Origin of the sequence: Lactobacillus sp. ESL0677, from assembly GCF_029392875.1 — a bacterium.
Taxonomy (GTDB): domain Bacteria; phylum Bacillota; class Bacilli; order Lactobacillales; family Lactobacillaceae; genus Lactobacillus.
On the sequence record NZ_CP113946.1, the window covers coordinates 922,744 to 980,414 of the forward strand.

At 39.2% G+C, this 57,671-nt stretch carries 55 protein-coding genes and 1 riboswitch (2 of these 56 only partly in view); of the genes, 48 read left to right on the forward strand and 7 right to left on the reverse strand.

What is annotated here, in order from left to right:
- The 6 genes from mnmA to OZX76_RS04470 form a co-directional block, all read left to right on the forward strand.
- Window positions 1-321, forward strand: the 3' end of a protein-coding gene (mnmA, locus tag OZX76_RS04445; protein WP_277181306.1) for a tRNA 2-thiouridine(34) synthase MnmA. Its footprint begins 804 nt before the window's first position; only the last 321 of its 1,125 coding nucleotides appear in the window; its start codon lies off the left edge, out of view; the stop codon is at window positions 319-321.
- Between the two features lie 106 nt (window positions 322-427).
- Entirely contained in the window at window positions 428-1,087 is a 660-nt protein-coding gene (locus OZX76_RS04450) for a histidine phosphatase family protein (RefSeq protein WP_277181308.1), read from the forward strand.
- Window positions 1,088-1,726, forward strand: a complete 639-nt coding sequence (locus OZX76_RS04455; protein ID WP_277181310.1) for a tetratricopeptide repeat protein — start codon at window positions 1,088-1,090, stop codon at window positions 1,724-1,726. It abuts the gene before it with no gap.
- Window positions 1,719-4,082 (forward strand): ATP-dependent RecD-like DNA helicase, encoded by a 2,364-nt coding sequence (locus tag OZX76_RS04460; protein ID WP_277181312.1) that lies wholly within the window; start codon window positions 1,719-1,721, stop codon window positions 4,080-4,082. Before OZX76_RS04455 ends, OZX76_RS04460 begins: the two co-directional genes overlap by 8 nt.
- Window positions 4,083-4,096: 14 nt before the next feature.
- Entirely contained in the window at window positions 4,097-4,483 is a 387-nt protein-coding gene (locus OZX76_RS04465) for a DUF1828 domain-containing protein (RefSeq protein WP_277181314.1), read from the forward strand.
- A 147-nt stretch (window positions 4,484-4,630) separates the two neighbouring features.
- Window positions 4,631-6,211: an APC family permease gene (locus OZX76_RS04470; protein WP_277181491.1), complete on the forward strand. Its 1,581-nt coding sequence runs from the start codon at window positions 4,631-4,633 to the stop codon at window positions 6,209-6,211.
- Window positions 6,212-6,252: 41 nt separating this feature from the next.
- Here OZX76_RS04470 and OZX76_RS04475 read toward each other — a convergent pair whose 3' ends face one another.
- The 4 genes from OZX76_RS04475 to def all read right to left on the reverse strand — a co-directional run bounded on the left by OZX76_RS04475 (window position 6,253) and on the right by def (window position 9,876).
- Complete coding sequence (locus OZX76_RS04475; RefSeq protein WP_348635190.1) at window positions 6,253-7,188, reverse strand: diacylglycerol kinase family protein; 936 nt, start codon at window positions 7,186-7,188, stop codon at window positions 6,253-6,255.
- A gap of 47 nt (window positions 7,189-7,235) precedes the next feature.
- Window positions 7,236-8,915, reverse strand: coding sequence for a ribonuclease J (locus OZX76_RS04480; RefSeq protein WP_277181318.1), 1,680 nt, complete (start codon window positions 8,913-8,915; stop codon window positions 7,236-7,238).
- Between the two features lie 5 nt (window positions 8,916-8,920).
- Window positions 8,921-9,145: a DNA-dependent RNA polymerase subunit epsilon gene (locus tag OZX76_RS04485; protein WP_277132629.1), complete on the reverse strand. Its 225-nt coding sequence runs from the start codon at window positions 9,143-9,145 to the stop codon at window positions 8,921-8,923.
- A 176-nt stretch (window positions 9,146-9,321) separates the two neighbouring features.
- A complete protein-coding gene (def, locus tag OZX76_RS04490; protein WP_277144952.1) occupies window positions 9,322-9,876 on the reverse strand; it encodes a peptide deformylase in 555 nt (184 codons plus the stop codon).
- A gap of 256 nt (window positions 9,877-10,132) precedes the next feature.
- On the opposite strand from def, the gene typA reads away from it, so the two are divergent.
- The 9 genes from typA (at window position 10,133) to holA (ending at window position 19,674) form a co-directional block, all read left to right on the forward strand.
- Window positions 10,133-11,974: a translational GTPase TypA gene (gene typA, locus OZX76_RS04495; RefSeq protein WP_277132632.1), complete on the forward strand. Its 1,842-nt coding sequence runs from the start codon at window positions 10,133-10,135 to the stop codon at window positions 11,972-11,974.
- Between the two features lie 102 nt (window positions 11,975-12,076).
- Window positions 12,077-13,249 carry an FtsW/RodA/SpoVE family cell cycle protein gene (locus OZX76_RS04500; protein WP_277181320.1) on the forward strand — a complete coding sequence of 391 codons (1,173 nt, stop codon included), beginning with the start codon at window positions 12,077-12,079 and terminating at the stop codon, window positions 13,247-13,249.
- Complete coding sequence (locus OZX76_RS04505; RefSeq protein WP_277181322.1) at window positions 13,246-13,587, forward strand: YlbG family protein; 342 nt, start codon at window positions 13,246-13,248, stop codon at window positions 13,585-13,587. Before OZX76_RS04500 ends, OZX76_RS04505 begins: the two co-directional genes overlap by 4 nt.
- Entirely contained in the window at window positions 13,584-14,135 is a 552-nt protein-coding gene (rsmD, locus tag OZX76_RS04510; protein WP_277181324.1) for a 16S rRNA (guanine(966)-N(2))-methyltransferase RsmD, read from the forward strand. The genes OZX76_RS04505 and rsmD overlap by 4 nt, the downstream gene beginning before the upstream one ends.
- Complete coding sequence (gene coaD / locus OZX76_RS04515; protein WP_277181326.1) at window positions 14,135-14,614, forward strand: pantetheine-phosphate adenylyltransferase; 480 nt, start codon at window positions 14,135-14,137, stop codon at window positions 14,612-14,614. The genes rsmD and coaD overlap by 1 nt, the downstream gene beginning before the upstream one ends.
- Window positions 14,615-14,618: 4 nt before the next feature.
- Entirely contained in the window at window positions 14,619-15,668 is a 1,050-nt protein-coding gene (locus OZX76_RS04520) for a SepM family pheromone-processing serine protease (RefSeq protein WP_277181327.1), read from the forward strand.
- Between the two features lie 61 nt (window positions 15,669-15,729).
- Window positions 15,730-16,437, forward strand: a complete 708-nt coding sequence (locus OZX76_RS04525; protein ID WP_277181329.1) for a helix-hairpin-helix domain-containing protein — start codon at window positions 15,730-15,732, stop codon at window positions 16,435-16,437.
- The gene (locus OZX76_RS04530; protein ID WP_277181493.1) at window positions 16,406-18,691 is read left to right on the forward strand and encodes a DNA internalization-related competence protein ComEC/Rec2; all 2,286 of its coding nucleotides are present in this window, start codon (window positions 16,406-16,408) and stop codon (window positions 18,689-18,691) included. Before OZX76_RS04525 ends, OZX76_RS04530 begins: the two co-directional genes overlap by 32 nt.
- A complete protein-coding gene (holA, locus tag OZX76_RS04535) occupies window positions 18,688-19,674 on the forward strand; it encodes a DNA polymerase III subunit delta (protein ID WP_277181332.1) in 987 nt (328 codons plus the stop codon). The genes OZX76_RS04530 and holA overlap by 4 nt, the downstream gene beginning before the upstream one ends.
- A gap of 63 nt (window positions 19,675-19,737) precedes the next feature.
- On the opposite strand, the gene rpsT is transcribed toward holA, so the two are convergent.
- Complete coding sequence (rpsT, locus tag OZX76_RS04540; protein ID WP_277129711.1) at window positions 19,738-19,989, reverse strand: 30S ribosomal protein S20; 252 nt, start codon at window positions 19,987-19,989, stop codon at window positions 19,738-19,740.
- A 202-nt stretch (window positions 19,990-20,191) separates the two neighbouring features.
- Between rpsT and rpsO the strand changes: the two genes are divergently transcribed.
- The 7 genes from rpsO to yihA all read left to right on the forward strand — a co-directional run bounded on the left by rpsO (window position 20,192) and on the right by yihA (window position 28,031).
- Entirely contained in the window at window positions 20,192-20,461 is a 270-nt protein-coding gene (gene rpsO / locus OZX76_RS04545; protein WP_277129710.1) for a 30S ribosomal protein S15, read from the forward strand.
- Window positions 20,462-20,616: 155 nt separating this feature from the next.
- On the forward strand, window positions 20,617-22,374 hold the full coding sequence (locus tag OZX76_RS04550) for a ribonuclease J (protein WP_277181334.1): 1,758 nt from the start codon (window positions 20,617-20,619) through the stop codon (window positions 22,372-22,374).
- 2 nt (window positions 22,375-22,376) lie between these two features.
- Window positions 22,377-23,210 carry a tetratricopeptide repeat protein gene (locus tag OZX76_RS04555; protein WP_277181337.1) on the forward strand — a complete coding sequence of 278 codons (834 nt, stop codon included), beginning with the start codon at window positions 22,377-22,379 and terminating at the stop codon, window positions 23,208-23,210.
- A gap of 185 nt (window positions 23,211-23,395) precedes the next feature.
- A complete protein-coding gene (gene tuf, locus OZX76_RS04560; RefSeq protein ID WP_277132654.1) occupies window positions 23,396-24,586 on the forward strand; it encodes an elongation factor Tu in 1,191 nt (396 codons plus the stop codon).
- A gap of 144 nt (window positions 24,587-24,730) precedes the next feature.
- A complete protein-coding gene (tig, locus tag OZX76_RS04565) occupies window positions 24,731-26,062 on the forward strand; it encodes a trigger factor (RefSeq protein WP_277181339.1) in 1,332 nt (443 codons plus the stop codon).
- Between the two features lie 126 nt (window positions 26,063-26,188).
- Entirely contained in the window at window positions 26,189-27,454 is a 1,266-nt protein-coding gene (gene clpX / locus OZX76_RS04570; protein WP_277181341.1) for an ATP-dependent Clp protease ATP-binding subunit ClpX, read from the forward strand.
- Window positions 27,444-28,031, forward strand: coding sequence for a ribosome biogenesis GTP-binding protein YihA/YsxC (yihA, locus tag OZX76_RS04575; protein WP_277181343.1), 588 nt, complete (start codon window positions 27,444-27,446; stop codon window positions 28,029-28,031). Before clpX ends, yihA begins: the two co-directional genes overlap by 11 nt.
- 124 nt (window positions 28,032-28,155) lie before the next feature.
- On the opposite strand, the gene OZX76_RS04580 is transcribed toward yihA, so the two are convergent.
- Window positions 28,156-28,278, reverse strand: coding sequence for an SPJ_0845 family protein (locus OZX76_RS04580; protein WP_277181345.1), 123 nt, complete (start codon window positions 28,276-28,278; stop codon window positions 28,156-28,158).
- Window positions 28,279-28,454: 176 nt separating this feature from the next.
- Here OZX76_RS04580 and uvrC point away from each other — a divergent pair, with 176 nt between their 5' ends.
- The 9 genes from uvrC to OZX76_RS04625 all read left to right on the forward strand — a co-directional run bounded on the left by uvrC (window position 28,455) and on the right by OZX76_RS04625 (window position 39,054).
- A complete protein-coding gene (gene uvrC / locus OZX76_RS04585) occupies window positions 28,455-30,257 on the forward strand; it encodes an excinuclease ABC subunit UvrC (RefSeq protein WP_277181347.1) in 1,803 nt (600 codons plus the stop codon).
- Window positions 30,258-30,338: 81 nt separating this feature from the next.
- A complete protein-coding gene (gene obgE, locus OZX76_RS04590) occupies window positions 30,339-31,643 on the forward strand; it encodes a GTPase ObgE (protein ID WP_277181350.1) in 1,305 nt (434 codons plus the stop codon).
- A 28-nt stretch (window positions 31,644-31,671) separates the two neighbouring features.
- Window positions 31,672-33,591 carry an acyltransferase family protein gene (locus OZX76_RS04595; RefSeq protein WP_277181352.1) on the forward strand — a complete coding sequence of 640 codons (1,920 nt, stop codon included), beginning with the start codon at window positions 31,672-31,674 and terminating at the stop codon, window positions 33,589-33,591.
- A gap of 12 nt (window positions 33,592-33,603) precedes the next feature.
- On the forward strand, window positions 33,604-34,545 hold the full coding sequence (gene rnz / locus OZX76_RS04600) for a ribonuclease Z (RefSeq protein WP_277181354.1): 942 nt from the start codon (window positions 33,604-33,606) through the stop codon (window positions 34,543-34,545).
- Window positions 34,538-35,332 carry an SDR family oxidoreductase gene (locus OZX76_RS04605; protein WP_277181356.1) on the forward strand — a complete coding sequence of 265 codons (795 nt, stop codon included), beginning with the start codon at window positions 34,538-34,540 and terminating at the stop codon, window positions 35,330-35,332. The genes rnz and OZX76_RS04605 overlap by 8 nt, the downstream gene beginning before the upstream one ends.
- A gap of 8 nt (window positions 35,333-35,340) precedes the next feature.
- Window positions 35,341-35,565, forward strand: a complete 225-nt coding sequence (locus tag OZX76_RS04610; protein ID WP_277181358.1) for a lipopolysaccharide assembly protein LapA domain-containing protein — start codon at window positions 35,341-35,343, stop codon at window positions 35,563-35,565.
- 95 nt (window positions 35,566-35,660) lie between these two features.
- A complete protein-coding gene (locus OZX76_RS04615; RefSeq protein WP_277181360.1) occupies window positions 35,661-37,058 on the forward strand; it encodes an ISLre2 family transposase in 1,398 nt (465 codons plus the stop codon).
- Window positions 37,059-37,248: 190 nt separating this feature from the next.
- The gene (rpmF, locus tag OZX76_RS04620) at window positions 37,249-37,440 is read left to right on the forward strand and encodes a 50S ribosomal protein L32 (RefSeq protein WP_277129694.1); all 192 of its coding nucleotides are present in this window, start codon (window positions 37,249-37,251) and stop codon (window positions 37,438-37,440) included.
- A gap of 66 nt (window positions 37,441-37,506) precedes the next feature.
- The gene (locus OZX76_RS04625; protein WP_277181362.1) at window positions 37,507-39,054 is read left to right on the forward strand and encodes a bifunctional UDP-sugar hydrolase/5'-nucleotidase; all 1,548 of its coding nucleotides are present in this window, start codon (window positions 37,507-37,509) and stop codon (window positions 39,052-39,054) included.
- A 47-nt stretch (window positions 39,055-39,101) separates the two neighbouring features.
- On the opposite strand, the gene OZX76_RS04630 is transcribed toward OZX76_RS04625, so the two are convergent.
- Window positions 39,102-39,308 (reverse strand): YjzD family protein, encoded by a 207-nt coding sequence (locus OZX76_RS04630; RefSeq protein WP_277181364.1) that lies wholly within the window; start codon window positions 39,306-39,308, stop codon window positions 39,102-39,104.
- Window positions 39,309-39,419: 111 nt separating this feature from the next.
- Here OZX76_RS04630 and OZX76_RS04635 point away from each other — a divergent pair, with 111 nt between their 5' ends.
- The 17 genes from OZX76_RS04635 to OZX76_RS04715 form a co-directional block, all read left to right on the forward strand.
- Complete coding sequence (locus OZX76_RS04635; protein WP_277181366.1) at window positions 39,420-42,548, forward strand: DNA polymerase III subunit alpha; 3,129 nt, start codon at window positions 39,420-39,422, stop codon at window positions 42,546-42,548.
- Between the two features lie 166 nt (window positions 42,549-42,714).
- Window positions 42,715-43,674 (forward strand): 6-phosphofructokinase, encoded by a 960-nt coding sequence (gene pfkA / locus OZX76_RS04640; protein ID WP_277181369.1) that lies wholly within the window; start codon window positions 42,715-42,717, stop codon window positions 43,672-43,674.
- A 31-nt stretch (window positions 43,675-43,705) separates the two neighbouring features.
- Window positions 43,706-45,475: a pyruvate kinase gene (pyk, locus tag OZX76_RS04645; protein WP_277132684.1), complete on the forward strand. Its 1,770-nt coding sequence runs from the start codon at window positions 43,706-43,708 to the stop codon at window positions 45,473-45,475.
- Window positions 45,476-45,587: 112 nt separating this feature from the next.
- Window positions 45,588-46,475 (forward strand): S1-like domain-containing RNA-binding protein, encoded by an 888-nt coding sequence (locus OZX76_RS04650; protein WP_277181371.1) that lies wholly within the window; start codon window positions 45,588-45,590, stop codon window positions 46,473-46,475.
- Complete coding sequence (gene xerD / locus OZX76_RS04655; protein WP_277181374.1) at window positions 46,459-47,367, forward strand: site-specific tyrosine recombinase XerD; 909 nt, start codon at window positions 46,459-46,461, stop codon at window positions 47,365-47,367. The genes OZX76_RS04650 and xerD overlap by 17 nt, the downstream gene beginning before the upstream one ends.
- A gap of 8 nt (window positions 47,368-47,375) precedes the next feature.
- Window positions 47,376-47,738 carry a reductase gene (locus tag OZX76_RS04660; protein ID WP_277181375.1) on the forward strand — a complete coding sequence of 121 codons (363 nt, stop codon included), beginning with the start codon at window positions 47,376-47,378 and terminating at the stop codon, window positions 47,736-47,738.
- Window positions 47,731-48,465 carry a segregation/condensation protein A gene (locus tag OZX76_RS04665; RefSeq protein ID WP_277181377.1) on the forward strand — a complete coding sequence of 245 codons (735 nt, stop codon included), beginning with the start codon at window positions 47,731-47,733 and terminating at the stop codon, window positions 48,463-48,465. Before OZX76_RS04660 ends, OZX76_RS04665 begins: the two co-directional genes overlap by 8 nt.
- Entirely contained in the window at window positions 48,455-49,063 is a 609-nt protein-coding gene (gene scpB, locus OZX76_RS04670) for an SMC-Scp complex subunit ScpB (protein WP_277181379.1), read from the forward strand. Before OZX76_RS04665 ends, scpB begins: the two co-directional genes overlap by 11 nt.
- Window positions 49,063-49,782 (forward strand): pseudouridine synthase, encoded by a 720-nt coding sequence (locus OZX76_RS04675; protein WP_277181382.1) that lies wholly within the window; start codon window positions 49,063-49,065, stop codon window positions 49,780-49,782. The genes scpB and OZX76_RS04675 overlap by 1 nt, the downstream gene beginning before the upstream one ends.
- Before the next feature lie 27 nt (window positions 49,783-49,809).
- Window positions 49,810-49,923: riboswitch (FMN riboswitch) on the forward strand.
- Between the two features lie 90 nt (window positions 49,924-50,013).
- Window positions 50,014-50,703, forward strand: a complete 690-nt coding sequence (locus tag OZX76_RS04680) for an ECF transporter S component (protein ID WP_348635191.1) — start codon at window positions 50,014-50,016, stop codon at window positions 50,701-50,703.
- A gap of 98 nt (window positions 50,704-50,801) precedes the next feature.
- Complete coding sequence (locus tag OZX76_RS04685) at window positions 50,802-51,326, forward strand: LysM domain-containing protein (RefSeq protein WP_277181384.1); 525 nt, start codon at window positions 50,802-50,804, stop codon at window positions 51,324-51,326.
- Window positions 51,327-51,368: 42 nt separating this feature from the next.
- Window positions 51,369-52,043 carry a (d)CMP kinase gene (cmk, locus tag OZX76_RS04690; protein ID WP_277181386.1) on the forward strand — a complete coding sequence of 225 codons (675 nt, stop codon included), beginning with the start codon at window positions 51,369-51,371 and terminating at the stop codon, window positions 52,041-52,043.
- A gap of 72 nt (window positions 52,044-52,115) precedes the next feature.
- A complete protein-coding gene (gene rpsA / locus OZX76_RS04695) occupies window positions 52,116-53,324 on the forward strand; it encodes a 30S ribosomal protein S1 (RefSeq protein ID WP_277132701.1) in 1,209 nt (402 codons plus the stop codon).
- A 60-nt stretch (window positions 53,325-53,384) separates the two neighbouring features.
- Window positions 53,385-54,695: a ribosome biogenesis GTPase Der gene (der, locus tag OZX76_RS04700; RefSeq protein ID WP_277181388.1), complete on the forward strand. Its 1,311-nt coding sequence runs from the start codon at window positions 53,385-53,387 to the stop codon at window positions 54,693-54,695.
- Window positions 54,696-54,881: 186 nt separating this feature from the next.
- Window positions 54,882-55,157, forward strand: coding sequence for an HU family DNA-binding protein (locus OZX76_RS04705; protein ID WP_277132704.1), 276 nt, complete (start codon window positions 54,882-54,884; stop codon window positions 55,155-55,157).
- 125 nt (window positions 55,158-55,282) lie between these two features.
- Window positions 55,283-56,536: a tetratricopeptide repeat protein gene (locus OZX76_RS04710; protein ID WP_277181390.1), complete on the forward strand. Its 1,254-nt coding sequence runs from the start codon at window positions 55,283-55,285 to the stop codon at window positions 56,534-56,536.
- Between the two features lie 191 nt (window positions 56,537-56,727).
- A protein-coding gene (locus OZX76_RS04715; RefSeq protein ID WP_277181392.1) for a CCA tRNA nucleotidyltransferase crosses the window boundary here: on the forward strand, window positions 56,728-57,671 show its 5' portion. Its footprint extends 253 nt past the window's final position; the window shows 944 of its 1,197 coding nt (coding positions 1-944); its start codon is at window positions 56,728-56,730; its stop codon lies beyond the right edge, outside the window.

Here is a 57,671-nt window from a genome sequence, read left to right on the forward strand (position 1 = left end):
GAATTAATTGTTGAACAGGGGTACGACAGTGAACTGTTATACGCAACTAAGTTAGAAGCTAGTGGCATGTCATTCTTTACTGGTCAGCCAGATCATGATTTCAAAATTCATTGTAGCGCCAAGTTCCGTTACCGTCAGTGTGATGTTGGTGTGACGGTTGAATATCACGCAGAACAAAACACTGCTACAGTATACTTTGATGAGCCAGCTCGGGCAGTTACACCCGGTCAGGCACTCGTCCTTTATAACGGTGAGGAATGCCTCGGTGGTGGTAATATTGATGCCGCATATCAAGAAGAAAAGCAGTTACAATTAGTTTAATTTGATCTAAAAAAGGAAAGCATAATTTGCTTTTCTTTTTTTGTTTTGCTCTCATTAAATGATAAACTAGACAAGTAACAGCAATAGAAAAGAGATAAAATTACTGATGCAGATTTATTTTGTACGGCATGGAAAAACAGAGTGGAATCTTGAAGAACGGTTTCAAGGAGGACATGGGGACTCCCCGCTATTGTCACAAAGTTTAATTGATATTAAAAAGTTGGGTCAGCACCTAAAAAATATTAAATTTAGGGCAATTTATGCTAGTCCGCTAAAACGGGCCTTTAATACAGCGCAAGGAATTGATGATGCAATGAATGCTGAATTACCGGTGATTATTGATGAACGTCTGCGTGAATTTAACTTAGGTAAAATGGAAGGCATGCAATTTAAGGCAGCCGAGCAAAAGTATCCTACACAAGTTAATGACCTGTGGCATCATCCTGAGCGCTATGATGGGCACCAGATTAGTGGTGAAAATTACCCTGAAGTGATTGCTCGTGGTCAAAGCTTTGCCCGTGAAGTTGCGCAGAAATTTTCTAATCCAGATGATAAAGTTTTGGCAGTTAGTCATGGTGCTGCTTTGTCAGCAATTATGGGTGGTTTGTTAGGCTTTTCACTTAAAAATTTGCGCCAAAAGGGTAGCCTAAATAATACTAGTTTGACAATTTTATCTACCGATGACCAAGGCCAAACATGGCACTCATTAATTTGGAATGAGACCGACTTTTTAGACCGTAAACTTTCAGAAACGGATGCATTATAAATGGCGAAACAGGATAAGCGGCAAGCAGACATTGACCAAAAAATTCACCAATTAATAACCAAAATCGATCAACAGCCGCAAAAGGCGGATAATTATTTGCAACTGGCAACTTATTTACTAAATGAGGGTAGTTTTGCTCAAGCAACGCAATTATTGGAGCAGGCCAAGCAGGTAGTGAAAAAGCCGCAGGACTTAGATTATGATTTAGCGGTTTGCTATTACATGCAAGGAGATTTTGATAAGGCACTAACCTTGCTAGACCAAATTCCAAATGATGATTTAGTTTTATACCAAAAAGCACTAGTCTACCTCAAAATTGGGCAGCAGCAAAAAGCCTTGGCTTATGCGTTGACAATCAAGAAACTGGATAAGCGAGTACAAGAATTATTGGGCGATATTTGGCTTAGCCTGGGTCAATTAAAGGAAGCGCGCACTAGTTATGAGCAAATTCCACCAGCTGCTAGAAGTGCGAAAGTTAATTTCTTACTTGGAATTACGGTTTTGGAAGATGACCGCGAGAAGGCACAAGAATTTTTGCAAACAGCGAAAAAATTGGACCCGAAATATTATCAGCAGGCACTTGACCAGTATTCATCAATTCTTAAATTAGTTAAGGATAAGGGCAATAGTAATGACTGAATTTGTAGGCAAAATTAACGGAATTGTTTTTGAAAATAATCAGGATTTGTACAAAATTCTTGACGTGACGATTAGTGGCAAACTGGCTGATTATGACCGGGACGAAATTAAAGTCACTGGTAATTTCGGTGATGTGCAAATCGGTGGCACCTATCAGTTTTCAGGTAAATTGGTGGTTCATAATAAATTTGGCTTGCAGTTTCGCTGTGATCGTTATCAGCAGGCTCTGCCACATGAGGAGGGCAGTCTGAGCCGCTATTTGAGTTCAAGTAAGTTCCCTGGCATTGGTAAAAAAGCCGCTAATACAATTATTGCCGAATTAGGAGTCAATGCCTTGGCAGTGCTGAAGGACAATCCAGCCAAGATTGCTACATTGCCTTTAACGCAAAAACAAAAGGATAGTTTGCTTGCTGGCGTAAATTCGATGGATTCTTATTCAGAAATCATTTTGAAGTTGACCCAGTTTGGTTTGAATAAAAAGGTCGCTAGTCGTTTTTACCAAATCTATCATGGGGAAACACTGATTAAGCTGCAGGAAGATCCTTATGCCTCAATTGATGAGGTCACTGGTTATGCTTTTAGGAGTGCTGACCGCATGGGGCAAGAGCTGGGAATTCCAAATGATGATCCCCGCAGAATTAATGGTGCCATTTTTCAAGTTTTGCTTGATGAGCTAAGTAAAGAAGGTAACACCTACGTTAAATTGGCACAATTATTGACGGACACTAGTAAACTTTTGCAAATTAACCAGTTCGACCCAATTGCTAATTGTGTTAATCAACTCCAACATGACGGTAAAATTGTTGTTTCTGGCGAAAATGCGGCGCTGCAAAATATTGCACAAGCCGAAAATGATATTGCTTTAACGATGAAAAATTTAATTGAGCGGCGAGTTGAGCAAGATGAGGATGAGCAATATAGTGATCGCAGTGTTAATCAAGCAATTAAAAAGGCGGAAAAAGAGCTAAAAATCAAGTATGATGACACGCAAAAGGCAGCCATTAAAAATGCTTTAACTCACCCGATTTCGATTTTGACAGGTGGCCCCGGTACCGGTAAGACGACAATCATTAACGGAATTTTGCTGGCACTGCGCGATTTGGCAGAGATACCAGCTTCTGCGCTTTATAGCAGTGATCCACCGTTTCTATTGGCCGCGCCCACTGGTCGTGCTGCTAAAAGAATGGAAGAAATAACTGGCATTACTGCCAAGACAATTCACCGCATGTTAGGATTAGGCATTGGTGAAAATGATGAAGCCGACCTGAATGAGCTTAATGGTGAAATTTTAATCATCGATGAAATGTCCATGGTTGACATGTTCCTGTTTAAGCAGCTAATTTCAAGTATTAATCAAACTAAGCACGTTGTTTTTGTTGGTGATAAAGATCAGCTACCATCAGTTGGTCCGGGCAATGTCTTTAGTGATTTGATTAAATCAGCAGCGCTGCCAACGACTGTGTTAACGCAAATTCACCGGCAAGGTGATGATTCAAGTATTATTACCTTGGCTCATGATATTAATGAGGGGACTGATCAAGATGCCTTGTTCCAAAAGACAAAAAATTATTCCTTTATTTCTTGCCCGCCGTACGAAATTGGCCACGTGGTCAGTCAAATTGTTGAGCGTGCGCTAAAGAAATTTAAACCAGATGATATTCAAATTCTTGGGGCAATGTATCACGGCGAAGGCGGGGTTACTAACTTAAATAATTTGATTCAGGAAATTATGAACCCAGCTCAACCTGATAGCAAGTATCTTGAAGTCCATGATGAAATCTTTCGGATTGGTGACCGGGTTTTACAATTGCAGAATAACCCGGAAAAAGATATTTATAACGGTCAAATTGGGAAAATTGTTGCTATTGATTCTAAAAATACTCAAAAATGTATGACTGCTGATTTTGATGGTCGAGAAATCAATTTTAGTAAAAAAGACCTGTTTGACCTCACTCGTGCTTATGCCATCACAATTCATAAGTCACAAGGATCAGAATTTCCGTTGGTCATTCTAAATTTAACTATGCAAAATTATGTGATGCTCAAGCGTAATCTGTTATATACGGCAGTTACGCGGGCAGAAAAAAATTTGGTTTTAGTTGGTGATCCACGGGCTTATGTGATGGCACTCAATACATCGGGCAATGACCGAAGAACTGGTTTGACTGCCAAACTGCAAAAATTACTTGAGCAGGAGCCTGATAAAACTGCCGGTGAACAAGTTGTTGCTGAAGCTTCGACTAAAGAGCAAAATAGTGAGCCGAAGGATTATATTTTGACACCAGAACTGATTTATTCTGGTGAAATTGATCCGATGATTGGTATGCGCGGCATTAAATTGGTGTCACGCACATAAAATAGAGGTAAGTAATGGTAAAAGAACTAACAAAGCCGGTGCAACTTAAACAAGCAATTGGCGATTGGATTGCAAATCACACTGGTATTATCGCCGTTAGCAGCGATACTTGGGAAGTAGCGACGACTGCAATTGATTCCTATGGTGATACAGTTTATTGTTTTGTCCAACAAGTTGGCGAGGATTACTTAGTAACCGACGATGGGCGGATTTTATTTAAACTTGATCCCGGAATTAGTGACGCGGATTTATTTGAAACAACCGCTGAGATTGCTTTAGGGGCGGGCTATGATTTCAATGAAAAAACTTGTGAAATTTCCGTTCAGGTTAAACAGGAAAACTTGGCTCAGGCAATTATAAAATTAGCGCAGCTGCAAGTTGCTATTTCATATTTAGGTTAAAAAAGCGATGGCAGTTTAAGTTAGTGTTGTGCCAAATTTATTTTTTGCGTTTGGTTGCGGTTACCTTGATTTTGATGCTTGACATTTATACCAGAAGGGGCAAAATTAACTTTATGAAATGAGGTAATAAAAATTAATAAGCAGAAAATTGGGTTAGTATCACTAACTCTTTTGTCATTAGGTTCGATTATTGGCTCGGGTTGGCTATTTGGTGCCGGAGAGGGTGCACATTTAGCGGGACCTGCGGCCATTTTTTCTTGGCTAATTGGTGCCGTTATCATGGGATTTATTGCCATTGTTTATACTGAAATGGGGACAATGTTTCAGCAGAGTGGGGGCATGAGTCGGTTTGCACAATACACTCACGGGTCACTGCTGGGATTCATTGCTGCGTGGGCTAATTGGGTTTCACTTGAGACAATTTTGCCAATTGAAGCCGTGGCTGCAGTTCAATATTTAAGTTCATGGCCATGGCCGTGGGCCCGCGGTTTTCACCAATTAATGCATCACGGACAAATCACGGGACTAGGTCTATTAGTGGTGTTTGCTTTTATGGGCATTTTTACATGGATTAATTATTATTCCGTTAATTTGATGGCGCGTTTTTCCAATACCATCACGTGGTTTAAAATTATCATTCCAACTTTAACCTTTATTTTGCTGTTGATGTCAGGCTTTAATGCACATAACTTAGCGTTGACAACTACAAATTGGTTTCCTAACGGGACAGCGCCGATTTTAACGGCAACTACTAGTGCAGGGATAATTTTTTCTTATGATGCGTTCCAAACGGTTATTAACTTAGGGAGCGAAATTGAAAATCCGCAGAAAAATATGCGGCGAGCGATTATTATTTCACTGGGATTAAGTGCGTTATTATATACGCTATTACAATTTACGTTTGTAGCCAGTATGCCGCACCACTTGATTCAGGTAAAAGGCTGGTCAGGAATTAATTTTAGTTCACCATTTGCTCAATTGGCAGTGTTATTAGGACTTAATTGGTTATCTATTTTGTTATATATCGATGCGTTTGTGTCACCGTTTGGTACAGGAATTGCGTTTATGGCAACAACGAGTAGATCACTTGCCGCAATGGCTGAAAATCGTCATTTACCACAATTTTTAACTAAATTAGATGCTAAATATCACACGCCGCACAAGGCAATGCTGGCAAGTTTGATTGTTAGCATCATTCTTGTAACCTTGTTTCCAAATTGGGGTCAGCTGGCAAGCGTGATTGCCACTTCTACTTTAATTGCGTATTTAACTGGACCGGTTTCGACAGCGGCCTTGCGTAAGTTAGCACCGAAGTTTAACCGCCCGATTAAGTTACGTCACTTGAAGGTATTGGCACCCATCACCTTTGTTTTAACGAGTTTAGCAGTTTACTGGGGCCAGTTTCCAACCACTTGGGAAGTAATGCTGGTCATTTTGGCAGGGATGCCAATTTATGCTTATTATGAGTGGAAGAATAACGATCATCAGTTTAAGCAAGCTCTCCGTGGTAGCTGGTGGCTAATTTGTTACCTAATAATGATGGCTGGGCTGTCTATTTTGGGTGCTAAAGAATTTGGCGGACTTAATTGGCTGCATTATCCCTGGGATTTGGTAATTGTGGTGATAATTAGCATCGGCTTTTACTATTGGGGTGTCCATAGTGCTTATGCTGGTCCTGATTTAGAACGAGCTGCACAAATTAATCAAAAAGCTCAAATAGAAGAATAACCAAAAAACGTTTTCGTGACGATTAATCACGAAAACGTTTTTTACTTTAATAGATTAAAATGACTGACCTTTAATTTTAAATTAAAGGGTCGCTGGTATATTTCTTCACCGTCTACTTGCGCAAATTCTTTTTGCTCAGTCTTAACAATTATTTCCTTAGCTTCAATGTAATGAAATTGCGGATCAGTAACATGAGAACCATCCTTAAGCAAATGATAGAGCAGATTGATTAGTTTAGGAATGCTAAACTTTTCGATAACAATCGTATCGATCTGGTGGCTTGTAATCTTAGCACTTGGCAATAGCGGGAAGCCACCGCCAAAGTAGGGATGATTAGTAGTAGTTACTAAAAAGGCGTCATCAAATTGCATTTTATTAGTTGCACTGCGAACTTCTACACTAAAGATGTTTTGCCTGCGCAGAGCACGTAAAATGTTAGCACCGTAAATTAGTTTACCCTTATTTATTTTGTTAAGCATTTCTTTTAATTTTGAGTGGTTGCTAAAATGATTAACATAAGCATCAAAGCCAATACCAAAGCTATTGGCGAAGTAACTGGTTTGATCTTTATAGCCAGCTAGTTGGAACTGGCCGCAGTCAATTTGCTTAGGTGTTAAATTCTTTTGTAAGCTTGCTAGCAATTTTTCCGGATTAGTTGTCAATTTAGCAGCTCGAGCAAAATCATTACCGGTACCAGCAGGTAAGTAGGCAAAAGGGGTTTCGGGATTAGCAGAGCGCTTAATACCATTTAATACTTCATTAAGCGAGCCGTCGCCGCCAATAATTAATAAGACATCACTTGAAGAATGCTTTTTGTCACTATAATCTTGGGCCAGCTTAATTAATTCACCGGCGTAGGTACTTTTTTGAAAGTTAAAATTAATATTAGCATCAATTAGTAGTTGTACTAATTTGCTAAAACTTTTTTTACCTTGGCCGTTACCAGCTATTTCGTTAACCAGCAGGTGTAATTTCATTTTGGTATTCATCTTTATATACTAAAAAAGCCCTAACGGGCTTTTTATTATTTCTTTTCAACAATCATTGGCAAAATCATTGGCCGTCTCTTGGTTCTTGAATATAAAAAGTCAGAAAGATTTTCAACAATTGCCTTACGGATAATGCTATCCTTAGGATGATCAGTCTTATCCATTTCTGATTTAAGTACGTGATAGATATGTTTTTGAGCCTGACTGATTAAGTCAGTTGACTCACGCATATAGACAAAGCCACGGCTTAAAACATCGGGTCCAGCTAAAACTCGCTTGTGCTTGTAATCAACGGTTGCAACTGCAACTACTAAGCCCTCTTCAGATAGAACCTGACGGTCATGGACAACGACGTTGCCAACATCAGCAGTTCCTGAAGTATCAACATAAACATCGCCTGCTGGAATATGACCAGCAATTCTGGAACCTTCGGGACCGAAGCAGAGTACTTCACCGTTTTCCAAAACAAAAGTATGGTCTGCTGGCACCCCAGCAGCTTGTGCTAATTCTGTATGGATTACTTGCATGCGGTACTCGCCGTGAACCGGAATCATATATTGCGGGTGGGTCAAGCGAACCATCATTTTTAGTTCTTCTTGACCACCATGACCAGAAGTATGAACGTTATTAACCCGGCCGTGAACAATATTAGCGCCGCCTTCCATCAACTTATTGATTAGGTGGTTAACGCTCAAAGTATTCCCAGGAATTGGATTAGACGAGAAGATAATTGTATCTCCGGGCTGCAAACTGATTTGTCTGTGAGTACCATTAGCAATTCGTGAAAGGGCAGCTAATGGTTCCCCTTGCGAGCCAGTACATAAAATCATGGCCTGATCAGCTGGTGTATGGTTAATTTCATTGGCATCGACAATTAATCCTTCGGGAACATTCAGATAGCCAAGGTCGATACCATTTTGCACGCCATTTTCCATACTACGGCCGAAAATGGCCACCTTACGTCCCGTATCAATGGCAGCTTGAATAGCTGTTGATACGCGATAAAGGTTAGAAGCAAACGTGGCAAAAATAATTCGCCCGTGAATCCCGGTAATAATGTCGTGCAGCGATTTCGCTACAAAACGTTCAGACTTGGTAAACTGGGTAACTTCTGCGTTAGTCGAGTCGGAAAGAAGGGCTAAGACGCCATCTTTGCCTAATTTAGCCATCTTTTGAAAGTCTGGAGCTGGTTGGTTCATTACTGGGGTTAAGTCGAACTTAAAGTCACCAGTAAAGACAACTGCACCAAGTGGCGTATGAACAGCAATTCCTAAGGTGTCAGGAATTGAGTGGGTGGTTCTGAAGAATTCAACGGATAACTTCTTGAATTTGAGGACAGTGTCTTCGTGTTCCTCGTGAAGTTCGGTTGTTCTTAAGATACCATGTTCTTCAAGCTTGCCCTTAATCAAGGCCAAGGCAAACGGAGTAGCGTAAACCGGAATTTCTGGAATTTTTTCTAGTAAAAACGGGATACCACCAATGTGGTCTTCGTGACCGTGACTGACAACTAACGCCTTAATTTTCTTGCGATTCTTAACTAAGTAAGAATAGTCAGAAATAACGTAGTTAATCCCCAGTAAATCATCTTCTGGGAACTTAATCCCGCAATCCATGATGATAATTTCATCTTGATATTGAACACAATACATATTTTTGCCGATTTCGTGCAACCCCCCGATTGCAAAAACGGCAACTTCATTATTTTTAATGCGCACGAAAACTACTTCTTACTCTCAAACGACGTTAATTTAAAATCAGCGTGTTCTTTTTCGTAATCTAATGAATTACCTGCGAGTTCTTGGATGAGTTCGATGTTGTAGGGGGTATTTTCCTCAACCAATGTCCGGGCACTGACCATGTTGTCAGCTTCCATATAAAGAGTTTCGGTTGTTTCTCTACGTGGGTTAACAACCTTGTCTTTTTGATACAAAACTTTGTAGATCATCTTTGTATTCTCCTATTCAGTTATAAAAACGTTCTTAAGATGAATATTTGCAAAAATATTCAATAGCTAATAAAAATTCTACCATAATTGCAATGGCAAGTATAGAAACAAGTTTTAAATAGTTAAGCAAAAAAGCCGTCAAACAGGCATTGGCGGCTTCTTTGTCTCTAACTTAACTAATAAATAACGACTGTGTCTTCATCTAACTTAAATGGGTCTTGCTTGTTGATCCGGTCATAAAAGAGGTGACCACGCAAGTGCTCAATTTCGTGAGAAGCAACAATTGCTGGATAATCCTTTAAGCGAATGGTCTTTTCCTCACCATCAACAGTATAATAATGAATCTTTAACTTATCGGGACGGGGCACATAACCATCAATTACCTTGTCAACGCTTAGGCAGCCTTCGCCTTCACTCAGGCAGGCTTGGCGGACTGATTCGGACAAAATTTCAGGATTAACAAAAGTTTCCTTAAAAATAATTTCGTTCTTTTCATTTGGTACAAGCAGTGAGGCCATTTGGACACTTTCGCCGACTTGAGGTGCAGCCAGACCAACACCCGCACGTAATTGGTGCTTTTTGGCAATTTTAGGATCTTGCGAATTAATTAGGTATTCCATCATTTCGTCAGCTAATTGGCGATAGTGGTCACTAAGTGGAAAAGTCAACGGCTGTGCCACTTTACGCAATACTGGATTACCGTCGCGGGTAATATCTTTCATTAAAATCAATTGAATTCACTCTTTCATCTAAAAGTTATACTTATATTTTTACCATAAATCTGGTTTAATTGTCTGACTTTTATTCTATAACACTTTTCAATTTTGAAAAAGAGGGTTAAACGTTGACCTGCATATACTTAGGTGGTAAAATCAATGAGCGTAACTACACAGATATTAAAACACTTCGATCAGCATGTTTTAAGCATGCCGCCGAAACTGTGACAAAGTCACAGTTTTTTTATTGAGGAGTGGAGGAGGAATACTTTTGTCAGAAAAAAGAAGAGACGATATTAGAAATATAGCTATCATAGCTCACGTTGACCACGGTAAGACAACTTTGGTTAACCAATTATTGAAGCAATCCGACACTCTACCTGAGCATATGGCTTTGGAAGACCGGGCAATGGATTCAAACGATATTGAACGTGAACGTGGTATTACTATCTTATCTAAGAATACTGCAGTTAAATACCACGATACTACAATCAACATTTTGGATACGCCGGGACACGCCGACTTTGGTGGTGAAGTTGAGCGAATCATGCACATGGTTGATGGGGCATTACTTTTGGTTGATGCCTACGAAGGTACAATGCCGCAGACTCGTTTCGTGCTGAAAAAGGCTTTGGAAGCTGGTGTTAAGCCAATCGTTGTTATCAACAAGATTGACCGCCCAGGTGCTCGTCCTAAGCAAGTAATGGATGAAGTATTGGAACTCTTCATTGAATTAGGTGCTAACGATGAACAGCTTGACTTCCCAGTTGTTTATGCTTCAGCTTTGAATGGAACTTCTTCATACGAAGCTGATCCAGCAACTCAAAAAGAAACAATGGCTCCAATTTTTGATACCATTCTTAAGGCAATTCCAGCTCCACTTGACAACGTTGATGAACCATTACAATTCCAAATCACAATGCTTGATTGGGATGACTATGTTGGTCGTATTGGTGTTGGTCGTATTTACCGCGGCCAAGTTAAGGTTGGCGACAACATCACTGTTATGAAGCGTGATGGCTCGACCCAAAACTTCCGCGTTACTAAGCTCTTTGGTTTCTTTGGCTTGAAGCGTAACGAAATTAAGGAAGCTAAAGCTGGTGACATTATTGCAATCAGTGGAATTAACGACATCTTTGTCGGTGAAACAATTGCTTCAGCTGAACATCCAGAGGCATTACCATTACTTAAGATTGATCCACCTACTTTGCAGATGGACTTTGTTGCTAGTGACTCACCATTTGCTGGTCGTGAAGGTGATAAGGTTACCCCTAAGAAATTGGAAGACCGTTTGATTAAGCAAACTCGGACCGATGTTTCTTTGAAGGTTGAACCAACCGACCAAATTAACGCTTGGACTGTTTCTGGTCGTGGTGAACTTCACTTGTCAATCTTAGTTGAAGAAATGCGTCGTGAAGGCTTTGAATTACAACTTTCACGGCCAAAGGTTATTTACCGTGAAGTTGATGGTACAATGTGTGAACCATTTGAAGCTGTTCAAGTTGATACTCCAGATGAATACGTTGGTTCAGTTATTGACTCCTTATCACAAAGAAAAGGTGAGATGCAGAACATGACCTCAACTGGTAACGGTCAAACTCGTCTTGACTTCTTAGTACCATCTCGTGGCTTGATTGGTTACAACAACGAATTTATGTCACAAACTGGTGGTTACGGAATTATGAACCACAGTTTTGACTCATACAAGCCAATTGTTAAGAACTGGGAACCAGGTCGAGTAAACGGTGCTTTGGTTTCAATCAGTCAAGGTAAGTCAACTACATACTCATTGCAAACTGTAGAACAACGTGGTCAATTATTTATCGGTGCCGGTGTTGAAGTTTACGAAGGAATGATTGTTGGTCAATCTTCTCGTGATCGTGATATTGCCGTTAACGTTATTAAGGGTAAGAACTTAACTAACACTCGTGCTGCTGGTAAAGACCATGCTGCTGCTATCCATGCGCCAAAGAAGTTGACTTTGGAAGAAGCAATTGAATTCTTAAATGAAGATGAATATTGTGAGGTTACTCCTGAATCAATCCGTCTTCGCAAGAAGATTTTAAACACTTCAGAACGTCAAAAGGCTGACAAGAAGCGTAACCGTAACTAATCAAAGTTTAACAAATTCAAAAAAAGAGCATTCACCTAATGAAGTGGTGCTCTTTTTGCTTTATAATAAAAGCAGGTTTTTACTCTGAAGGAGAGGCTATCCGTGCGTGAGAAAATACACCATTTGAATTACAATATTTTAGTTCCATATTTGTTACTGATTGTTATCGGAATCATTATGGTTTATTCGGCAAGTTCTGATATTTTGCTGGTAAATGGTTTTAAGCCGTCAGTTTATGGTGTTAGGCAAGCGGAGTATGCTGTTGCCGGACTAGTCTTTGCCTGTTTGTTTTTAGGACTAAGACTTGAAAATCTTAAAAGTGCCAAGTTCGTTGAGTGGTTTTTGGGAATTAGCATGTTATTGCTCGCTTACTTGATTGGCTTAAAAATCATCAGGGGTTCGGCAGCCGCCGTTAATGGGGCTGTTGGTTGGATTGACTTAAAGGTTATCAAAATTCAACCACTGGAAATTGCCAAATTAGCCTTAGTTGTTTACCTTGCCTTTATTTTAGACCGACATGATGGTGCTTTTAGACTTGGTCATATTATCGAAAATCTGTCACGGCCAGCATTTCTAGCGGTAATCATGATGTTTTTGGTATTACTTGAACCGGACTTTGGGGGAACTGCAATCTTAGCAATGATTGTGATTGTGATGTTTGCGATGTCAGGTATTCCTGCCAAAATAGCAGTATTTTGGCTAGTTGGTATTGGTGTTGGTGTCTTTTTACTGGTGGCATTAGTGGTGCACTGGAATCCAAAATTCTTACAAACTAGTTATCAATATCAACGCTTTATGTCGTTTTTACACCCGTTTCAATTGCAGCAAAAGGGTGGCGCGCAGCTTGTTAATTCCTACTATGCAATTCATAATGGTGGCCTGTTTGGTGTTGGTCTTGGTAATAGTATGCAAAAGCGCGGTTATTTACCAGAGCCATACACAGACTTTATTTTGTCGATTGCGGCTGAGGAACTTGGTGCAGTTGGCGCAATTGTTATCGTTGGTCTAATCTTTTACTTAATGTGGAGTATTATGGATGTTGGCATTCATGCCAAGTCCCAGTTTGATGCCTTGATTTGTTTTGGCGTGGCCACGATTATTTTTACAGAAACTTTATTTAACGTTGGTGCGGTACTGGGCCTTCTTCCAATTACGGGGGTGACCTTACCGTTTATTTCTTATGGTGGGTCATCAATGATTGTCCTTTCCGCATCGATTGGCTTAGTACTTAACGTGGCAGCTAATGAAAGAATGGAGAAGGAGCGTGAAGAATGAGTATTAATCAGGACTTACAGGACACTCCTGTGACTGAGAGACAGGGCCTAATTGTCTACCTTGATTCGGTTAGTAACCAATACAAGTTACGGCATTATGGCGATATTGTCTATTTTTCTAAAAAAATGTGTTACTGCGTTTTATATACTGATCAAAAAGAAATTGATCAGGTAATCCAAAAGTTAAATTCACTCGATTTTGTTAAAAAAGTTGAAAAATCAAGTGAAGAAAATTTGGATTTATCAAGCAGTCATATTGAACAACAAATTACCGAGATGGCGCAAGCCGCAGAAGATAAACTATTAAAAGAACAAGAAAAATTGGAACATCTATCATGAGAATTATTTCTGGCAAATATGCTAAACGCAATTTATTTACGTTAAAAAGCCAAAAGACAAGACCAACGAGCGATAAGGTTAAGGAATCGTTGTTTAATAGCCTGGGGCAATTTTTCTCCGGTGGGCAAGTGCTTGACCTGTATGGCGGCAGTGGTGCCTTAGGAATTGAAGCAGTGTCACGGGGGTGTGACCATGCAACAATAGTTGATATTAATTACGCGGCTGTAGAAATTATTCGCAAAAATGTTGCGCTTACTAAGGAAGAAAATCGATTTTCGGTTTATAAAATGTCTAGTAGTGTTGCGCTTAAGAAATTGGCGCAGGATGAGAAGCAGTTTGACCTAGTGTTTTTAGATCCGCCATATGCTAAACAGCAAATTGCAAAAGATATGCAAAAGATGGCAGAACTAGACTTGTTAACACCAGAGGCATTAATTGTTGCAGAGACCGATGATGAGACTAGTTTAGGTGGCATTGCTAATTTTGCCTTAATTAAGGAGCATCATTTGGGCAAAACGATTGTCCGCTTTTATCGGAGGGAAGAGTAATGACAGCTGCATTGTTTCCGGGGAGTTTTGACCCAATTACCAATGGTCATGTTGGCGTTATCAAGCAGGCTGCGGGGATGTTTGATAAGCTGTACGTGGTGGTAATGACTAATATGGCCAAGAAATATTTGTTTACCGTTGATGAGCGGGTTGCTTTTGCTCAGGATGCGTTAAAAGACTGCCCTAATGTTGAGGTTTTAAAACGGCCAGAAGATTTAACAGTTAATGTTGCTCGTGAATTGCATGCAAAGGCAATTGTTCGCGGCGTGCGCAACAGTTCCGACTTTTTGTATGAGCAGGAAATCGCAGCGATGAATAAAAAAATGGTACCAGATGTGGCAACAGTTTTGTTATTTACTAAACCAGAAGATAGTTTTGTTGCCTCAAGTATTATCAAAGAAGTTGCCCATTTTCATGGCGATATTAGTGCTTTTCTGCCTAAAATGGCGGCTGAAGCTGTAAAACAAAAGTTGGGATAGAGTTATGACAAAAGAGCATCAAAATCCGTCACAAGGCAAAAGAAGACTACGCAACTGGCTATTTGGAATTATTTTTCTCGTGTTAGTAGTTGTTGGTCTAAGTTGGCCAACTAATTATTACCTAGAAATGCCGGGCGAAGCTGTTTCTACCGGTCAATTTGTGAAAAGTAGTCAACATACACCCAATAATTTATATTTAGTAACAGTGAGTGAAACCAGTCAGCCAGCAACGGTGTTGCAATATTTATGGAGCTATACGCAAAAATATACAACGCGAATACCGAGTTCTGAATTACTTGGCGGGCAAACCAATAGCCAATATCAAGAATTGCAGAATTGGTTTATGGAAACCAGCCAGCAAAATGCAATTTACTATGCTGCCAAAAAAGCTGGTCTAAAGCCGCAACTTAATTACAAGGGCGTCTATGTGATGCAAGTTCAGAAACAGTCGAGTTTTAAGGATAAATTGCAGGTTGGCGATACTGTTCTTGGGGCTAATGGTCACCGCTTTAAATCAACCGAAGAAATGATGCAGTATCTGCAAAAGCGGCCGCTTCACTCGCAGGTTAAAATTATGGTGCTGCGTGAAGGTAAAAAGCAGTTTTTTACCGGTAAGATTGTGAAAGTGGCAGGGACTGGTAAGCCTGGAATTGGCATTCAGCTAGTTGAACATGTTCAGGTAACCACTAAACCGCGATTGACAATTGACGCAGGTGAAATCGGTGGCCCGTCGGCTGGTCTGATGTTTACGTTAACCAGTTATGAAACTTTTACGGGCCGTCAACTGGCTCAAGGACATAAGATTGCTGGTACTGGGACAATTGCACCCAGTGGTAAGGTAGGCATTATTGGCGGGGTTGATAAGAAGGTTGTCGCCGCCGATAGAGTTGGTGCCGAAATCTTTTTTGCGCCGACCGATACAACTGGTGTTAAAAAGTCAGCTAGCAATTATGTAGTTGCTAAGAAGACAGCACGCGCAATTCATTCAAAGATGAAAATTGTTCCCGTTAAGACCTTTACTGATGCACTCAATTATTTAAAACAACATTATTAATTAAAAAGTCCAGAAAAAATTCTGGGCTTTTTTGCGTATTTAATAATTGAGGTGAAAAAACGTGAATTGGGAACAAATTAAAGATTTTATTTTGGAACATAAACAGTATTTTTTGGTTGGATTAGTTGTTATTGGGATTGCTCTTTGGACTTATCAAGGAAGTGGTCAAAATAATACGGCTACCGAATTTACTGAAGATTCGCAAACAGAGCAAAAAAGCGCATCAGTTAAAAGTGCAGCTAAGGATGTTAATAAAACCAGCGCACAGGAGGAGCCAGCGAAACCGAAAAATGTCACTTGTGATATTTCTGGAGCTGTTAGACATCAAGGTGTCTATACCTTAAAGGCTGGTGCAAGAATGCAAGAACTGATTGAAGCTGCTGGCGGGGCTGCTAGTAACGCACAATTAAAGCAGGTCAATCGCGCGTTAATCTTGCAAGATCAGGATAAGGTTCATATTCCATATCGGGGTGAAAAAATTAAGGCTGATGAAATTGTAGTATCAATTGGTGGCAGTTCTGCAGCAGCCACTACTTCAGATGATTCTGGCAGTTCAACTACTTCTGATAAGTCTGGAGCCAAAGTTAATTTGAATACAGCAGATGCCCAAGGACTGCAGCAGCTTAACGGTATTGGTGAGAAAAAGGCGGAGCAGATAATTGCTTACCGTCAAAAAAATGGTAATTTTAAAAAGATTGAAGATTTAAAGCAGGTTTCAGGAATTGGCGACAAAACTTTTGCGGCGCTCAAAGACCAACTGGCAGTCTGAATTATTAACACCCGGATTTTTCTTATTAACGGCGCTGCTGGGTGTTGACCTAAGTTTTGGATTTTACCAAAGTCGCGGCTTCTTACAGCAATTAACCTGGATATTATTAGCGTGCTACTTGGGTTTACTACTTTTGCAAAAATTCGGTACCTTAAAGTGGGTAGTTGTTATCTTGCTAGTAGTAGGAATGATTGATGCTTTTTTACATAATTCTAAAACTAATTTTGTTTTAACCGAAGATGCAGTAATTAAAATCTATCCGGATCAAGTTAAGGTTGATGATGATTGGCTATCTGGAATTGGTAGTGCCAAAACTGGTAAAGTTTTAGTCTCGGGAACGATAACTAACCAGCAGATTAAGCAACTTAATCAAGGCCAGCCCGTTTACTTGTCAAGCTTAGTAGGTGAAGTTAAGCCAATTACGCCAGCAACTAATTACGGCCAATTTGATTCACGTCAGTATTATGCCGGCAAAAATATTTGGCAGCAAGTTAAATTTAAAAGTTGCCGGATGCAAACTAAGACTGGCAATTTGAGCGATTATTTTCATTATCTAAGGTTTGAATTACAATCTTATTTTCGCAAAATGCCACGTATTTTGGGCTTTTTCAGTAGCGAATTACTCTTAGGAGAAAATCCAAATCAGGATAACCAGCAAATCTTAGATAATTATCGTGACCTCGGTGTCATCCATATTTTAAGTATTTCGGGATTGCACGTTGGAATCTATGCGTTGCTAATCAGTACTTTATGTTACTACCTGAAATTTACTGAAGAAGAAACTTTCGTCTGCTGCTTGGTTATCTTATTAGGTTGGGTGTTTTTAAGTAATGGTCAGGCAGGCTTTGTGCGTGCTAGTTTAACTTATCTCTTAGGGAAATTTTTCAGTTTTAAAGGTTGGCAAATAAAGCATTTTGATTTATTAGGCTTAACTTGTTTAGTACATTTGCTAGTCAATCCCCGTTTAATGATGGGAGTTAGCGCTATTTTAACTTATACATTAGCGCTCGGCTTAGAAATGACCGATAAAATGACCGATTTCAAACAGTCGGCCATGCTTAACTTACTATTAACCCCATTGTTATTAGTTTATTTCTTTCAATTTAACTTGTTGACGGTTCTGTTTAATATGTTAATCGTGCCGTACTTCAACTGGGTGGTAATGCCGCTAACCTTTATTAATTTGGTGGTATTTAGCTGGCAGCCTAATATATCCAAAATATTTGAAGCTGCTTTAAATTATGGCGAGCAATTAATCGGTAAATTATCAGCAACTAAGATAGGACTATTAACTTTTGGTAAGATTAACTGGTGGCAATGCTTGTTTTTGCTAGTGCTAACGGCAATAATATTGGCCAATGTCAATGAAAAAGTTAGAATGCTTGGGCGCAATCGTAAACTAGCTGCTGGTCTTGGTTTAACCTATTTGGTTATCTTAATTACGATTCATTTTCCGCTTACTGGTCAAGTAACTTTCATTGATGTTGGTCAAGGTGACAGCATTTTGATTACAACGCCACTTTGGCGTCACGTCTATATGATTGATGTTGGTGGTAAGCTGAATTTTGGCGGTAAAAAATTAACGCCGCAAGTCAATAAAATAACTATTCCGCTTTTGAAAGCTGAGGGCATTAGTCAAATCGACGGGCTCTTTGTTTCGCATCAAGACGCGGACCACGTTGGCGATTTAGGACCTTTTCTGGAACAAATGAAAGTTAAAAAGTTGTATATGGCACAAGGATTGATCAATAATCCATCTTTTCAAAAGCGGATTAGCGGTAGAATTGCTAAAAACCAGATTGTTCAATTGCTGGCAGGGATGACTGTTCCAGGGCCGTTACCGTTTCATGTTGTTTATCCCTTTAAGCCGGGACTAGGAACCAATGATGATTCCTTATCTTTGACTTTTACATTGGCAGATAAGAGATGGCTCTTCACTGGCGACTTGGGTCAGAGGGGTGAGCAGGAAATTATGGCGAAATACGGGCTGCATGCTGATTATTTTAAATTAGGACATCATGGTAGTAAGACTGCCTCAAATCCAGAATTTCTACAAAAATTGCACCCAGCAATGGTCTTTATTTCTGCTGGTCGTGATAATCGTTTTGGCCATCCACATCCAGAGACGTTGGCGACGTTAGAGGCGCAACATATACCGTGGGCTTCAACCCAAGACTGTGGTATGATTACATGGACTTATGGCAAACTAATCAAGCCTAAATTAACACGTTTTATCCCGGTGAATAACAAATGACATTACTTTCCTTATTTAAAAATTCCAATAATAGTAATTCCCAAACATTAATTTTGGGTGAAGATAGCTTTTTAAATGATTATTTAGCTCGTTCTTATACGCATGAAGAACGGTTTAGTGACCTTGAGCGAATCAGCATTGATTGTGAAAGCGATGGCCTTGATGAATTGATTGCGAACTTAACCGAATCAAGTTTATTTAGCCAGCAAAAAATTATCACAGTTAAAAATCCGTTTTTCTTAACGGCTAAAGTTCCTAAAAAAATGCAAAAGCAGTTGGAGCAACTGCAGAAAATTTTCTCTAACTTGCAGCAGCTGGATGACATTGTTGTCTTAGTGGCTTCCTATGAGAAAGTTGACCGCCGAAAGAAATTAACTAAAACTGTTTTACAGCAGTGCAATGTCGTTGAAACCAAGGTGAAAACCTACGAAGTTGGTGCGATAACTAAGGCGTTGATTGCCGCAGAAGGCTATCAAATTTCGCGTACTGGACTGCAGCTATTGCTGCAGCGTAGTGACCAGGTGCTTGACACCATTTTAGGCAATTATAATAAGCTGAAAATGATTGCAGTTGATGGCAAAATCACTGAACAAGCAATTGAGCAAAATGTTGACTTGTCATTTGCTCAAAATGTTTTCGCTATTTTAGAAGCAGCACTAAAGCGTAACTATCAAGAGGCAATTAGTCGACTTGACAATCAATTGCGCGAAGGTAGTAATCCAATTCAGTTGTTAGCTGTTTTTGAAAATCAGTTGGAATTAATTTTAGCGGCAAAAATTTTACAAAAGCGGGGGAGAAATGAGTCACAAATTGTTAAGGAGCTAGGCGTTCATCCTTACCGGGTAAAATTGGCGCTGAGTAATCGTTTAGCGCTTAAAAAATTACTGAACTTACTTGAAGAGGTAATTAAGCTAGACTTTAATTACAAAAACGGTCAGTATCGTGAAGACAACTTTCTAAAATTATTTATTTTGAATGTATAAAAAAGACAAGAATCATGATGATTCTTGCCTTTTTTATTTGTTAGTCAATAAATATTGGGCTAACTACTTAGCCAATTTAGCCAAACGACTCTTATCACGGCTAGCCTTGTTCTTATGAATAAGACCCTTTGAAGCGGCCTTGTCCAAAGCACGAGCAGCAGCAATGTGTAATTCGGAGGCGTCTTCAGCACCGGCTGCTTGAGCAGTCTTGAACTTCTTAACAGCAGTTCTTAACTGGTTCATTTGAGCGGCGTTACGCTTTCTTGCAGCATCTTGAGTTTTAACACGTTTGATAGCTGATTTGATTTGTGGCATGAGATTCACCTCCATTGATCGTAATTTTACTTAATTGATTATACTGGAGAATAATCTCAGATGCAAGATAATTTATACTTGCTTTTTAAAAAAATAATCTGTATTATACTATTGTTGTGAACCGTTAACGCTGTTTGCACGCTCACACCTGACGGTTAACGTTGTTAACGGCAATTATTTTAGTGAAAGGTGAAAAAATATTATGGCAATTTCAAAAGCTGAAAAAGACGAAATCATTAAGAAGTATGCAACTCACGAAGGCGATACTGGCTCAACTGAGGTTCAAGTTGCTATCTTGACAACAGATATCAATAACTTGACTGAACACATGAAGAGTCACTCACATGATCACCACTCTTACGTTGGTTTACTGAAGAAGATTGGTCACCGTCGTAACTTACTTCGTTACTTACAAGATAACGATATTAATCGTTACCGTGAATTAATCAAGAAGTTAGGTTTACGTCGTTAATTGCAAATATGATAAAAAAGTCAGCTCGCTTAGAACTGGCTTTTTTATTTTTGTCATCATTACTTTTTATGCTAAAATTAACAAAGATACTTTTTACGTTGTGATCGCAATGATCCATAAAATAACAACTGAATAGCAATAGAAAAGGAAGTATAATGGCTGATCAAGTTAAAATAATGATTTTGAGCGGCGTACGCGAACAAGGAAAAGACATGTTTGCCGTTCAAGTCAATGATGAAATTTTTGTCCTTGATGCAGGATTGAAGTATCCTGATAGTTCTTTGTTTGGAATCGATTTGGTTATTCCCGATCTTGATTTCTTTGAGCAATATGGCGATCAGGTTGTCGGCATCTTTTTGACGCACGGACACGCCGATTCTATCGGTGCCTTACCATATATCTTGCGAGATTATGATATCCCAGTATTTGGGTCACAATTAACAATTGAGCTGGCTAAGATCAAGGTTAAGCGGGTTAATAAGCGCTGTAAAAACAGCTTATTCCATACAATTGATGCGGAAACCGAAATTGATTTTAAGAACGCTAATATTTCGTTCTTCCATACAACACATTCAATTCCAGATTCATTGGGAATTGATGTTCATACACCAGCTGGTGAAGTTGTCTACACGGGGGACTTTAAGTTTGACCCATCGGCAGCACCAAATTATCGCACTGATATGGATCGACTTGCCGAAATTTCGCAAAAGGGAGTTTTAGCGCTTTTAAGTGATTCTTCAAATGCAGAAGCATCATTTCCAAATAATTCTGAGCAGAGCATTGGCGACTATGTTACCAATGTTTTCCGCAATACCGAAGGGCGCATTATTGTTGCTGCCAAAGCATCGAACATTATTAGAATGCAGGAAGTATTTAATGCCGCTCAGCAAACGGGTAGACGCGTTTTATTAACGGGTCGTGATGTCGCTAAAATTACGCGAACAGCAATGGAATTAGGTTACTTAAAGGTGCCTAAAGGCTTATTAATGCGAGTTAAAGACCTTAAGACAACGCCTGAAAATAAGACGGTAATTGTAGAAACCGGACAAACGGGCGAACCACTTAATTCTTTACAAAAAATGGCACAAAACCGGCATAGCATGATTACCATCCACAAGGGCGATTTAGTCTTTATCTCGACAACACCGTCACATTCAGTCGAAACACGGCTCGCACAAACAAGTGATATGGTTTACCATGCTGGCGGCACTGTTATCCAATTAGGGCATGCTAAACATACCAGTGGCCATGCGACAGGTCGCGATTTACAATTGATGATTGACACATTAAAGCCGCAATTCTTGATTCCTGTTATTGGTGAATATCGTTTGCTTGAAGTGCATAAGGATTTAGCAACCAAAACTGGTATGAAACCAGAAAATATTTTTGTTACCAAAAATGGTGACTGCTTGAATTATGACTTTAAACAAAAGAAGTTGTACTTAACAGATCCAGTGCCTGGTGAGGATACGATGATTGATGGCTCAGGTATTGGGGATGTCGGCAATATCGTTTTACGTGATCGTGAAGTATTGTCTGATGACGGCATTTTTATTGCCGTTGTGACAATTGATCGCCGCAAGAAGAAGATCATTGCAGAGCCGCAGGTCACTAGCCGCGGGTTTGTCTACATTAAGGCTAATCATAAGCTGATGCATGATAGTATTGAGTTAATTAAGGAAACCATCAATAATAATTTTGCCCATAAAAAATTTGATTGGACAGAGATTAAACAAGATGTACGTAATGATCTTGAGAAGTTTTTATACAAGCAAACTAATCGTCGGCCCGTAGTCTTACCAGTTGTGATGGAAGTCAATCAAAATCGCCACCGTGCAATGCAGAAGCGTAATGCTGACCGGCAAATGTCACCTAAGCAAAGGTTCAACCAAAAACCTGAACAGAAGGACTAAATATGACTTCATTAAGTCAACAGAATTTACTTAATTTAGCACAAAAAAGCGAAGCAAATGGTGATTTTGAACAAGCTGTTCAATACTTGGAAGAGGCTTTACGGGGCGGTCGCACGACTGAATTAGTGATTAGGCTTTGCGACTTATATTTAAAGAATGGACAAGAATATGCTGCTTTTGCGTTGATTAAAGAAGAGCCTGATCTTTTTTCGGAGCAGGATGTTTTTGCTGAATACAGTAAAATTTTGCAGGCTAATCATTTTTTGATTGAAGCTCTTGAAGTACAAAATTTAAGTAAAAAAAGTGTGCAAATTAAAGTTTCGCCAATTACTTTAGCCGAGCAACAAGAAGTTATGCGGCAGTTTAGGCAGAAAAAACACATTACGCAATTTGATTATGAGCAGTTATTTAAATTAGATTTATCTAATTTTGTTAATTTTGCTCAAAGTCTTTTGCTGGATCCAAGCCTAAATTTTGCGGTGCGGATTGCTTTGTGCGAAGATTTAGTTCGTCTTGGCGTTAAGGGTAAAATGCGCGTTTTGGTGTTAGGTCAAAGTGAAGATTTTATCCCTCAAGATACTGAATTATTGGAAAAAGGCACGGTTTACCGCGAAATTATTTCGGCAATTGGGTCGCGATATTATCACCGTCCAAGTCAATTACCGACAGTTTTAGGTGAAGTAAACTTGATTTTAGGCAGTCTTTATCCTAAACTAGCTAAGTACGTTGATGAGCCGGACAGTTTTGCCAGTGACCTTGCTTCGTATATTGAAAAGCACGATGGACGAGGTCACCACAAGCTGTTTGAGCAAATTTATGCTAATTTACCTAAATAATTTTGAACAAAAAGGCTTTACTTTTTGGAAGTATTTAGTATAATAGCAAAGGACGTTTTCATTAGGCATGGCTCTATGCATTAAAATACTAGGCATTTGCCAATGAAAGTAGTACAATATTCAACAGAGAATTATCCGTTACTTACTCAACGGACTTCTTGCAAAATTACAGGAGGGTCATTTTAATGGCAGAAAAAGAACATTACGTTAGAACGAAGCCACACGTAAACATTGGTACTATCGGTCACGTTGACCATGGTAAGACCACTTTAACTGCGGCTATTACTAAAGTTTTATCAGAAAAAGGCTTAGCAAAGGCTGAAGATTATTCAGAAATCGATGCTGCGCCAGAAGAAAAGGAACGTGGTATTACCATTAATACCGCCCACGTAGAGTACGAAACTGAAAATCGTCACTACGCTCACATGGATGCTCCAGGCCACGCCGACTACATCAAGAACATGATTACCGGTGCTGCACAAATGGATGGTGCTATCTTAGTTGTTGCCGCAACTGATGGTCCTATGCCACAGACTCGTGAACACATCTTGCTTGCTCGTCAAGTTGGTGTTAACTACATCGTTGTCTTCTTAAATAAGACTGACTTAGTTGACGATCCAGAATTGATCGACTTAGTTGAAATGGAAGTTCGTGACTTGTTAACTGAATACGATTACCCAGGTGATGATATTCCAGTTATCCGTGGTTCAGCTTTGAAAGCTTTACAAGGTGACAAAGAACAACAAGACGTTATCATGAAGTTAATGGACACTGTTGATGAATACATTCCAACTCCAGAACGTCAAACTGACAAGCCATTCTTAATGCCAGTTGAAGATGTCTTCACTATTACTGGTCGTGGTACTGTTGCTTCAGGTCGTATTGACCGTGGTACTATCAAGATCGGTGACGAAGTAGAAATCGTTGGTTTGGTACCAGAAGTTCTTAAGTCAGTTGTTACTGGTTTGGAAATGTTCCATAAGACTTTGGATTTAGGTGAAGCCGGCGATAACGTTGGTGTATTGCTTCGTGGTATTGACCGTGATCAAGTTGTTCGTGGACAAGTTTTGGCCGCACCTGGCTCAATTCAAACCCATAAAGAATTTAAGGGTCAAGTTTATGTTTTGAAGAAGGAAGAAGGAGGACGTCATACTCCATTCTTCTCAGACTACCGTCCACAATTCTATTTCCACACCACTGATATTACTGGTGAAATTGAATTGCCAGAAGGTACTGAAATGGTTATGCCTGGTGATAACACAGAATTTACTGTTAACCTAATTAAGCCAGCTGCCATTGAAAAGGGTACTAAGTTCACTATTCGTGAAGGTGGTCGTACTGTTGGTGCTGGTCAGGTTACTGAAATTCTTGACTAGTTTCTAAAGAGACAGTTAAAAAAGATGTACTTCTTCATAGAAGTACATCTTTTTTTGCCCAAATTTGTTTTTTGCGCGCGTTTAATGTAAGATAACTTAGTACGCAACAAAGCGATCGAACTTGACATTGGAGGTATTTAATTAATGTCTGTAAAATGGAATAAGACCGGTAAGACTGCCGGAGAACTTACTTTTGATATTTCTCAAGCTGAGGTTAAGCGCGGCTTGGATCAAGCTTTTAAGAGAGTAAAGAATAGTTTACGTGTGCCTGGCTTTAGAAAAGGTCATGTTTCTCGTGTTATTTTTGACCAATACTATGGTGAAGAAGCTCTATACGAGAATGCTTTAAACATTGTTTTGCCTGATGCATATTCAGCTGCTATTAAAGAAGCTGGTATTGCTGCTGTAGGTCAACCACAAATTCAACCTGTAGCAATGGATGCTGATAAGGACTGGACAATGAAAGCTATTGTTTCAGTTGAACCTGAAGTTAAATTGGGCGACTACAAGGGTATTGAAGTTCCTAAGCAAAATACACGTGTTTACGCAAAGGATATTGATGCTGAACTTGAAAAAGACCGTGAGAAGAATGCTGAACTTGTTCTTAAGAAGGGTGCTTCTGAAAAGGGCGATACTGTAACTATTGATTACAAGGGTACAATTGACGGTACGGCCTTTGATGGTGGTTCTGCTGATGATTACTCACTTGAACTTGGTTCAAACACATTTATCCCAGGCTTTGAAGATCAACTTATTGGTCATGAAGCTGGCGATGATGTTGATGTAGTAGTTACATTCCCAGAAAATTACGGTGCTAAAGATTTAGCTGGTAAAGAAGCTCACTTTGCAACTAAGATTCATGAAATCAAGTCAAAGCAAATGCCTAAGTTAGACGACGAATTTGCTAAGGACGTTGATGATTCAGTTGAAACTCTTGATGAATTAAAAGATAAAATCAAGAAGAACTTGAAGGAACAAAAAGAAACTGCTGCTAAAGAAGCTATTGAACAAGCAGCTATTGAAGGTGCTGTAGCAAATGCTACAATTGATGAAATTCCTGATGCAATGCTTCAAGAAGACATTAACACGCAAATGAACCAATACTTGGGCAACATGCAACGCCAAGGTATTAGTCCTCAAACTTACTACAAGTTAACTAATACAACAGAAGATCAATTGCGTGCTCAATTTAGCAAGGATGCTGCAGAAAGAGTTAAGACTAATTTAGTTCTCGAAGCAATTGTTAAAGCAGAAGACCTTAAGGCTTCAAAAGAAGAAATTGACAAGGAAGTCAAGGATCTTGCTAGTGAATACAATATGGATGAAAAGACTGTCCGTAGTACTTTGACAGATGAAATGCTTTCTCACGATATTAATGTTCGCAAAGCCATCGACCTTGTTGCTGACAACGCTAAGCAAGTTGCTAAGTCTAAGATTAAAGACGAAAAAGAAGACGACAAGTCTGATAAAAAATAGAATTTAAATTCTAATAAAAAAGGTGGTTTGAGCTAAACCATCTTTTTTATTTTCTACAAGTAATAAAGTCTGGTACTTTTTTAAATTTATGATACGCTTATTCTTGTAGATTATAGGAGGAATAGTATGGCAACACAGTTTACTGATCAGGAAGAAATTAAATGCTCTTTTTGTGGTAAAACACAAGATCAAGTTAAAAAGATGATTGCTGGTAACGGCGTATATATCTGTAATGAGTGTGTTGATTTATCTAAGAAAATTATTGATGAAGAACTGAAATCTGACTCACTTAAAGAGACTCATGACTTACCAAAACCAATGGAAATCAAGGAGCAACTTGATCAATATGTAATTGGGCAGGAACGGGCTAAGAAAGTCCTGTCAGTGTCTGTTTACAACCATTACAAACGAATCAGTCAAATGGATATTGATTCGTCCACAGAACTACAAAAATCAAATATTGCCTTAATTGGGCCGACTGGTTCTGGTAAGACTTATTTAGCACAGACCTTAGCACGAATTTTGGACGTACCGTTTGCAATTGCTGACGCAACTACTCTGACTGAAGCAGGTTATGTTGGTGAAGATGTCGAGAATATTTTACTCAAGCTCTTGCAAAATGCTGATTATGACATTGATCGGGCAGAGCGGGGCATTATTTATATTGACGAAATCGATAAAATTTCTAAAAAAGCAGAAAATGTTTCAATTACTCGTGATGTTTCCGGTGAAGGGGTACAGCAATCATTACTGAAAATCTTAGAGGGAACTATTGCCTCTGTCCCACCACAAGGTGGTCGTAAGCACCCACAACAAGAAATGATTCAAATTGATACAACTAACATTCTGTTTATTGTTGGTGGTGCTTTTGATGGTATCGAACAGATAGTTAAAAATCGGTTGGGCAAAAAAGTTATCGGCTTTAGTGCTGAAAATAGCCTCAATCAAGCTCGTGACGACGCTTGGACGCAGCATTTAACAACTGGTGATTTAGTTAAGTTCGGTTTAATTCCAGAATTTATTGGCCGAATCCCAATTATTGCAACACTCGATAAACTTAACAGCTCTGACCTTGTTCGCATTTTGACGGAACCCAAGAATGCGTTAGTTAAGCAATATACTAAATTATTAGAACTTGACCAAGTAAAATTGAAGTTTACCGATGGAGCTTTAGAAGCAATTGCCGATTTAGCAATCGAACGTAACATGGGTGCCCGAGGCTTAAGAACTATCATTGAAAATGCAATGATGGGTATTATGTACCAAACGCCAAGTGAAACGGATATTGAAGAAGTAGACGTTACTAAGAACGTCATTTTACATAATGCTGAACCTAAGGTGATTCGGCATGAATCAGATGACGAAATGAAGGCAGCCGCTAATGATCATTAGAAGTAGCGACTATGCAATCAGTGCCGTTCGTGAAGATCAATATCCCAAAAATGATTTGCCTGAAATTGCACTTGCAGGGCGGTCTAACGTTGGTAAGTCAAGCTTGATTAATTCCTTCTTGAATCGAAAAAATCTTGCTAGAACTTCAGCACAGCCAGGTAAAACGCAAACTTTGAACTTTTATATTGTTAATAAGGACTTTTACCTAGTTGATGTTCCTGGCTATGGTTATGCCAAGGTTTCCAAATCGCAGCGAGCTAAATTTGGTGAAATGATTCAGGATTATCTCGAAACGCGGGAGAACTTAAGGGGATTAATCATTTTAGTTGATTCACGACACGAGCCAACTAAGGATGATATTGCCATGTATAATTATGCTCAATACTTGAATTTACCGATTTTGGTGGTTTGCACTAAAATTGATAAGGTTAAAAAAAATCAGGTTAACAAGGTATTGGCTAACTTGAAGAAGGCGCTTGATTTATCTTATGATAATGTTACTGTTCTAACATATAGTTCAGTTAAAAAATTACATGTTCAAGAATTAGGCAATTGGATTGAACAACGTTTACAATAAAGTGGCAATGTTCTGAAGTAGATAAAAGTACGATGGTACTTTTATCTACTTTTTTATTTATTTTGATGTAAAAAATATCCTGTTAAAACACTACAAGGGGTGTAATAACAGGATAATACTTAATTTATTTATCTTCAGTTTTCTTTTTATTATCGTTATTTAGTTTTTTCTTTTTGTCTTCTGGAACAGTTGCAAATTTATCAAATAGTTTTTCTAATTCGTCTTGTTTTTTAAAAGTTAAGCCCATAATTATCTTCCTTTCGTTATGTCAATTATAATAAAGTTTGGTGCCGAGAGCTAGTATAAAATTTAGCAAGTTTAAATAATTAAAATTATGTAAAATTAATGGCTAATAATTAGAATAAAATCGATTTCAGGCAATTTATGTTAAAATTAATAGTGCATTTTTGAAGGAGTGATTTTTTGGCAACTGAATTAATTGAAAACAAATTAAAATTATTGCCCGCAAAGCCGGGTTGTTACTTAATGAAAGATATTAATGGGACAGTTATTTATGTTGGCAAATCAAAAAATCTAAAAAATCGGGTGCGCTCATATTTTAAAAGTAAGCAAGTGGGGCGTCGTGCTGAATTAGTGCAGGAAATTCGTGATTATGACATTATTACTGTATCGACAGATAAGGAAGCATTTTTACTCGAAATTACTTTAATTAAGAAGTATCAGCCGTATTATAATGTCCAATTAAAGCAGGGGACTGGGTACCCGTACATCGAAATAACCAATGAGCGTGACCCCCAGACAAAGCTCACAAGTATCGTTCGCCGTGATGGTGGGTATTACTTTGGACCGTATCCCAATATTTATGCTGCTCAGGCAACCTTGAAGTTTATTCAAAAAGTTTTTCCTCTTAGGCATTGTCATGGTAAAGAAGGTCGGCCATGTCTTTACTATCACATGGGCCAATGTTTAGGTGCCTGCTTTAAGACTGTGCCTAAAGCAGTTTACGATGCCCAAATTAAGAAGATTAAAAGTTTCCTTAATGGTGATATTGCCTGGGTTAAGCAGGATTTGAACCAAAAGATGCTAGAGGCATCGCAAAACCTTGAGTTTGAACGAGCAGCAGATATTCGCGACCAATTGAAATATATTGAAGAAACCGTTGAAAAACAAAAGATTATTTCCAATGATAATAAACAGCGCGATATTTTCAATTTTTATGTTGATAAGTCCTGGATTTCCATTCAAATTTTTTTCCTACGGCAAGCTAAATTACTGCGGCGGGAAACGAGAATGTACCCGTTAACTGATACTAGTGATCCAGAAGATACCTTTGCATCGTTTATTGTGCAATTTTATGGTCAAAAGAACCGGATTTTACCCAAAGAAGTATTGGTACCCAAGGGACTAGATAATGAAGCACTGGCTGAAGTGTTAAAAGTACCGGTTAGAACACCGCAGCGTGGGCAAAAACGGGCTTTACTCGATATGGCTAAGGATAATGCTAAATTAAAGCTTGACGATAAATTTAGATTGTTAGAATTAGGTAATCGAAAAACTAAGGGCGCTCAAAAAGAAATTTTTGCTTCACTTGGTTTACCATATGGTCATGTTATTGAAAGTTTTGACCACTCACATATTCAGGGTGCTGATCCCGTTTCCGCCTTAGTTGTCTTTAAGGATGGTGAGCCTGACAAGAATGCCTACCGTAAATATAAGCTTAAGGGTGAAGTTGAACACCAAAATGGTGGTGATGAAGTTAGAAATACGCGTGAGGTTGTTAGGCGGCGCTACGGCAGACTGCTGCGTGAACACCAAAAGATGCCCGATTTAATCTTGATGGATGGAGGACAAATTCAGGTTGATGCTTGTGAAGACGTTTTACGCAATGAATTAAACCTCAATATTCCGGTTGCTGGAATGGTTAAGGATGATAAACACCGGACCAATCACTTGCTGTTTGGTGATCCAATTAACGGCGTGCCCTTGAAATTAATCCCACTCGATCCAAAATCGCAGGGCTTTTACCTAATGACAAGAATCCAGGATGAAGTTCACCGGTTTGCGATTACTTTTCACCGGAAAACCCATGCTAAAAATGCACTGTCGAGTAAGCTTGATTCAATTAAAGGGATTGGACCAAAAAGCAGAAACAAACTATTGCGCCAATTTGGCTCGCTTAAAAAGATTAAAGAGGCATCAATTGATGAACTGCGAGCTGTCGGCTTAACGTTGCCTCAAGCACAAACAGTGAAATTAACTCTGTAATTGTGGATTTATCTGATGATAACAGTAATTTTTATGTTATAGTAATGTATTAGAGTCTAGAAAGACGGAAGGAGAATTAACATGCCTACATTTGTCGATCAAACTAAGATTGAAGTCCAAGCCGGTAAAGGTGGCGACGGCATGGTTGCTTTCCGCCATGAAAAGTACGTTCCAAATGGCGGTCCAGCCGGTGGTGACGGCGGTCGTGGCGGCAGTATTATTTTTGTTGCGGATAGCGGATTAAGAACCTTGATGGATTTTCGCTATCGGCGGAAATTTAAGGCTGAATCTGGTGAGAATGGGCGTATTAAGTCCCAATATGGCCGTGGTGCAAAGGACCTTTATTTAAAGGTACCCGTTGGCACAACGGTTTATGATTTTGAAACCAATGAAGAAATTGGTGATTTAACTAAAAATAAGCAGGAATTAGTTGTTGCTCACGGCGGTCGCGGCGGTCGTGGTAATATCCACTTTGCCACAAGTGTTAATACTGCACCCGAAATCGCTGAAAACGGTGAACCCGGTGAAGACCGTGTTCTTCGGCTAGAGTTAAAAGTGTTAGCTGATGTTGGTTTAGTTGGTTTCCCATCCGTTGGTAAATCAACTCTATTATCGGTTGTTACTAAGGCTAAGCCGAAAATTGCGGCCTATTCATTTACCACGTTGACGCCTAATTTGGGAATGGTTATCTTACCTGATGGTCGTGACTTCTCAATGGCTGACTTGCCCGGATTAATTGAAGGTGCAAGTCAGGGTGTAGGTTTAGGAATCCAATTTTTACGTCATATTGAGCGCACGAAAGTCATTCTGCACTTAGTTTCAATGGATCCAAATAACGGTCGCGATGCACTTGCTGATTATCAGGCAATTCGTAAAGAGCTGTTAACCTATGATGATAGTCTTCAAGATAAGCAGGAGTTAATTGTTGCTTCGCAAATGGACATTCCGGGTTCAGACGAAAAGCTGGCAGAATTTAAGCAAAACTTGCAAGAAGTAGGAATTAAAGAACCAGTTTATGCAATTTCGAGTGTGGCACACAAAGGTGTTGATGGCTTGATGCAAGATACTGCGACAATGGTTGCTGAAGTGGAAAAAAGACAAGCAGAGCAAGCACCTAAACAAGTTGAAGAAACTAAGGAATACAAGTTTACTGCTCCTAAGAAGAATGAGTTTACAATTGAAAAACTTGAAGACCATGTCTTTGAGATTAAGAGTGAAAGTTTGCTCCGGTTAGTTGAGCGGACCAACATTGATTATCATGATGGGATTATGCGGTTAGCTCGTAAGCTGAAGAATTTAGGCGTTGATGACGCTTTGCGCGAAAAGGGAGCCGTAGACGGCGACGATGTAATAATTGGTACATTCAATTTTGAATTTGTCCAATAGAATCATTAAATAGAAAAAGTTAGACATTATGACAAAAAATCGGTTTATTACAGGATACTCTGGACTTAGAGCATTGGCAGTTATTGGTGTGATTTTATATCACCTGAATCCTAATACTTTCGTCGGTGGTTATCTTGGGGTGCCGATCTTTTTTGTGTTATCGGGATATTTGGTTACTGATCATATGCTTAAGGCATATCACGAGCAAGGTTATTACGATCAACACAAATTTTATTTTGGCCGAATAAAAAAATTGTATCCGCCGTTAATTGCTGTTTTGTGGTTGTCAGCTGCATATATCTTTTTGTTTCAACGTGATTTACTGGTTAAGTTAGCGCAAATTGTAGTCGCTAACTTGCTGAATGTTTATAATTTTTGGCAAATTATAAATGGTCAGAGTTACTTTGAGCGGTTTGCTACCAATGAATCACCGTTCACGCATTTGTGGACAATGTCAATTAACGGCCAGTTTTATCTTTTATGGCCAATTGTGATTTATTTACTAGTTAAATTCGCTAAGAAACGCAAAACAATCTTTTGGATTTTGTTTGGGGTGTCTCTTGCATCAGCGCTAGAAATGGCACTTTTGTATCATAGTGGGGTTGACATTAACCGAATTTATTACGGCACAGATACGCGTTTCTTTTCTTTAGGATTAGGTGCGGCTCTAGCTGTAATTTGGCCAATGGAAAAGTTACGGACCGACGTTACCATTACTGATACTTATATTCTTGATGGTGTTGGACTAGTGGCATTAGTCGGTTTAATTTGGCTATTTTTAAGCCCGCAAATGAATCCAGAGCATAGCTTTACTTATGATGGCGGGATGCTGTTGTTTACTCTTTTAACAGCCATCTTAGTTGGCATTATTGCTCATCCTAGCAGTCACTGGAATAAGTGGCTGACCAATCCGGTATTTAATTGGATTGGCTCGCGAAGCTATGGGATCTATCTTTATCAATTTCCCGTAATGATTTTCTTTGAAGACAAGGTAACAAATGTAGCTGATCATGTTTTTTTGTATCCACTAATTGAAATTGCATTGATTTTGGTCTTAAGCGAGATTTCTTATCGGTTTATTGAACGACCTCTGGGCAAAATCACATGGGTTAAACTCAAGAACTATTGCAGTCAGCTGTTTAAGAAATCAACAACCAATTATTTTGCTAAGTTACAGGCAATTATTGGTTGTTTAGTATTTTTAATTGGCACTGCAGCCATCTTAGTTTCGCCTACGGTCAAAGCCCGCGATTTTAATAAGTCGCAATTAGCTACAAGAATTAGGGCTAACCAAGTTCAACAGAAAAAAGATAATCAAGTTTTAATTACTAAATTGCAAAAAGCTAAGAAAAAAACGCGTCAAAGGACTAAACTAGTTAATGAGGCACGTCGTGCAGCCAAAAGTCATCCAGTTAACCAGTCTTTTGAAAAGTATGGTATTTCGCAGGTAGATTTACAATTAGTGCGAAAAGTGCAACTAACGGCGATCGGGGATTCCGTAATGGCCGGTTCAAGCGACACTCTTAGGCAGCTGATGCCTAAGGCAGTTATTGATGCCGCAGTTTCACGGCAGTTAAATGCGGCCTTTGGCTTAATCAGTCAATATCAGGCGCAAAAGGCGTTAGCTAACAATGTTTTAATTGGATTAGGAACTAACGGGCCATTTCCAATGACTGATTTAGATCAGTTAATGAAGCAAGTAGGTCCAAAGACGCAAGTCTTTTGGATTAACACGCACGTGCCAAGTAAGCCGTGGCAAAATCAGGTTAATCATTTGCTAGAAATGGCAGCTAAAAAATATCACAATTTAATTATTATTGATTGGTATAATTATTCAAAGAAGCATCCTAACTGGTTTTATCAGGACAACACACACCCAACTCCAGTAGGATCAAAGTATTATAGTGCTTTGATTGCCAAAACAATTGCGAAGCACGCAAGATTTTAGAACAGGAAATATATGGAACTACAATTTCTAGGTACAGGGGCAGGACAACCGTCCAAAAAACGTAATGTATCAAGTATTGCACTGAAGATGCTTGATGAAATAAATGAAATATGGTTATTTGATGTTGGGGAAGCAACACAGCACCAAATACTGCGGACAAATATTCGTTTGCGCAAGGTAACTAAGATTTTTATTTCGCATAATCATGGCGACCATATTTTTGGCTTGCCCGGGTTGCTTGCCACGAGATCATTTCAGGGAGATGTTGGTCCCCTAACAATTTATGGTCCAAGTGGCTTGGAACAATTTGTTCGAACAGCATTGCGAGTTTCACGAACTAAGGTTACTTATCCGATTAAGTTTGTTGTTTTAGACCAAGGTGGCCTAATTTATCAGGGACAAGGATTTAAGGTCTATGCCGAAAAATTAGTTCACCGTGTACCTAGTTTTGGTTATCGAGTAGTTGAAGATTCTCATCAAGGTGAACTTTTGATGGATAAGTTAGCGCAATATAATGTACCTAATGGACCATTGCTTGGTAAATTAAAAAATGGTGAACAAATTTTATTAGCCGATGGTACTGTGTTAGATGGTCATGACTTTTTAGGTCCTGACAAACCTGGTAGAATAGTAACAATTATTTATGATACTCGTTCGACACCAACAATTGCCAAATTAGCCAAGAATGCGGATGTTCTAGTTCATGAATCAACGTTTGCTGGTAATGAGGCTGACTTAGCGCATTCATATTATCATTCGACTGCGGTTGAAGCAGCTAAGATTGCGCGCGATAATGGGGTTAAAAGTTTATATTTAAATCACATTTCGGCTAGATATTTAGGTGCTAAAGCTAAAAATTTAGAAAAACAGGCTCGGAAAGTATTTCCGAATACTAATTTAGCCAATGATTTTGATCGAGTAGAGATTCCAATGAAAGGTGAAAACGATGAGTGATTCTTTAAGAAATAAAGTAGTGGTTGTAACTGGTGCTTCCAGCGGCATTGGGCGTTCAATTGCGTTAGAAAGTGCCGGGCGTGGGGCAACAGTGATTTTGATTGCTCGTAGTAAGGATAAACTTGAGCGAATTGCGGCTGAGGCGCGTGAATTATCCGGAGCGGCATCTTATACTTTTCCAACTGACATGAGTGAAAGTGAAGAAATTGACGCTACTTTTAAGGAAATTATTAAGGTAACTAAACACATTGATTATTTGGTTAACTGCGCTGGTTTTGGTAAATTTGAGCAATTTGTTGAAATGAACCGCCGAGAAGTAACTGCGATGTTTCAAGTTAACGTCTTAGGCTTAATGTATTTTACCCGTTTAATTGGACGGGTGATGATGGACCAAAAGAACGGTCAAATTATCAACTTTGGCTCAATTGCCGGCAAGATACCAACAGTTAAGTCTGCCGCATACAGTGCATCAAAGGCTGCTGTTATCCAATTTTCTAATGTTTTACGGTTGGAATTAAAGTCATTTGGTGTCAAGGTCATGACCGTTAATCCGGGACCTGTTTACACTAATTTCTTTAATATTGCCGATAAAAGCGGTAATTACGCTCAAAGTGTTGAAAGATTTATGCTTGATCCTGATGACGTTGCTTGGCAAGTTGTCCATTACTTTGGCAGCAATAAACGCGAGCTTAATTTACCACTTAGCTTGGCTGTCTTAGCTAAGTTATATAATTTGTTCCCAACTATTGGTGATAGTCTATCGTTGAAGTACGCTTCAAGAAAGTAGAGCTTAATATGAAAGATAAAATGCAACAGGCTAAATTAATTTTCAGTTTAGTTTTAATTTTATTAGCTGTGATTTTTGTTGTTCTCAATACTAGCCAAGTAGCAATTAGTTTTGGCTTCTTTGATGTTAAATTGCCATTAATTATTGTGCTGGTCGTTATGATCATTATCGGGGTTCTAATCGGTTGGTTTTGGGGTTCCAACAAGGGCAATCATGATAAGAAAAGCTGTTAGCGTAAAGTATTTGTGGGGAAAATAAAAAATAGAAGAGAACCTTCTGCTAAAATGTAGTTTGAACAAAATTTACATTCAGAAAGGTTTTCTTCTATATGACTAGTTTACTACAAGATTTACAGCTTTTGTTAGATAATTTAACTACTGATACTAATAAGTTGCTGGACTGTCAGCTTACTTTCGATGATGTCTTAGAAACATTCATGCAGGAATTGCGCCATTGGGGTTTAAAGCTAATTGGTTCTTATTTTGAGCAGCTTGATGCTAGTTATAAGCAGTTGCCTAGTCGCAAAAAGCAGTATGAAGTTAAAGCCATGCGTACATGTATTAAGCAGACTTTGTATGGGCAATTAACTTTTAAGCGTACTTATTACCAAGATAAACAAGACCAACATTATTTCTTTTGGCTTGATCAAGCCTTAGCTTTCACCAAGTATAGCCGGATGACCTTAGGCTTTAAGGCGGCTGTTTTAGAAAACGTAGCTAAATATCATTATCAGGAAGCCATTGATCTGCTTAAGTACAGTGAAATCCATTCTAAAACAACGGTCATGAATATTGTTCATCGTGAAGGTCAGCTATTGCCTAATCAACCTGATCAGGTGCAACCACGAAATAAGCAAATTGTTTACTTAGAAGCTGATGAAGATCATGTCGCCTTTCAAGACGGCAGTAATCATTTTATGAAGTTGGTGTACTTACACGAAGGTTATGATGACAGTCAAAAACGCCATCACTTAATTCAGCCCAAATATTTTACTGGTACTTATGCTGGTATGGCCAATGAACAGCTGTGGGACGAGGTGCTATGTTATTTAGAAGCCAATTATCCCCAGGCTAAGCAGTTTTATCTTGCTGGTGATGGTGCGCCTTGGATTAAGGCGGGCGCTAAATATCTACCTAACTGTAAGTTTGTCTTGGATCGCTTTCATTTGTTAAAGTATTGCCGTCAAGCCGCTGTTAATACTAAGGCAGCTGCTGCTTATCGCTTATATCATTGGGCTTTAACCGGTCAGCGGGACAAAGTAGAATTATACTTTGAAACTCGCTTTAGTGATCCCGACTTAACATCAACGCAAATTGCCGCTCTTAACCAAGCTAAAACTTATCTATTAGGTAATTGGCAGGCAATTTTAAATACGCAAGAAGCAGCTTATCAGCGTTGCACCGCTGAAGGCCACATCAGTCATTATTTTTCAGAGCGGCTGAGTTCAAGACCAATGGGCTGGAGTAAGGTAGGAGCTGAAAGTGTAGCCAGAAGCATTATCTTCCAGTTAAATGGCGGCGATATTAGCCAATATTTGCTTAACGAGCAACGAAAAGCTGCTAAAGAGCAAAGAATTAGACAAGTAGACCATCGTTTTAAGGCAAAGAACAGACCGTATTATGAGCATTTTCAAGCAGACTTTGGCGAAACGGCCAAGACACATTATTGGAATCAAGGGATCATTAATGGTGGGCAGATATTTGATTTACCCGAGCAAATAATTTAAAAGCGAAAACTACAAATAGCAGCAGGTAAAGGCTTAAAGTTTATTACCCACAAAAAGTTGACACTAACAGAAAAGCTAATAAATCTTGATTTATTTATCATTCAATAGTATCATTAACACACGTGAGGTAATTTAGGCACTTTTATTAGTGTCCTAAAACTTAAATCTACAATAAAGGAGATCAATTTAAATGGCAGTTCCTAAGAGACATACTTCTAAGCAAAAGAAACGTTCACGTCGTGGCCATATCAAGTTAGCTGTTCCAGCAATGCATTACGATGCAACTACTGGTGAATACCGTTTGAGTCACCGTGTTTCACCTAAAGGTTATTACAAGGGTCGTCAAGTGGTTAACGAAACTAGCGCTAGCGACAACAACTAATTAAAGGACACCGAAATTTTTGGTGTCTTTTTTTTGCCTCAAATTTTTATAGAAAGAAAAAAGATTATGAAATTAGTATTTTTACATTCTAGTGATATTCATGGTTATTTACTAGCGACGGATTATCAGACAAATACGGATTATGATGCTCCTTTTGGTTTAAGTCGAGTTGCTAGTGCCATTAAAGCAGAACAGGCAAAATATGGTGCTGAAAACGTGATTGTGACTGATGCGGGTGATTGCCTGCAGGGAGCACCTTTAGCTTCCTACGTCCATAATGCGGGCACAAAACTGGCGCTTAAGCAATATACAGATGTTTATAATGCTATTGGTTATGACGCACGAGTTTTAGGCAATCATGATTTTAACTATGGTCTAGATTATCTAAGGTACTATGTTGCACAAAATACGGCGCCAATGTTAAATGCTAATATTTTAAATCAAAACACTAATGAGCCAGCATTTGGCCAGGCTTATCGCGTAATCGAAAAGCACGGGGTTAAGGTGGGACTAATTGGAATTACCACCCAGTACATTCCGCATTGGGAACCAGCAGACCATGTTGCTGGGTTAAAATTTACTTCCGCCTTTGCTGAGGTTAAGCATTACGCCCAAATTTTACGTCCCCAAGTTGACGTTTTAGCGGTTATTTATCACGGCGGGTTTGAAGATGATCCCCAAACGGGTAGTGAGATTATGCCGCATAATGGCGAAAATGAAGGCGCTAAAATTTTAGCGCAAATCCCTGAAGTTGATGTCTTTTTAACCGGCCACCAGCACCAAAAAATGCAAATGGTAGTTAATCAGACCGCTATTGTCCAACCAGGTTATCGCGGCGAGGCCGTTGGTAAGGTAGTGCTCAACATTGACGATACAACTAAAAAAATCACGTCAATGACAACTGAGCTGATTACGACCAAGGACTTTGCAGCAGATCAGACAGTTGATAACTTAACCGAAGCGCTGGATCAAAAAACGCAAAGTTGGTTAGATCAACCGATTGCCACACTGAGTGAGCCAGCACCGATTGGTGATGCCACCAAGGCAAGGCTAGAGGGGGCACCGTTTATTAACTTGCTGCAGGCAATGCAGCTATATTTTACTGGGGCTGATATTTCTGCAACTGCGGTAATGAGCGAAACAGCCAAGGGCTTCGGCAAACAAGTGACCATGCGGGATATTTTGCTTAATTATCCGTATTCTAACCAGTTATGTAAGGTGAAATTAACTGGCCGCGCGTTACGCCGTGTGATTGAACACAGTTTGTCATTTTTGACTAAAGATGCTGCGGGTAAAGTTGCATTTTTGCCAGAAAAACGGGCGTTTCTCTTTAACTTTGATGTTTTTTATCCTGTAAAGTATGAAGCAGATATTGCACGCCCAGTTGGTCAGCGCCTGACTAAATTGGAATTAAATGGCCATCCCATTGAGGACGAACACACCTATTACCTGGCCGTTAACAATTATCGTGTAATGGGTGGCGGCTTTTATCCTGAGTACAGCCCAGATAAAATTGAAGAAATTTCTGATAAGGATTACGTACAAATGTTTCAGGAATTTTTAACAAGTGGGCAAGTTAAAGTTGACACACAAGCTAATTATCATTTCTTTTAGACGTAAAAACCGCTAGCCAAAGCAGCTAGCGGTTTTTAAATTCAAAATTATTTAAGCTTGGTAAAATTACTTTTATCTTTACTTGAATGAGCGGTAATTGTTGGTATGATTGCCGCAAACAAAACACCAAAGATTATACCAACAATCACGGCATCTTGTAAATTAAAGACGTTCTGTGTTAACGGTGCAGCGATAAAACCCACGATTAACATGTAGACAACGCTCCAACAGATAGTCACTATATAACGACCCATAGTAGTTCCCTCTTTCATATATAGTAGAATTTTAGCAAAATTTATGTGCTTTTTCAAACTAAAAAATTAGTTTTTGGTATACTGATTTTAGAAGAAAGGTGGAGCTTAAAGATGAAAATCGCCGCATTACAAAATATTAGCTCATTCACATTGCTTGCTAGTCCAATTAAAGTTAAGGACTTACTGCAAGCGGCAAAGGAGCAGGGGTATGAGGCTGTTGCATTAACGGATATTAATTTTACTTACGGATTGGTTAATTTTTATGAATTGGCGCAAAAAGTGGGTATTAAGCCGCTATTGGGGATGCAGCTGCGACTTAATGGCTTAATTGACAGTGCCCACCAATATGACTTAATTGCTCTGGCCAAGTCAGATGCAGGTTACCGTAATCTGTTGCGATTATCAAGTGCAATTAACTTGTTAACTGAGAATGGAACTAATCAAAAGATTTTAACTTTAACTGAATTAACGAAGTACTTAGGTGAATTAGTATTAATTGTTCCGGCTAATGACCGCAGTGAATTGGTTCACTTACAAGAGCAGCAGGAGCAGTTAGGGAATGATTTTGTTCGCCAGCTACTTAAGTTAGTGCCGCAATCGAGTGCGCTTTATTTAGGCGTGTATGCTTCACGCCACCAAGAAAATTATCTTGCTTATGTTCAAGCTCTAGCAAAGCAGTTTTCTCTTTCCACGGTTGCTGTGGAAGATACTCGCTATTTGAAACCAAATGAACAGTTTTTGCGGCGGACACTGCAGGCAATTAAAACAGGAACAGTTTTGCAAGATACCGAGGAAATAGCCAAGCAAAAAGGGTCGCACTTTTTAGCATCAACTCAGGAGTTAAGTGCTCGCTATCATGAAATGGGTTTAGACGATGCACTAGTGAATACTTGGCAAATTGCCCAAGATTGCAACGCTAAAGTGATTTTTCGGACGCCAGTTTTGCCCCAATATAAGCAGCAAAAATTTCCAACTTCGAAGGAATATCTGAATTATTTAGCTCAAAAAGGCTTACAGGCACGGTTTACAAATCTCCCAGTTCCGGCTAACTACCAAAAGCAGCTTGATTATGAGCTAGGTGTCATTGACAATATGGGGTTTAATGATTATTTTTTGATTGTTTGGGATGTAATCAATTATTGTCATCGCGTAGGAATTACCACTGGACCAGGACGTGGTTCCGCTTGTGGCTCTCTAGTATCATATTCTTTAAAAATTACAGAAGTTGATCCAATTCAGTACCATTTGTTGTTCGAACGCTTTTTAAATCCAGCAAGACACGAAATGCCAGATATTGATTTGGATATTCCAGACAATCGGCGTGATGATGTAATTAAGTACATGTTCCAAAAATACGGCATGGATCATGCGGCGCAGATTTTAACCTTTGGCACGCTAGCTGCTAAACAGGTCTTACGTGATACGGGGCGCGTATTTGGCTTAAGTGAGGTTGAATTAACTAAGTGGTCGAATAGTGTTCCCTTTGCCAAGGGTAAGATTACGCTGCAAGATGCTTATAAACAGTCAACGAAGATGCGTCTGTTAGTTGGTGCGAGTGCGAAAAATAAATTACTGTTTCAAACGGCTAGTAGACTAGAAGGCTTGCCACGACATTATTCAATTCATGCGGCCGGACTGGTAATTAGTGATAATTCAATTGCTGGTATCTCTGGTTTACAAACGGGTCAGCTAGGGATCCCAGTTACCCAGCAAACTAAAAAATACGTTGAAGCACTTGGCTTATTAAAGATTGACTTTTTAGGTTTACGTAATTTAACGATTTTGGGCGATACGCTGGACTTGATTGCCCAGCAGGGGGAAAAAATCGACCCTAATCAGATTCCACTAGATGATCCCCAGACAATGACGGCATTTCAGCAAGGAAATACCGACTTGGTTTTCCAATTTGAGTCAGGCGGAATTAGGCAGGTTTTGCGCGAATTACACCCAGATAATTTTGAGGATTTAGTAGCAGTTAACGCTCTTTACCGTCCGGGTCCAATGCAAAATATCCAAACTTTTATCGCTCGGAAAAGGGGTAAGCAGAAAGTTACTTATCCTGATCCAACTTTGAAGACGATTTTAGCACCGACATACGGCATCTTAGTCTATCAAGAGCAAGTAATGCAGACAGCACAAGTGCTAGCCGGTTTTTCATTAGGCGAAGCCGATATTTTGCGGCGGGCAATGTCCAAAAAGAAGCAAGATGTCATTGAACAAGAGCGGGCAAAGTTTATTGCGGGTGCGGTTAAAAAAGGTCATGCTAAAGAAGTCGCTAGCCGAGTTTACAATTATATTGAACAGTTTGCCAATTATGGTTTTAACCGTTCGCATGCAGTGGCCTATACCAAGATTGCCTTTTGGCTGGCGTATTTAAAGGTTCATTATCCAGCTGAGTTTTACGCGGCAATGCTTAATTCGAATAGTGGCAGCCGTTTGAAGTTAAGTGATTACGTGATGCGTGCTCAAGAGGCCGGTACCAAGATTTTGCCGCCCGACATTAACCACAGTACTTTGGATTATCAGGTCATTAATGGCAGGATTTTGGTCAGTTTGAAGGCAGTTAAGGGTGTGCGGCTGGATCTATTAAAAGAAATTATTCAAGTTAGAAGGCAAAAGTCATTTGCTTCACTTGATGACTTCTTGCGGCGAATTGATGTGAAGTTTATTAAGGTAAAAGTCATTCAGGCGTTAATTCAGGCAGGATGTTTTGATCACTTGTATCCTAACCGTAAAAAACTGCTAGCAAATAGTCAGGAAATCATTGAAAACGTTGAACTGACAGGACAGAACATCGCTCTTTCTGAAAGTTTAGGTGGTGTTCCGATGAAGGAAGTTCCCGAAGCCACTAATGTGGAAAAGGCAGAAATGGAAAATGAAGTTCTCGGTTTTTCAACTAAGACTTCACCACTAGTTGCTGCGCAAAAATACGCGGAACAGTTTAATGCTCGCCCACTGCGTGATTTTGCAATTAATGAAACGGGGATAGCTGTTGGCAAACTACTGAATTTAAAATTGATTCGAACCAAAAAGGGTAGCACGATGGCTTTTGCTACTTTTACTGACTCAACTGACAGACAAGAAATTGTTATTTTTCCTAATGTTTATGAAAAAGTGCAGGATAATCTAAAAGTTGGTAATGTTTATCTTTTGGGAATTAGAATTCAAAATGACCGTTATGACTCAAGTAAAAAGCAGTATATTTTAACTAATTTAAAGGCGATTAATTTTAAAGGTTAAATATTTTTTTGCTTAAGTGTTAACAAGTAAGCATTGTTAACGCTAACATCTGAAAAGACCGCTAAATCAGGAAAAATAATCGTTTTTTGTGAGATTTTTTACTAAAAAAATGTTAAAATCTAAATGATGTGAGAAATTACACAATAAATCTTGATGAGGTGAATTCATGAAACGAATTGGTATTTTAACCAGTGGCGGGGATGCTCCAGGAATGAACGCAGCGATTAGGGCTGTTACTAAAACTGCGATTCATCACGGACTTGGCGTCGTTGGTATTCGTTATGGTTTTGCCGGGTTAGTTGCTGGTGATTTTATTCCGCTTACTGCGGAAGATGTTGACCACAAAATAAGTTTAGGTGGCACATTCCTTTATAGTGCTCGCTACCCAGAATTTGCGCAAGAAGAAGTGCAAAAAAAGGGTGTTGAGCAGCTAAAAAAGCATGGCATTGATACTGTTATCGTTATTGGCGGTGACGGTTCATACCATGGTGCATTAGCTTTAACTCGTCTCGGTATTAATTCAATTGGTCTTCCGGGAACAATTGATAACGATATTCCGTATACTGATTATACAATCGGTTTAGATACCGCATGTACAACCGCAATGCAAGCAATCGATAAGATTCGCGATACTGCAAGCAGCCACCATCGTGTGTTCATTGTTAATGTGATGGGCCGCGGCTGTGGTGATATTGCAATGCGTGTTGGTCTTGCTAGTGGTGCCGATGCAATTGTTGTTCCTGAACGCGAATATGATGTTCAAGAAATTGCTGAAACACTGAAACGTGGCTTTGCAGACGGTAAAGATCATGGTATTGTCGTATTAGCTGAGGGTGTGATGGATGCTAATGACTTTAAGACTGAACTCTTAAAGTATGGCGATTTCGATGCCCGCGCTAATATTTTAGGTCATATGCAACGTGGCGGCTCACCGAGCGTTGTTGACCGGATTAACGCCACAAAGATGGGTAATTATGCGGTTAAGTTACTTCTCGATGGTCAAGGCGGTTTAGCTGTCGGCATGGAGAATAACAAGTTAAGTACGCATGACATCCTTGATTTGTTTGATGAAAAACACCACAGTGATGAAACACTGCTAGATATAAATGAAGAAATGACTAAATAATTAGCCGATTTTTTGGGGAGATTTTTACATAATGAAGAAAACTAAAATTGTTAGTACGTTAGGGCCAGCTTCAAATGATATTGAAACAATTACTGCTTTAGCAAAAGCTGGTGCAAATGTATTCCGGTTTAACTTCTCGCACGGTGACCATGCAGAACACTTATCACGGATGAAGATGGTGCGCCAAGTTGAAAAAGAAACTGGTTTAGTTCTGGGAATTGACCTTGATACTAAGGGTGCTGAAATCAGAACTACTGAACAAGAAGGCGGAAAATTTACCATTAATACCGGTGATGTTATTCGCGTTTCAATGGATGACTCTAAGAAGGGTAACAAGGACAAGATTCATGTTACTTATGAAGGCTTGTTCGATGATACTCATGTTGGTGGCCACGTCTTAATCGATGATGGTTTAGTTGACTTATTAATCACAGACAAAGATGATGAAAACCGTGAATTAATCTGTGAAGCACAAAATACGGGTGTTATTGGTTCTAAGAAGGGTGTTAACGCACCTGGTGTTGAAATTCGCCTCCCAGGAATTACTGAAAAAGATACTGATGATATTAAATTTGGTTTGCAACACGGAATTAACTTCATCACTGCTTCCTTTGCTCGTAAAGCACAAGATATTCTTGACATTCGGAAGTTGTGTGAAGATGCTAATTGTGACTACGTTAAGATTTATCCTAAGATTGAATCACAAGAAGGAATCGACAATGCCGATGAGATTTTACAAGTTTCAGACGGTTTAATGGTTGCTCGTGGTGACATGGGTGTTGAAATTCCATTTATCGATGTTCCATTTGTTCAAAAAGACTTAATTAAACGTGCTAATGCACTTGGCAAACCAGTTATTACTGCTACCCAAATGCTTGACTCAATGCAAGAAAATCCACGTCCAACTCGTGCCGAAGTATCTGACGTTGCTAATGCCGTTCTTGACGGTACTGACGCTACCATGCTTTCTGGTGAATCTGCTAATGGTCTTTACCCAGTTAAAGCTGTTAAGGCAATGGCTGAAATTGACGAAAGAACTGAACGTGAATTGTTGAAGCGTAACACTTTAGCTTTACAACGGTTTGAAGAATACAAGGGTTCAAACGTAACTGAAGCAATCGGTGAATCAGTTGTTCGAACTGCTCAAGAATTGGGCGTTAAGACAATTATTACTGCCACTAATTCAGGCTACACTGCCAGAATGATTTCAAAATATCGTCCAAACGCAGATATTTTAGCTTTGACTTTTGATGAAAAAATTCAACACTCATTAGGTATTACTTGGGGTGTCCAACCATTATTGACTGAAAAGCCAAAATCAACTGATGATATGTTCGAAGTTGCTGCTAAAGTTGCTAAAGAGCAAGGTTACGTTAAAGATGGTGACTTGGTAATTATTGTTGCTGGTGTTCCAGTTGGTGATTCAGGTACAACTAACTTGATGAAATTGCAAATTATCGGTAGCAAGTTAGCTCAAGGCTTAGGCGTTGGTAACGGCTCTGTTGTTGGTAAGACAGTTGTTGTTAACAGTGCAGAAGAAGCTAACAGCAAGGTTAAGGAAGGCGACATTCTTGTTTCTAAGACTACTGACCCAGATTACATGCCTGCAATTAAGAAGGCATCTGGTTTAGTAGTTGAAGCATCTGGCTTAACTTCACATGCTGCTGTTGTTGGTTTGTCACTTGGCATCCCTGTTGTAGTTGGTGTCACTGGCGCAACAGAAAAGATTGCTAGTGGTACAACTATTACAGTTGATGCTCGTCGTGGTGCAATTTACCAAGGTGAAATTTCTAACCTGTAATTAACAAGATAATTAAATAAAATAGTCAGCTTAAGTGCTGGCTATTTTATTTTGCAGCATTTTCTTTTATACTTAATAAAGACAGAATTATGTAAAATTAGGAGAAGTGACTATGCTAGGCACGATTGAAACAGGTAAAGTAATTGATCAAAACGAAGACGCATATTATGTGCAAATTGATGGCATTACTTATGAATTAAAGCGTAAGGAAATTACTCAAGAAGAAAAGCCCCAAATTGGTGATGAAGTTCGCGGGTTTTTGTATGATGATAAGCAGCACAATTGTGAAATGACGCAGTTCTTACCATTTGCCCAACAAGATCAGTATGGCTGGGGTAAAGTTACTGAGGTTAAGTATAACTTGGGTGTTTTTATTGATATTGGCTTGCCTGATAAAGATGTAGTGTTATCAGTTGACGACTTACCGTTTGATAAAGACCACTGGCCACGTAAAGATGATCAGTTGTTAGTCCATTTGATAACTGATGAAAAAGATCGTATTTGGGCGAAGTTAGCTGACGAAAATATTTTTGAGCAATTGTCAGCTCATTTTCCTAATGATATGGAAAACAAAAATATTTTTGGTACAGTCTATGCCAGTCGCGACTTGGGCGCCTTTGTAATTACTAAGGAATATTACTTGGGCTTTGTTCATTCCTCACAGATGGCACGGCCATTGCGTTTAGGTGAACAGTTTAAGGGACGCGTTGTTGGCATTAGTCAATATGGCCGGCTTAATTTGAGTAGTTTACCGCGGGCGTTTGAAGAAATTGACGATGACGCGCAGATGGTATTAATGAGTTTACGCAGAATGAATACAAAAACGCTGCCGTTTTACGATAAGTCAGATGCTCAAGAAATTAAGAATTACTTTGGGATCTCTAAATCTGCCTTTAAACGTGCATTAGGTCACTTATTAAAGGGTAAATATATCACTGAAGATAAGGTTAGCGGCACAATCAGCCTAGTCAACGATCCAGACGATGACCAAAATGAGTAAATTGCAGGAACAAGTTGAGGATTATTTGCGTTACAGTCAGGTTGAGCGCGGATTAAGTGCGAACACAATCACAGCTTATCGTCAAGATTTAACCGAGTTTCTTGCGTTTTTAACTAACGAAAATCTGTCAACTTGGCCAACTAAGGCTTTGGATATTGATGCCTTTTTAGCTCAGCAGCGTGATTTAAATAAAGCTACCAGCTCGATTAGTCGGATGATTTCAAGTTTACGAAAATTTTACCAGTGGCTAGCTAGGCAAGATATTCAGAAGTTAAATCCAATGCTTGAGATTGATCCGCCTAAAAAGGAGCAGCGCCTGCCGGTTGCTCTGACGGTTGATGAGGTTGAGCGTTTACTAGCCCAACCTGATGTTCATCAAAAGTTAGGCTTGCGCGACCGAGCACTGCTGGAAACGCTGTATGCCACGGGGATTCGGGTTAGCGAATTGATTAATCTGAAATTTGATGATTTGCATGAAGAATTGAAGTTGCTAAAGGTCTTGGGTAAAGGCTCTAAGGAGCGACTAATTCCGATAAGTCCAGTGGCCATCTCGTGGATTGAAAGTTATCAGACAAAGGTTCGCCAGCCATTGCTATTAAAGGTCGGTAAAGCTAGCGATTATATTTTTCTTAATAATCGCGGTGGTTCATTAACCAGGCAAGCAGTTTGGCAAATAATTAAACGATATTGTCGGATGGCCCAGATAACAAAAGACGTGACACCACATACTTTGCGTCATACTTTTGCAACTCATTTATTGGAAAACGGGGCCGATTTACGTGTTGTGCAGGAAATTTTGGGTCACTCTGATATTAGCACCACCCAGATTTATACCAATTTATCGCAAAAGCATATTCTTCAGGTTTATGCCAAAGCACATCCGCGAACTTAGGTGATTAAATGTTAATTGAATGTAAAAGTGATAAGGAAAAGGTTGCCATGGGCCTTTTGTCTTACCTAAAGGATTTTAAAAATCTTGCCAACCTAAAAGATGAAATCAACTTAAATAAAACCAGTTCAGAATTTCAGCTTTACTTGTATCGCGAAAATAATGCCAATTTTATTGGGGTCATTGGGACGCAGAATGATGCGAATTTTATTATTATTCGGTATCTTTCGTTTGCCCCCGATTATCGTAGTCCCAAGTACGAGGCAGAGGCAGTCCGTGAATTAGCGGCTAGCAATCCTAATAAACGGGTGATGGCTCTGCCTGACTGGACCCACTTACTTAAATATTTAACAGAAAATAAAAACCATGAGTGATAATTTAACTTTAGAATTACCTAATTTTGAGGGTCCGCTGGATTTATTGCTGCACCTAATTAAGTCGCAAAAAATTGATATCTATGATATTCCAATCGCGCAGATTACTAGTCAGTATTTGGCTTACCTGCAGCAAATGCAACAATTAAATTTGCAAATTGCGGGTGAGTATTTTGTAATGTCGTCAACGCTTTTGCGAATTAAGTCGCAGTCTTTATTGCCGCAGAATGATTTTGTCGAAGATGAGCCTGAGGAGGACCCGCGAGATGAGCTAGTTCAGCAATTAGTTCAGTATTCGGTCTTTAAGAAAATTTCGACTTATTTTAAAAAGCGTAATGAATCAGTGCCGATTACTGTGGCTAAAGAGGAAAGTGTGCCGCAAACTAAGAAGGTGCAGCCTCTTCCGACTGGTCAGATTACGGCAACTGAACTGGCTAATACTTTTATAGTAGTTCTCCAGCGGCTCAAAATCAGACAGCCAGATATTGCATCCGTTGAGGTAAAGGAAACGCCAGTTACGGAAATGATTACTTTCTTAGAAGAAAAAGTTGCTGGTGGAAAAAAGGTCAGCTTTTTTGCGTGTAGTGATGAGCTGCATAGTCTGTCCGATGTTATCGGCTTGTTCTTAGCGTTACTGGAATTGTGCAAGAAGCAGAAAATTAGAGCCAGTCAATCGCGAACATATGGCGACTTAGAATTAGAAGGAATTGATGTTAATGCCAAGTAAAATTGCGCAATTAGAGGCGCTACTTTATGTAGCAGGAGACAACGGGATTGCTAGTGATAATTTATGCGAATTATTGCAGGTTGGCCAGCCGGCTTTACGAGAGTTGGCTAAAAACTTGGCTGATAAATTGCAGAAAAATCATGATTCAGGATTGCAATTGCTGCATATTAACCACAATTACAAACTGACAACGCGTCCTGAAGTTGCTAAGACAGTAGCTAGTTACTTTCAAAAAGATTTAACGAAGACACTCAGTCAGTCAGCTTTGGAAATTTTGGCAATTGTCGCTTATCGCCAGCCAATTACACGGGTCGAAATTGATGACATTCGCGGAGTTAACTCATCTGGCGCATTGCAAACACTGATTTGGCGTGGTCTTGTTAAGGTTGACGGTAAAAAAGATGCGCCGGGGCATCCCAACTTGTATGTTACTAGTGACTACTTCCTGCAGTACTTTGGTTACCAAAGTTTAGCCGATTTACCGCTAATTGAAGATTTTGAAGATGACAGTATTAATGCGGAAGGCGAAATAGATTTATTTGCGGCTAAGGGTCAGGCTGATAAGAACTTGGCCAGCATGCAAAAAGGAGAAAAATAATGGCGTTACAACGTTTACAAAAAGTAATTGCTGAGGCGGGAATCGCCTCAAGACGCAAGGCCGAAAAGATGATTACGGAAGGTCGCGTCACTGTAGATGGTGAAATTATCACTAAACTTGGGACCAAAGTGGAAACTTTTAGCAACATTACGGTTGATGGTGAACCAATCGAACGTGAGAGCTTGCACACCTATGTGTTTTATAAACCACGGGGAGTTGTTTCAACTGCTAATGATGACAAGGGAAGAAAAACGGTGGTCGATTACTTTAGCGACTTACCATACCGGTTATACCCAGTAGGACGTCTTGATTACGATACGTCGGGCTTGTTATTAATGACTAATGATGGTGAATTGGCTAATTTAATGATGCATCCGCGTAACAAGGTTGCTAAGGTTTATGTTGCCCGCATTGAGGGGCAATTATTGCCTGAAGAAAGCAAACAATTAGCGCGCGGAGTTGAATTTGATCACCACAAGAGTTCCCCAGCTAAAGTAAAAGTCATTCGTACGGATAAAAAGCATAACCGGCAGATTGTCCAATTGACCATTCATGAAGGACATTATCACCAAGTTAAAAAAATGTTTAAGGCTGTTAACCATCAAGTTGAAAAACTGGCGCGAGAGAAGTATTCTTTCTTGACACTTGATGGTCTTGTGTCTGGTAAATATCGCGAATTGTCTCATGAAGAAGTTGACAGATTGAAGCATGTAGACTAGTATATTGATAGAAATTAATAAAGAGTTTGTTGTCTTCATGGCAGGGTGTAAGTCCCGACCGGCGGAAAGTCCGCGACCCGTATAAACGGTGGAACCCCACAGTGGTACCGATAGTTAAAGTCTAGATGAAAGAAGACAGACTAAACTAAAAGAAAAGTAGATAAAAAGCTTACTTTTATTAGGTCTGTTGCTAGAAGCAACAGACCTAATATTGTTTTGGAGGTAAGTTTTTTGAAGAGTAAGAGTACGAGTAATTTAGCATTATTAATCGCCTGTGCGATGTTTGGTGCGGTAGCATTTGTCATTATTAAGTTTACGGGGATTCCAATTTTACCGAATGCGAGTTTCTTAAAATTTGATTTTTCTGATGTCATTATTACAATTGGGATGTTTCTTTTTGGCATTTGGCCAGGGATCTTTATTGCGATTATTAGAATGCTGATAAGTTTAGTTTATAGTGGTTTTAGTTTGCCAAGTGTTGTTGGTCAGTTAGCAGCATTGTTAGCATCAATTTCCTTTGCATTACCATTTTACTTTGTTACTAGAAATATGAAGCGTGATGAAACAAGTGGAATGAAGCGACACGTTAAGCCAATTATTGGTTTGATTTGCGGAACAATTGCCATGGCGATTGTTTTGGCAACTCTGAATGCTTTGATTTTGACGCCAATGTATGCCGTAACAATGATACCAAAATTGCCAGCAATCCACGGCTATTCTGGTTTGCTTGGGTTTACCGAAAAGGTATACTTAGGTCAGATGTTACATATTCCATCAATGGGAGCATATATTTTCGGAATAATTGTTCCATTCAATCTCGTAAAGGGACTGATCAACAGTGTTGTTGTTTACCTATTGTTTGAAGCAGTTTTACGTAATTTGAAACCTTTTGTTCAAAAGAATTTCAATTTAAAGAGATAATTTAACTTAAGTCGGTCATTTAAATGGCCGATTTTTTTATCCAAAAACGCCGGTAAATATGCTAAAATTAAATAAGTTAGGTGAATCGAGGTATTTTGATGAATCAAAAACAGGAAAAATTATATAAACATTATGCACGTCCAAATGAGCCCAGAGCCGTGATTAACAAGCCACATTATAAAGGCTGGCTAATCACGATGGCAATTTTGGTCGTTGTGATTATTGCTCTTATTCCTGTTGTTCATCACTTAGCTTCAAGTGGTCAGGTCAAGGAGCAGGCTGTTGAATTGCAAAAAACAACCCAAAAGTCACCTAAAACCCCTGCTAAGCATGTGAATCGAGTAAAGCAAGCGGCTAAAAGCAAAACCAAAAAGGCGAAGGTTACGGGTAAAATACAGCAATTACCTAAAGTTAAAGCTAAAAAGGCCACAGTTAAGAAATCCTCGGCTGAAAAGTCGCAAGCCAAAACGCAGCAGGTGCCAAGTCAATATGTTGTTCAAGTTGGTGATACTTTAACTAGCATTGCACAAAAGAATAACGTCTTGCCGCAAGAATTAGTACGACTTAATGGCCTTAGTACTGACGGCCAGGTATATGCCGGACAAACACTTAAATTGAAATAATTATTGAGAAAGGATAGGGACTATGCGTCCCTTTTTGATTGAATGCAAGTAGCAATTGATGGACCAGCTTCAGCTGGTAAAAGTACTGTCGCAAAAATTATTGCGCAAAAGTTAGATTTTATTTACATTGACACTGGAGCAATGTACCGTGCATGTACGGTGATTGCCCGGTCACATCACCTTGATTATGGCGATGAGGCTGGAATTTTAAAAGCAATTGACCAAGATGGTATTGAACTTAAAGCTGTCAATGGTGAACAAAAGGTCTTTGCTGGCACGAAAGATATTTCTCGCGAGATTCGGACACCAGAAATTTCTGCCAATGTCTCACAGGTATCTGCTTTGGCTGGTGTGCGGGCTAAAATGGTTATTTTGCAGCGGCAAATGGCTGGAAAAGTAAATGTAATAATGGATGGCCGTGATATCGGGACGACTGTTTTACCTGCTGCCGAAGTTAAAATCTTTTTAGTGGCATCACCAAGATCGCGGGCGCAAAGACGGATGCTCGACTTGCAGGAGCGCGGAATTAAGTCCGATAAAACAGTTGATGAAATTGAGCAAGATATTGCAGATCGCGACTATAAAGATTCCCATCGTGAAATTTCACCGCTGAAAAAGGCGTCAGATGCGATTGAAATCGATACAACGACCATGACAATTGACCAAGTTGTTGCCGCAATTTTGGCTGAAATTAAAAAAAGTCAAAAAAAACTATAAAAAAGGGGTTAAAACAGTAGAAAAATATCTCACTTTCATTTAGAATTAGATTATGATATTGGGAGGTAAATAATGTCAGAAAACAGTAATCAATTTTTAGATGCATTGAAACAAATGCAAGGGGTTGAGGTCGGAGATATCGTCGATGTAGAAGTATTAGACGTTGAAGACGGCCAAATCGATGTTGGTGTTGAAAATGCTGGTGTCGAAGGTGTAATCCCACGTCGTGAATTCACTTCAGATCGTAACGCCGATTTACGTGACCTTGTTAAACCGGGTGATAAGCTTAAAGCTTTAGTTTTAAGAAAAGCCGGCGGTGACAAGGAAAACGGTGAGTTCTTCTTCTCAGTAACTCGTCTTAAGGAAAGAGAAGCTTATGACGAATTACAAAAGGACTTTGAAGCAGGTAAGACAATCGAAGGTACTGTCACAGCTTCTGTTCGTGGTGGTTTATTAGTTGACGTTGGTACTAGAGGATTTTTACCAGCTTCACTTATTTCTAACCGTTATGTTTCTGATCTTAAGCCTTACATTGGTAAGACTATGAAACTTAAGATTACCGAAATTGATCCAAGTAAGAATCGTCTGATTCTTTCACATAAGGACTTAATTGAAGAAGAACGTGAAGAAGCCTTTGATAAAGTAGCATCACAATTAGTTGTTGGTGATGTTGTTGAAGGTAAAGTTTCTCGTTTGACTAACTTTGGTGCCTTTGTTGATGTTGGTGGTGTTGACGGTTTAGTTCACATCTCAGAAATTTCATACAAGCACGTTGATAAGCCTAGCGATGTATTAAAGGCTGGTCAAGATGTTAAGGTCAAAGTTATCGGTATTGATGATGACAGACATCGCATCTCCCTTTCAATCAAGCAAACTGAACCTTCTCCATTTGAACAAGCCACTTCAGACTTACACGAAGGTGACATTTTTGAAGGTGAAGTTAAGTCATTGACTAACTTTGGTGCTTTCGTTGAAGTTGCTGACGGTATTCAAGGCTTAGTTCACGTTTCAGAAATTTCATATAAGCACGTGGACAAACCTAGTGATGTTTTGGAAGTTGGCCAAACTGTTAAGGTTAAGGTTTTGAACATTGACCCAAGTGAACGTCGGATTTCACTTTCAATGAAAGCAGCTGATTCTAAAGGCTCTGACAATGAAGGTTCTCGTTCACACAGTTCATACAACAATAACAGAAATTCTGTTAAGAAGTACATGAACAACGAAGACAGCGGTTTCGCTTTAGGTGACATTATTGGTGACCAATTAAAGGACCGTCGTTAATCATAATAAAAAAGCCGACTGTATAGCCGGCTTTTTTTATTTTATAAAGGAGGCTGAAAGATGGTTTTACCAGTAGTTGCAATTGTTGGCCAACCAAATGTTGGTAAATCAACGCTTTTCAACCGGATTATTAATGAGCGTTTAGCAATTGTTGAAGATAAGCCAGGTGTCACTCGTGACCGTAACTATGCCAAGGCTGAATGGATGGGGCAAAAATTTGACCTAATTGATACTGGTGGTATCACGTGGGAAAACGGCCGCATTGAAGATGAAATTCGGGCGCAAGCAGAAATTGCGATTGATGAAGCTGATGTCATTGTGATTTTGACCAGCGTAACTAATCACCTGACGGACTTAGATGAGCGGATCGCACACTTACTCTATCGCACTGAAAAGCCAGTTATTTTGGCTGTAAATAAAGCTGATAACCCTGAGCAGAGGGCTGATATTTATGATTTTTACAGTTTGGGCTTTGGTGATCCGATCCCTGTATCAAGTGTTCACGGAACAGGAATTGGTGACTTACTTGATCGGATTGTTAGTGAGCTGCCAAAAAACTTAGCAAAAAAAGACGACGACCAAATTTCTTTTAGCGTTATTGGCCGACCGAATGTTGGTAAATCATCAATTGTTAATCAATTAGTTGGTGAGAAGCGAGTTATTGTCAATAATGAAGAGGGAACCACCCGGGATGCCGTTGATAGCCCATTTGTTGGTGAAGATGGTACTAAATTTAGAATTGTCGACACCGCTGGTATTAGACGTCGTGGCAAGGTCTACGAAAAGACGGAAAAGTACTCTGTGATGCGCGCGATGGGGGCAATTGAGCACTCAGACGTCGTTTGTCTTGTCTTAGATGCGAGTACAGGTATCCGTGAGCAAGACAAGCACGTTGCTGGCTATGCTCATGATGCGGGTCGCGGGATTATCATCATTGTTAACAAGTGGGATTTACCCAAGAAGAATAGTACCAGTGCTAAGGAATTTGAGCAGACAATTCGGCAAGAATTTCAGTATCTTGATTACGCACCGATTTTGTTTGTTTCTGCTAAAACCGGTCAGCGGCTTGAACAAATTCCAAAGATGGTTAAGCAGGTTTACCAAAATCAAAATCAACGAATTAAGTCTAGTGTGCTCAATGACTTACTGCTAGAAGCAAGTAAATTAGTGCCAACACCAATGATTAAGGGTAAACGCTTAAGAGTTTACTATATGACTCAAGTTTCGACTAACCCACCGACATTTGTAGTTTTTGTTAATGATGCGGAATTAATGCACTTTTCTTATCAACGCTTTTTAGTAAATCAATTGCGGGAGAATTTTGATTTTACAGGAACGCCAATTAAAATAATAGCGCGGAAGAGAAAGTAGTTTGTATATTACAAATATACAAAAAATAATATTTTTAGTAAAAAAGCTTGTTGTAGTAAGGCTTTTGTGCTATTTTGAGTGCATGGAAACAATGATTAGATTGTAATCATTATTTCTTATTCTTCGGTTGAAGAATAAGCTTTGAGTCCAGTTAGGGGGGCTCAAATTTTGGGAGGTGAAGTCCAGATGGCAAATAAAGCAGAATTAGTTTCAGAAGTAGCTTCAAGAACTAAGTTAACTAAGAAGGATGCAGCTACTGCTGTTGATGTAATTTTTAGCGCAATCCAAGATGATCTTGCAAAAGGTAACAAGGTTCAATTAATCGGCTTTGGTACTTTTGAAGTTCGTGAACGTGCAGCCCGCAAGGGTCGTAACCCACAAACTGGTGATGAAATTGAAATCCCAGCAAGTAAGGTTCCTGCATTTAGACCTGGGAAGGCTCTTAAAGAAGCTGTTAAATAATTTAATAGTTTTATCTTAAAAGACGGTGATGTGATAGTCACCGTCTTTTTTGGTGGGCATAAATAATTCGGTATGTTTCTTGTTAAGCTGATTTTATGTCATAATTAAGATAATGGAGGGACTAAATGTATTCTGAACAATTACTTGACGCAATTGAAAAACAAGATTTTTCGCAGGAAAAAGTCTTACTAAAAAAGGCCTTGGATAATGATGAACCAGAAATATTGGCATCTTTAGCCGAAAATTTAACGGGCTTAGGTTTTACTAACTTATCAAAAGAAGTTTATCGCAGCCTGATTGCCCAATTTCCTAAAGAAGACTTATTTAAGGTTTATTTAGCAGAAATTTTACTGAATGATGGCGAAGACGATGATGGCCTGTCACTACTGTATAATATTAAAGAGGATTCTTCAGCCTACCTTGACAGTCTGTTAGTTCAAGCTGATTACTATCAAACTAATGGCTTGCTTGAGACAGCCCATAGTAAGCTGGTGAAGGCTGCTAAATTAGCACCTGGTGAAGATATCGTTAAGTTTGGTTTAGCTGAATTAGACTACTTAAGCGGTCATAATGAGCAAGCCCTAGCTTTGTATCAAGATTTATTAACGCGCCACAAAAACTTTAGTGAAGTCAACCTGATTGATCGCTTGTACCAGACATTGGCAAAATTAGGTCGCTATGAAGAGGCTAGCAAGGTAATCGAAGATCATAGCGGCGATATTTTGGATATTGATAGTAAATATCAGGCTGCCTTGATTATGCTCAATGTTAATAAGGACGACCAGGCAATTACATATTTGAATGATGTTATCAATCAAAGTCCGGACTATGTGAATGCATACCCACTTCTGGCAACAGCTTATGAGCACAAAAATGATAATGAGCAGGTTTTACGTTCAAGTCAAGCAGGACTAGCCTATAATGAGCTTGACCCAGTATTATATTCTAAGGGTGCACGTGCTGCTGCTAAATTGAACGACTTAAAGACAGCTGAGGATTTACTGACCCGCGGTCTAAAGGTTGAGCCAGAAAATAATGATTTACGGCTGCAATTGTCTAATCTATATTTGCATGAAGGTAAAAATGAAGCTAATCTGCAATTGTTTGCCAAACTCGATGAAAGTGATTTGGAATCACAAGACCACTGGAATATGGCACTATCTTATGAAAATTTGGATAATAGTGACAAGGCCAAAAGTGAGTTCTTGCTAGCATATCCAGAATTTCAAAGTAATCCCGCTTTTTTAAAGCAAATGATTCGTTTCTTTAACACCGAGGCTAATGCTACCGAAATTGTTTTGCAGCTCTTAGAACGCTATTTAAAGCTGGAGCCAGAGGACGGCGAAATGCAGGAATTGTATAACCAATTGGCTGATTAATTAAATTTTGGGGTAAAAAGACCATGATGTGGCCTTTTTTCTTTGGCGACTTTTTAAAATAATACGAGTGAGGTCGTGTTCTGCTTATAAATGGGCTATAATGAAATATAATCGCTATTTGAAAATTAATTAAAATAATAGTGTTAAATTACTAACAAAAATTAAAAATAAATAGATGAGTTGATTAATTAATGATGAAAATAAATGAATTACCCGCGATTTTTACCGCGGCACTTCCGGTCCTTAAAACACTGGAACAAGCGGGCTTTGAAGCATACTTTGTTGGTGGCTCGGTCCGTGACTTGTTACTGAGACGACATATCCATGACATTGATATTGCAACTAGTGCTTATCCAGAGGAAGTTAAAGAACTATTTAGTCGGTCGATTGATACAGGGATTAAACACGGAACCGTGACTGTCCTCTATAATGGCGGCAGTTATGAAATTACAACTTTTAGAACGGAGTCTGGCTACCAAGATTATCGCCGTCCTGATCATGTGACTTTTGTGCAGAATTTAAGTGAAGATCTTAAACGCCGTGATTTTACAATAAATGCACTGGCAATGAACACGAGCGGCGAAATCATTGATTTGTTTGATGGTCTCGGCGATTTGCAAAAGCATATTATTCGGGCTGTCGGTGATCCGGAAAAGCGCTTTAATGAGGATGCCTTACGCATGATGCGTGCGGTCCGTTTTATGAGTCAATTACAATTTAATTTGGAAACAAAAACAGAGCAGGCAGTTAAGGACAACCACCAGCTCTTGCAAAAGATTTCGGTAGAACGGATTCGTGATGAGTTTGTTAAAATGGGGATTGGCCCACATTCACGTCAGGCTTTTCAGGTCTTTTTAGATACACAATTAAGCGAAGACGTACCAGATTTTGACGGCAAAAGCGATTTATTGAAGATTTACCCAAGCTTAAAGTTTAATCCAAATATTGAAACTAGCTTGTGGGCCATTATTATTATTTTGCTTAAAATTCCTAACGAGCAAATTGCTAAATTTATGCGTGATTGGAAAAATTCAAACGCCATGACTAACGAAGTTGAAAAAGTGGTTGCTGTTTTTGATCTACTTTCAGAGCGGACACCAACCGATTTTGAACTTTTTGAAGCAGGAAAAGATAT

Excerpts from the sequence above, each read along its gene's own strand:
- OZX76_RS04555 (WP_277181337.1), top strand. The coding sequence starts at position 22,377 with ATGACTTCATTAAGTCAACAGAATTTACTTAATTTAGCACAAAAAAGC.
- OZX76_RS04450 (WP_277181308.1), top strand. The coding sequence starts at position 428 with ATGCAGATTTATTTTGTACGGCATGGAAAAACAGAGTGGAATCTTGAA.
- clpX (WP_277181341.1), top strand. The coding sequence starts at position 26,189 with ATGGCAACACAGTTTACTGATCAGGAAGAAATTAAATGCTCTTTTTGT.
- OZX76_RS04710 (WP_277181390.1), top strand. The coding sequence starts at position 55,283 with ATGTATTCTGAACAATTACTTGACGCAATTGAAAAACAAGATTTTTCG.
- OZX76_RS04610 (WP_277181358.1), top strand. The coding sequence starts at position 35,341 with ATGAAAGATAAAATGCAACAGGCTAAATTAATTTTCAGTTTAGTTTTA.
- OZX76_RS04550 (WP_277181334.1), top strand. The coding sequence starts at position 20,617 with ATGGCTGATCAAGTTAAAATAATGATTTTGAGCGGCGTACGCGAACAA.
- rsmD (WP_277181324.1), top strand. The coding sequence starts at position 13,584 with ATGAGAATTATTTCTGGCAAATATGCTAAACGCAATTTATTTACGTTA.
- OZX76_RS04675 (WP_277181382.1), top strand. The coding sequence starts at position 49,063 with ATGGCGTTACAACGTTTACAAAAAGTAATTGCTGAGGCGGGAATCGCC.
- OZX76_RS04630 (WP_277181364.1), bottom strand. The coding sequence starts at position 39,308 with ATGGGTCGTTATATAGTGACTATCTGTTGGAGCGTTGTCTACATGTTA.
- holA (WP_277181332.1), top strand. The coding sequence starts at position 18,688 with ATGACATTACTTTCCTTATTTAAAAATTCCAATAATAGTAATTCCCAA.
- pyk (WP_277132684.1), top strand. The coding sequence starts at position 43,706 with ATGAAGAAAACTAAAATTGTTAGTACGTTAGGGCCAGCTTCAAATGAT.
- yihA (WP_277181343.1), top strand. The coding sequence starts at position 27,444 with ATGATCATTAGAAGTAGCGACTATGCAATCAGTGCCGTTCGTGAAGAT.
- OZX76_RS04705 (WP_277132704.1), top strand. The coding sequence starts at position 54,882 with ATGGCAAATAAAGCAGAATTAGTTTCAGAAGTAGCTTCAAGAACTAAG.
- obgE (WP_277181350.1), top strand. The coding sequence starts at position 30,339 with ATGCCTACATTTGTCGATCAAACTAAGATTGAAGTCCAAGCCGGTAAA.
- pfkA (WP_277181369.1), top strand. The coding sequence starts at position 42,715 with ATGAAACGAATTGGTATTTTAACCAGTGGCGGGGATGCTCCAGGAATG.
- OZX76_RS04460 (WP_277181312.1), top strand. The coding sequence starts at position 1,719 with ATGACTGAATTTGTAGGCAAAATTAACGGAATTGTTTTTGAAAATAAT.
- OZX76_RS04485 (WP_277132629.1), bottom strand. The coding sequence starts at position 9,145 with ATGATCTACAAAGTTTTGTATCAAAAAGACAAGGTTGTTAACCCACGT.
- coaD (WP_277181326.1), top strand. The coding sequence starts at position 14,135 with ATGACAGCTGCATTGTTTCCGGGGAGTTTTGACCCAATTACCAATGGT.
- rnz (WP_277181354.1), top strand. The coding sequence starts at position 33,604 with ATGGAACTACAATTTCTAGGTACAGGGGCAGGACAACCGTCCAAAAAA.
- tuf (WP_277132654.1), top strand. The coding sequence starts at position 23,396 with ATGGCAGAAAAAGAACATTACGTTAGAACGAAGCCACACGTAAACATT.
- rpsT (WP_277129711.1), bottom strand. The coding sequence starts at position 19,989 with ATGCCACAAATCAAATCAGCTATCAAACGTGTTAAAACTCAAGATGCT.
- xerD (WP_277181374.1), top strand. The coding sequence starts at position 46,459 with ATGACCAAAATGAGTAAATTGCAGGAACAAGTTGAGGATTATTTGCGT.
- OZX76_RS04660 (WP_277181375.1), top strand. The coding sequence starts at position 47,376 with ATGTTAATTGAATGTAAAAGTGATAAGGAAAAGGTTGCCATGGGCCTT.
- OZX76_RS04605 (WP_277181356.1), top strand. The coding sequence starts at position 34,538 with ATGAGTGATTCTTTAAGAAATAAAGTAGTGGTTGTAACTGGTGCTTCC.
- OZX76_RS04580 (WP_277181345.1), bottom strand. The coding sequence starts at position 28,278 with ATGGGCTTAACTTTTAAAAAACAAGACGAATTAGAAAAACTATTTGAT.
- rpmF (WP_277129694.1), top strand. The coding sequence starts at position 37,249 with ATGGCAGTTCCTAAGAGACATACTTCTAAGCAAAAGAAACGTTCACGT.
- OZX76_RS04625 (WP_277181362.1), top strand. The coding sequence starts at position 37,507 with ATGAAATTAGTATTTTTACATTCTAGTGATATTCATGGTTATTTACTA.
- rpsA (WP_277132701.1), top strand. The coding sequence starts at position 52,116 with ATGTCAGAAAACAGTAATCAATTTTTAGATGCATTGAAACAAATGCAA.
- OZX76_RS04520 (WP_277181327.1), top strand. The coding sequence starts at position 14,619 with ATGACAAAAGAGCATCAAAATCCGTCACAAGGCAAAAGAAGACTACGC.
- OZX76_RS04665 (WP_277181377.1), top strand. The coding sequence starts at position 47,731 with ATGAGTGATAATTTAACTTTAGAATTACCTAATTTTGAGGGTCCGCTG.
- OZX76_RS04455 (WP_277181310.1), top strand. The coding sequence starts at position 1,088 with ATGGCGAAACAGGATAAGCGGCAAGCAGACATTGACCAAAAAATTCAC.
- OZX76_RS04595 (WP_277181352.1), top strand. The coding sequence starts at position 31,672 with ATGACAAAAAATCGGTTTATTACAGGATACTCTGGACTTAGAGCATTG.
- OZX76_RS04475 (WP_348635190.1), bottom strand. The coding sequence starts at position 7,188 with ATGAAATTACACCTGCTGGTTAACGAAATAGCTGGTAACGGCCAAGGT.
- OZX76_RS04650 (WP_277181371.1), top strand. The coding sequence starts at position 45,588 with ATGCTAGGCACGATTGAAACAGGTAAAGTAATTGATCAAAACGAAGAC.
- OZX76_RS04685 (WP_277181384.1), top strand. The coding sequence starts at position 50,802 with ATGAATCAAAAACAGGAAAAATTATATAAACATTATGCACGTCCAAAT.
- OZX76_RS04465 (WP_277181314.1), top strand. The coding sequence starts at position 4,097 with ATGGTAAAAGAACTAACAAAGCCGGTGCAACTTAAACAAGCAATTGGC.
- rpsO (WP_277129710.1), top strand. The coding sequence starts at position 20,192 with ATGGCAATTTCAAAAGCTGAAAAAGACGAAATCATTAAGAAGTATGCA.
- tig (WP_277181339.1), top strand. The coding sequence starts at position 24,731 with ATGTCTGTAAAATGGAATAAGACCGGTAAGACTGCCGGAGAACTTACT.
- OZX76_RS04635 (WP_277181366.1), top strand. The coding sequence starts at position 39,420 with ATGAAAATCGCCGCATTACAAAATATTAGCTCATTCACATTGCTTGCT.
- scpB (WP_277181379.1), top strand. The coding sequence starts at position 48,455 with ATGCCAAGTAAAATTGCGCAATTAGAGGCGCTACTTTATGTAGCAGGA.
- cmk (WP_277181386.1), top strand. The coding sequence starts at position 51,369 with ATGCAAGTAGCAATTGATGGACCAGCTTCAGCTGGTAAAAGTACTGTC.
- OZX76_RS04505 (WP_277181322.1), top strand. The coding sequence starts at position 13,246 with ATGAGTATTAATCAGGACTTACAGGACACTCCTGTGACTGAGAGACAG.
- der (WP_277181388.1), top strand. The coding sequence starts at position 53,385 with ATGGTTTTACCAGTAGTTGCAATTGTTGGCCAACCAAATGTTGGTAAA.
- OZX76_RS04615 (WP_277181360.1), top strand. The coding sequence starts at position 35,661 with ATGACTAGTTTACTACAAGATTTACAGCTTTTGTTAGATAATTTAACT.